Annotated in this window: 43 protein-coding genes and 3 pseudogenes (1 of these 46 running past the window's edge); 22 read left to right on the forward strand and 24 right to left on the reverse strand. The window is 41.7% G+C overall.

Annotation, left to right across the window (positions count from 1 at the left end; translation table 11 throughout):
• Window positions 1-361 precede the first annotated feature (361 nt).
• The 5 genes from AC5JL8_RS16600 to AC5JL8_RS16620 form a co-directional block, all read right to left on the reverse strand.
• Window positions 362-982 carry a pentapeptide repeat-containing protein gene (locus AC5JL8_RS16600; protein WP_495880888.1) on the reverse strand — a complete coding sequence of 207 codons (621 nt, stop codon included), beginning with the start codon at window positions 980-982 and terminating at the stop codon, window positions 362-364.
• 411 nt (window positions 983-1,393) lie between these two features.
• The gene (gene trpE / locus AC5JL8_RS16605) at window positions 1,394-2,905 is read right to left on the reverse strand and encodes an anthranilate synthase component I (RefSeq protein ID WP_495880799.1); all 1,512 of its coding nucleotides are present in this window, start codon (window positions 2,903-2,905) and stop codon (window positions 1,394-1,396) included.
• Window positions 2,906-3,058: 153 nt separating this feature from the next.
• Complete coding sequence (locus AC5JL8_RS16610; protein WP_495880800.1) at window positions 3,059-3,478, reverse strand: photosystem I reaction center subunit II PsaD; 420 nt, start codon at window positions 3,476-3,478, stop codon at window positions 3,059-3,061.
• 115 nt (window positions 3,479-3,593) lie between these two features.
• Window positions 3,594-5,603: a DICT sensory domain-containing protein gene (locus tag AC5JL8_RS16615; protein WP_495880801.1), complete on the reverse strand. Its 2,010-nt coding sequence runs from the start codon at window positions 5,601-5,603 to the stop codon at window positions 3,594-3,596.
• A 73-nt stretch (window positions 5,604-5,676) separates the two neighbouring features.
• Entirely contained in the window at window positions 5,677-5,928 is a 252-nt protein-coding gene (locus tag AC5JL8_RS16620) for a hypothetical protein (RefSeq protein ID WP_495880802.1), read from the reverse strand.
• A 632-nt stretch (window positions 5,929-6,560) separates the two neighbouring features.
• Between AC5JL8_RS16620 and AC5JL8_RS16625 the strand changes: the two genes are divergently transcribed.
• Window positions 6,561-8,852, forward strand: coding sequence for an amylo-alpha-1,6-glucosidase (locus AC5JL8_RS16625; protein ID WP_495880889.1), 2,292 nt, complete (start codon window positions 6,561-6,563; stop codon window positions 8,850-8,852).
• Between the two features lie 118 nt (window positions 8,853-8,970).
• Here AC5JL8_RS16625 and AC5JL8_RS16630 read toward each other — a convergent pair whose 3' ends face one another.
• Entirely contained in the window at window positions 8,971-9,297 is a 327-nt protein-coding gene (locus AC5JL8_RS16630; RefSeq protein WP_495880803.1) for a DUF2973 domain-containing protein, read from the reverse strand.
• A gap of 289 nt (window positions 9,298-9,586) precedes the next feature.
• The gene (locus AC5JL8_RS16635; RefSeq protein ID WP_495880804.1) at window positions 9,587-9,904 is read right to left on the reverse strand and encodes a DUF2605 domain-containing protein; all 318 of its coding nucleotides are present in this window, start codon (window positions 9,902-9,904) and stop codon (window positions 9,587-9,589) included.
• A 1,052-nt stretch (window positions 9,905-10,956) separates the two neighbouring features.
• On the opposite strand from AC5JL8_RS16635, the gene thrS reads away from it, so the two are divergent.
• The 4 genes from thrS (at window position 10,957) to AC5JL8_RS16655 (ending at window position 16,026) form a co-directional block, all read left to right on the forward strand.
• Entirely contained in the window at window positions 10,957-12,801 is a 1,845-nt protein-coding gene (thrS, locus tag AC5JL8_RS16640; protein WP_495880805.1) for a threonine--tRNA ligase, read from the forward strand.
• Window positions 12,802-13,259: 458 nt separating this feature from the next.
• A complete protein-coding gene (locus AC5JL8_RS16645; protein ID WP_495880806.1) occupies window positions 13,260-13,421 on the forward strand; it encodes a ribbon-helix-helix domain-containing protein in 162 nt (53 codons plus the stop codon).
• A 128-nt stretch (window positions 13,422-13,549) separates the two neighbouring features.
• Window positions 13,550-14,431 (forward strand): universal stress protein, encoded by an 882-nt coding sequence (locus AC5JL8_RS16650; protein ID WP_495880807.1) that lies wholly within the window; start codon window positions 13,550-13,552, stop codon window positions 14,429-14,431.
• Between the two features lie 515 nt (window positions 14,432-14,946).
• Window positions 14,947-16,026, forward strand: a complete 1,080-nt coding sequence (locus tag AC5JL8_RS16655; RefSeq protein WP_495880808.1) for an ATP-dependent 6-phosphofructokinase — start codon at window positions 14,947-14,949, stop codon at window positions 16,024-16,026.
• Between the two features lie 374 nt (window positions 16,027-16,400).
• Here AC5JL8_RS16655 and psb34 read toward each other — a convergent pair whose 3' ends face one another.
• Entirely contained in the window at window positions 16,401-16,571 is a 171-nt protein-coding gene (psb34, locus tag AC5JL8_RS16660; protein ID WP_495880809.1) for a photosystem II assembly protein Psb34, read from the reverse strand.
• A 499-nt stretch (window positions 16,572-17,070) separates the two neighbouring features.
• Between psb34 and AC5JL8_RS16665 the strand changes: the two genes are divergently transcribed.
• Both AC5JL8_RS16665 and AC5JL8_RS16670 read left to right on the forward strand, forming a co-directional pair.
• Complete coding sequence (locus AC5JL8_RS16665) at window positions 17,071-18,369, forward strand: acetyl ornithine aminotransferase family protein (RefSeq protein ID WP_495880810.1); 1,299 nt, start codon at window positions 17,071-17,073, stop codon at window positions 18,367-18,369.
• Window positions 18,370-18,428: 59 nt separating this feature from the next.
• The gene (locus tag AC5JL8_RS16670; RefSeq protein ID WP_495880811.1) at window positions 18,429-19,346 is read left to right on the forward strand and encodes a DUF1338 domain-containing protein; all 918 of its coding nucleotides are present in this window, start codon (window positions 18,429-18,431) and stop codon (window positions 19,344-19,346) included.
• 129 nt (window positions 19,347-19,475) lie between these two features.
• Here AC5JL8_RS16670 and AC5JL8_RS16675 read toward each other — a convergent pair whose 3' ends face one another.
• From AC5JL8_RS16675 to AC5JL8_RS16695, 5 genes and pseudogenes are all read right to left on the reverse strand, one after another.
• Window positions 19,476-20,264 carry an SDR family oxidoreductase gene (locus AC5JL8_RS16675; RefSeq protein ID WP_495880812.1) on the reverse strand — a complete coding sequence of 263 codons (789 nt, stop codon included), beginning with the start codon at window positions 20,262-20,264 and terminating at the stop codon, window positions 19,476-19,478.
• 51 nt (window positions 20,265-20,315) lie between these two features.
• The gene (locus AC5JL8_RS16680) at window positions 20,316-21,602 is read right to left on the reverse strand and encodes a proton extrusion protein PcxA (protein WP_495880813.1); all 1,287 of its coding nucleotides are present in this window, start codon (window positions 21,600-21,602) and stop codon (window positions 20,316-20,318) included.
• Between the two features lie 114 nt (window positions 21,603-21,716).
• A complete protein-coding gene (locus AC5JL8_RS16685) occupies window positions 21,717-22,385 on the reverse strand; it encodes a carbonic anhydrase (protein WP_495880814.1) in 669 nt (222 codons plus the stop codon).
• A 232-nt stretch (window positions 22,386-22,617) separates the two neighbouring features.
• A complete protein-coding gene (locus AC5JL8_RS16690) occupies window positions 22,618-22,911 on the reverse strand; it encodes a P-II family nitrogen regulator (RefSeq protein WP_495880815.1) in 294 nt (97 codons plus the stop codon).
• A gap of 4 nt (window positions 22,912-22,915) precedes the next feature.
• A pseudogene (locus AC5JL8_RS16695) lies at window positions 22,916-23,074 on the reverse strand (sodium-dependent bicarbonate transport family permease); the annotation flags it as partial.
• Between the two features lie 225 nt (window positions 23,075-23,299).
• Here AC5JL8_RS16695 and AC5JL8_RS16700 point away from each other — a divergent pair.
• Complete coding sequence (locus AC5JL8_RS16700) at window positions 23,300-24,487, forward strand: glycosyltransferase family 2 protein (protein ID WP_495880816.1); 1,188 nt, start codon at window positions 23,300-23,302, stop codon at window positions 24,485-24,487.
• 132 nt (window positions 24,488-24,619) lie between these two features.
• Here the strand turns inward: AC5JL8_RS16700 and AC5JL8_RS16705 are convergent, their stop codons facing one another.
• Entirely contained in the window at window positions 24,620-25,786 is a 1,167-nt protein-coding gene (locus AC5JL8_RS16705; protein WP_495880817.1) for a pyridoxal phosphate-dependent aminotransferase, read from the reverse strand.
• Between the two features lie 617 nt (window positions 25,787-26,403).
• Between AC5JL8_RS16705 and AC5JL8_RS16710 the strand changes: the two genes are divergently transcribed.
• Together AC5JL8_RS16710 and AC5JL8_RS16715 are read left to right on the forward strand one after the other, a co-directional pair.
• A complete protein-coding gene (locus tag AC5JL8_RS16710; RefSeq protein ID WP_495880818.1) occupies window positions 26,404-26,931 on the forward strand; it encodes an SH3 domain-containing protein in 528 nt (175 codons plus the stop codon).
• Between the two features lie 179 nt (window positions 26,932-27,110).
• Window positions 27,111-28,751: a tetratricopeptide repeat protein gene (locus AC5JL8_RS16715; RefSeq protein ID WP_495880819.1), complete on the forward strand. Its 1,641-nt coding sequence runs from the start codon at window positions 27,111-27,113 to the stop codon at window positions 28,749-28,751.
• A 149-nt stretch (window positions 28,752-28,900) separates the two neighbouring features.
• Here AC5JL8_RS16715 and AC5JL8_RS16720 read toward each other — a convergent pair whose 3' ends face one another.
• The 7 genes from AC5JL8_RS16720 to AC5JL8_RS16750 form a co-directional block, all read right to left on the reverse strand.
• Window positions 28,901-35,656 (reverse strand): PAS domain S-box protein, encoded by a 6,756-nt coding sequence (locus tag AC5JL8_RS16720; protein ID WP_495880820.1) that lies wholly within the window; start codon window positions 35,654-35,656, stop codon window positions 28,901-28,903.
• Window positions 35,656-35,940 carry a helix-turn-helix domain-containing protein gene (locus AC5JL8_RS16725; protein WP_495880821.1) on the reverse strand — a complete coding sequence of 95 codons (285 nt, stop codon included), beginning with the start codon at window positions 35,938-35,940 and terminating at the stop codon, window positions 35,656-35,658. Before AC5JL8_RS16725 ends, AC5JL8_RS16720 begins: the two co-directional genes overlap by 1 nt.
• A gap of 177 nt (window positions 35,941-36,117) precedes the next feature.
• Window positions 36,118-36,924 carry a pentapeptide repeat-containing protein gene (locus AC5JL8_RS16730; RefSeq protein ID WP_495880822.1) on the reverse strand — a complete coding sequence of 269 codons (807 nt, stop codon included), beginning with the start codon at window positions 36,922-36,924 and terminating at the stop codon, window positions 36,118-36,120.
• A 10-nt stretch (window positions 36,925-36,934) separates the two neighbouring features.
• Window positions 36,935-37,576 (reverse strand): beta-carboxysome protein CcmP, encoded by a 642-nt coding sequence (gene ccmP / locus AC5JL8_RS16735; RefSeq protein ID WP_495880823.1) that lies wholly within the window; start codon window positions 37,574-37,576, stop codon window positions 36,935-36,937.
• Window positions 37,577-38,232: 656 nt separating this feature from the next.
• The gene (locus tag AC5JL8_RS16740; RefSeq protein ID WP_495880824.1) at window positions 38,233-38,484 is read right to left on the reverse strand and encodes a type II toxin-antitoxin system MqsA family antitoxin; all 252 of its coding nucleotides are present in this window, start codon (window positions 38,482-38,484) and stop codon (window positions 38,233-38,235) included.
• Between the two features lie 166 nt (window positions 38,485-38,650).
• Window positions 38,651-38,782 carry a hypothetical protein gene (locus tag AC5JL8_RS16745; protein ID WP_495880825.1) on the reverse strand — a complete coding sequence of 44 codons (132 nt, stop codon included), beginning with the start codon at window positions 38,780-38,782 and terminating at the stop codon, window positions 38,651-38,653.
• Window positions 38,783-38,937: 155 nt separating this feature from the next.
• A complete protein-coding gene (locus tag AC5JL8_RS16750; protein WP_495880826.1) occupies window positions 38,938-40,434 on the reverse strand; it encodes an aldehyde dehydrogenase family protein in 1,497 nt (498 codons plus the stop codon).
• Between the two features lie 299 nt (window positions 40,435-40,733).
• Here AC5JL8_RS16750 and AC5JL8_RS16755 point away from each other — a divergent pair, with 299 nt between their 5' ends.
• Window positions 40,734-41,177: a DUF2267 domain-containing protein gene (locus tag AC5JL8_RS16755; protein ID WP_495880827.1), complete on the forward strand. Its 444-nt coding sequence runs from the start codon at window positions 40,734-40,736 to the stop codon at window positions 41,175-41,177.
• A gap of 419 nt (window positions 41,178-41,596) precedes the next feature.
• On the opposite strand, the gene AC5JL8_RS16760 is transcribed toward AC5JL8_RS16755, so the two are convergent.
• Together AC5JL8_RS16760 and kdpC are read right to left on the reverse strand one after the other, a co-directional pair.
• Window positions 41,597-42,718, reverse strand: a complete 1,122-nt coding sequence (locus AC5JL8_RS16760) for a sensor protein KdpD (protein WP_495880828.1) — start codon at window positions 42,716-42,718, stop codon at window positions 41,597-41,599.
• A gap of 9 nt (window positions 42,719-42,727) precedes the next feature.
• Window positions 42,728-43,317: pseudogene (gene kdpC / locus AC5JL8_RS16765) on the reverse strand (K(+)-transporting ATPase subunit C).
• A gap of 194 nt (window positions 43,318-43,511) precedes the next feature.
• On the opposite strand from kdpC, the pseudogene AC5JL8_RS16770 reads away from it, so the two are divergent.
• The 8 genes and pseudogenes from AC5JL8_RS16770 to trpD all read left to right on the forward strand — a co-directional run.
• Window positions 43,512-43,733: pseudogene (locus tag AC5JL8_RS16770) on the forward strand (helix-turn-helix domain-containing protein); the annotation flags it as partial.
• A 101-nt stretch (window positions 43,734-43,834) separates the two neighbouring features.
• Complete coding sequence (locus tag AC5JL8_RS16775; RefSeq protein WP_495880829.1) at window positions 43,835-46,381, forward strand: proteasome protein; 2,547 nt, start codon at window positions 43,835-43,837, stop codon at window positions 46,379-46,381.
• A 172-nt stretch (window positions 46,382-46,553) separates the two neighbouring features.
• The gene (locus tag AC5JL8_RS16780; RefSeq protein WP_495880830.1) at window positions 46,554-49,529 is read left to right on the forward strand and encodes a molecular chaperone; all 2,976 of its coding nucleotides are present in this window, start codon (window positions 46,554-46,556) and stop codon (window positions 49,527-49,529) included.
• A 214-nt stretch (window positions 49,530-49,743) separates the two neighbouring features.
• Window positions 49,744-50,829 carry a hypothetical protein gene (locus tag AC5JL8_RS16785; protein WP_495880831.1) on the forward strand — a complete coding sequence of 362 codons (1,086 nt, stop codon included), beginning with the start codon at window positions 49,744-49,746 and terminating at the stop codon, window positions 50,827-50,829.
• Window positions 50,830-50,938: 109 nt separating this feature from the next.
• Window positions 50,939-51,571: a hypothetical protein gene (locus AC5JL8_RS16790; RefSeq protein WP_495880832.1), complete on the forward strand. Its 633-nt coding sequence runs from the start codon at window positions 50,939-50,941 to the stop codon at window positions 51,569-51,571.
• The gene (locus AC5JL8_RS16795) at window positions 51,492-51,848 is read left to right on the forward strand and encodes a type II toxin-antitoxin system RelE family toxin (RefSeq protein ID WP_495880833.1); all 357 of its coding nucleotides are present in this window, start codon (window positions 51,492-51,494) and stop codon (window positions 51,846-51,848) included. The genes AC5JL8_RS16790 and AC5JL8_RS16795 overlap by 80 nt, the downstream gene beginning before the upstream one ends.
• Before the next feature lie 140 nt (window positions 51,849-51,988).
• Window positions 51,989-52,873: a DNA adenine methylase gene (locus tag AC5JL8_RS16800; RefSeq protein WP_495880834.1), complete on the forward strand. Its 885-nt coding sequence runs from the start codon at window positions 51,989-51,991 to the stop codon at window positions 52,871-52,873.
• 88 nt (window positions 52,874-52,961) lie between these two features.
• Entirely contained in the window at window positions 52,962-54,059 is a 1,098-nt protein-coding gene (gene trpD, locus AC5JL8_RS16805; RefSeq protein ID WP_495880835.1) for an anthranilate phosphoribosyltransferase, read from the forward strand.
• Here the strand turns inward: trpD and AC5JL8_RS16810 are convergent.
• On the reverse strand, window positions 53,989-55,053 hold the full coding sequence (locus tag AC5JL8_RS16810; RefSeq protein ID WP_495880890.1) for a retropepsin-like aspartic protease family protein: 1,065 nt from the start codon (window positions 55,051-55,053) through the stop codon (window positions 53,989-53,991). The genes trpD and AC5JL8_RS16810 overlap by 71 nt on opposite strands.
• Window positions 55,054-55,327: 274 nt before the next feature.
• On the opposite strand from AC5JL8_RS16810, the gene carA reads away from it, so the two are divergent.
• The 3 genes from carA to AC5JL8_RS16825 form a co-directional block, all read left to right on the forward strand.
• Entirely contained in the window at window positions 55,328-56,488 is a 1,161-nt protein-coding gene (carA, locus tag AC5JL8_RS16815) for a glutamine-hydrolyzing carbamoyl-phosphate synthase small subunit (protein WP_495880836.1), read from the forward strand.
• A gap of 143 nt (window positions 56,489-56,631) precedes the next feature.
• Window positions 56,632-57,033, forward strand: coding sequence for an STAS domain-containing protein (locus AC5JL8_RS16820; RefSeq protein ID WP_495880837.1), 402 nt, complete (start codon window positions 56,632-56,634; stop codon window positions 57,031-57,033).
• Between the two features lie 275 nt (window positions 57,034-57,308).
• Window positions 57,309-57,671: the 5' portion of a Mini-ribonuclease 3 gene (locus AC5JL8_RS16825; RefSeq protein ID WP_495880838.1), read on the forward strand. The gene runs 117 nt beyond the window's last position; only the first 363 of its 480 coding nucleotides appear in the window; it begins with the start codon at window positions 57,309-57,311; the stop codon falls past the right edge of the window.

The following is a 57,671-nucleotide window of genomic DNA, read 5'->3' on the forward strand; positions in this document are numbered from 1 at the left end:
TGCAGAACCGCTCCCATACGTTGGCGCTAGCGCGCTGCTGTAAGGTTGCTGTCATGGTTTTATGATTGCGATTAATTATTTATGAATCAGACAAGTTTTGTTTGCCTGTGATAGTACTTTACATTAGTTTACAAAAAGTCATCAAGGACTAACCGATTTGTAAAATTAATATCAAGTATTAGCTATACTTATTTAAAAGTAATAATTTATGACTTTGTTTTACATCCAAGGAATTTGGCTCAACCATATTCGAGTGCAGGATACTTTGGCGATCGCACCCAGTAAATAGCAAGCAAAAGGGTAAAGGATTTACCCCTTACCCTTTTCTCGAACGCTAAAAGCTCAAACTAAATGAATGTTGTTAACCTGCCTCAACAAGGTCTCTTTGAGGCAGAGCTTCTTTGTTAAGCAAGCAGTAGCGCAAATCTACTTTAGTTAGGTCTACTTCCGTAAAGTCTACATAACTTAGATTAGTTTTAAACAAGAGGGCTTTAGCGAGATTAGTATAGCTTAAGTCTGCCTTGCTCAAGTCTGCCCCAGTCAGGTTTGCACCGTTGAGATTTGCCCCAGCCAAAAAAGCGCCACTGAGGTTGGCGTAACGCAAGTCTGCCCCAGTCAAATCTGCACCACTGAGGTCAGCATCGCGTAGGTTTGCTAAACGCAGGTCGGCTTTCGCTAAGGAAGCTTTGTGCAAATCCACTTTAGTTAGAGTTGCCCGAATCAGATTAGCACGCTTCAGGTTAGCCCAAATTAAGGTTGCTCCACTTAAGTCAGTTCTCCAGAGCGACGCCGCACTTAGATTTGCTTCAATCAAGTTTGCTCCACGTAGGTTAGCTTGCGATAAGCTTGATTGAGCTAGGTTAGCTCGATCCAAGTTGATTCCAGCTAAACATACCTCGCTCAAGTTGGTTGAATGCAGGCTTACCTGCGTGAAATTTCTCTCTCCTGCACAGTAGCGTTTGAGAAGTTCATCAGCATCCATATAGCCTGTCTCCCAAATCTTCATTAATCATGCGGAAATTAACTGCCGTAGATAGCGCTTCTGAAGAGACTTTTAAAAACACTCAACCTTCGCTCTGTTAAATACATAGTGAGTTTGTTGCTGTTAAGTTAGATACTCGGCAAAGTACGTGTACACCCAACTGCACGTTTATTCAGAATGCAGTGGTGTAACAAATTATGTAACTTAATATAAATTAATATAACAATTTTGTTACAAAAAGGCAATTATTTCTCAGTTAAGTGCGAATTGTTGCTATTTATATCGAAAATAAGATTTGTTTAATACCAATTCCTCGTTTACAGCAACGTATACAAAATCGATGGTAGGAGCGATGACGGATAAAAAGCCCCTCCACATCGAAGTATGCTTGTAGTAACTACAATAGTTTTTTCAACGTAAACAGCGAATAGCTTCTAAAAGTCCTCTAGCTTTATTGAGTGTCTCTTCGTATTCTTTTTCTGGTTCAGAATCAGCCACCAAACCTGCACCAGCTTGCACAGTTACTGTATTATCACGTACTACCATTGTACGTATTGCTATCGCGCTATTTAATTGACCTTCAAAATCGTAATAACCGTAAACACCAGAATAAACACCGCGACGGCTAGGTTCTAACTCGTGGATAATTTCCATCGCGCGGATTTTAGGTGCGCCGCTTACTGTACCCGCAGGGAAGCAAGCTTTGAGTAAATCCCATGCAGTTTTGCTGTGTGCTAATTTACCTACGACATTGCTAACAATGTGCATGACATGGGAATAGCGCTCAACTACCATTAATTCATCAACTCTAACGCTACCGTTTTGACAAACGCGACCCAAATCATTACGCCCTAAATCAACAAGCATGACGTGTTCAGCGACTTCTTTAGGGTCGTGGAGTAGATCTTCAGCTAAGGCTGCATCTTCTTTGGTAGTTTTACCCCGTGGACGTGTCCCTGCAATTGGACGGACTGTTGCTATCACGTCATCGTCGCGATCGCGTTCTGCTTTTACCATAACTTCAGGGCTAGAACCAATAATTTGCCAATCTTCAAAGTTAAAGTAAGCCATATATGGCGACGGATTTATTTGGCGCAGGGAGCGATAAAGCGCAAAGGGATCGCCTGTGTATTGTGTTGATAGGCGCTGAGAAATAACAACTTGAAAGATATCTCCAGCTTTGATGTAGTCTTTTGCTTTTTGAACGCTGGCGCAGAATTCTGAGCGCGTAAAGTTACTGGTGTATTCCTCTGCTGCTGCTTTGTTACTGCTTGGGGGCTTCCATTCAAATATAGTTTTCTCTGGTGACAAAGGCAGAGATAGCTTGCTGACCATCTGAGTGACGCGATCGCACGCTTGTTGATAAGCTGCCTGTATATCTACTTTGGGGTCGCGCAAATCCGCATAGGCGACCGCCCAAATTTTCCGTTTCACCTGATCAAAAATCAACAGGTGATCTACCTGCATCCACAACCCATCAGGAATATTTCTCTCATCCTGTGCATGAATTGGGACACGAGGTTCTATCCAGTGAATCAATTCATAGCCCCAAAAACCAAACAAACCGCCAATTCCTGGTGGTAGTTGTGGTAACTTTATTGGTTTATAAGGTTCTAGACAGTTGGCTAAAGCTGTAAAGGGGTCACCTTCAAACGTGACTTGGGAACCATCGCGGTGTGTCTGGGTCGTAGTATTACCCCATGCTTGCAACACCCACAGCGGGTCGCAACCTAATAAACTATAACGTCCTAGTTTTTCCCCACCTTCTACAGATTCTAATAAGAAGCTATAGGGTTGACCAGCACAGACCTTATACCAAGCAGATACTGGCGTATCTAAATCAGCTACCCATTCTTGATAAACCGGAACAAAGTTGCCTTGTAAAGCTAGCTGGGCAAATTGGGAAAAATTGGGAAAAATCATAAACAGCTAAGGGATTGGAATTGGGGATTGGGGATTGGGGATTGGGGATTGGAGATTGGGGATTGGGGATTGGATATTAAGTAAATTGCCCAGTCCCTAGTCCCCTTGTCCCTAGTCCCTAGCCCCCAATACCCAGTCCCTAGTACCTAATCACTAGGCGTCGTAAGTATATTTACCGCTGAACTTTAGTTTTGCTTGGCTGGGGTTTTTACCGATGTTACGTGGTACAAAACGCACTTTCTCCCGACCTTGGTTTACCTTTTCTGGGAATACACCATCAGCTGGGTGAATAAAAGCAGTTTCACCACTGGGGAAAATGCGGTAAATTTTGTAGTTTGTAATTTTGAATTTCCGGAGCTGACCGCCCAAAGCAATGCATTGTTCTTTGCGAGACATATAAAGCAGGTTGTCGCCTTGTTTCATAACGGCTGCGCCACCTGTAGGCAATTCAAACACTTGCTCTTTGGGGCTAGTCCAGGTGATAGCGTGCTTTTCTTCCTCGTTTGCTTTTGCTAGCAAGCCGCCAGTGTTGCCAGCATAGATTGGAGTTTGTCCAGAAAGTGTTTCTGCCATAAATTACTCTCTCAACGTTTTTAGGGCATCCTAACACCGTCAACTGGATCATATTGCGATCGCGTCATAGTCTGTAACAGTTTGTAGCCAGTTTTTAGGAATTAATTGGCATCAACTATCGGCGCTTGGCGGTTGGCCGCTTTTCCTCTTGGCTGCTTTGAACAATGGGAATGGTAAAGTGAAACTGACTACCCTGGTCTTTGCCAGTTGACTCTGCCCAAATTTCACCACCCCAGCCGTTGACAATTTGGCGACAAATTGCTAAACCCAATCCAGTACCGCCGGTGGTACGCCGCAGCGCTCCCTCCTCTTGATAAAATCTATCGAAAACTATTTCTAAGCGATTGGGTTCAATGCCCCGTCCGGTATCAGCTACAGTAACTTCAACCATCTGCTGGCTATTACGAGTACCAATAATGCTGATTTTTCCTTGTGAAGGTGTAAATTTACAAGCGTTGTCTATGAGTTTTGCTAGAACTTCCACCAGCCAATCACCGTCAGCCCTAACTAAAGGCAGATTTTTGTCAATTTGAGTCTTGATTTGGGGTGGCTTTTCTATACTGGAGCGTGTCCGAAGCCTGCTCAGTGCTAAATCTACACACTCTTGTAAAGTAAGGGACTCTGGATGCCATTCCACCCGACCACTTTCCAGGTTGGAAAGTGTGAGAAAATCTTGCACCAGTTTCCGCATCCGTTCTGAATCAGAAAGAGCAGTACTGAGCATAACCTGCTGTAGATCCTGGGGCATATCCGGTTCGCTGGCAAGACTTTCCAGACAAACTTGAATAGTGGATAAAGGAGTACGGAGCTCGTGTCCTGTGATTGCTATGAGGTTGCTGCGGGTGCGGTCAAGGGCTTCTAACTGCTGGTTGAGTTCTTCTAAATTGGCGTAAGCTTCCGCTTGAATCAAAGCAGCACCGACTTGGGTGGCGATCGCTTCTACCAAATCCAATTCCCCTGGTTGGCATTCATGGGGTGGCATACTGCAATAGTGTAACTCTACTATGCCTAGCAATCGTCCCTGATAAAACACTGGTTCCATCACCCAAGAACGAATGGCAAACTTTTTAGCGAGCGAAGAAAGCGCCTCCGAACTGGTAACACGAAAATCAGTCAGAGTATTAGTTACATAGACACCCTCACCCTGTTTGACGATTTCCCGAAATAACGGATTGTTCTCTAAATCCCAGGTTTGCCCCCAAACAGATAAAATACCAGGGGTCAAAAATTCGTGTTCAATAATAGCTTTGGCTTCTGTGGCTTGAACACGGTAAATTAAACAGCGACCAGCCCCCATGTGCTGTCCTAATTCTTGTGCTGCTATCTGAAGCACTTGATGCGGATCGAGCGATCGCCGAATCGCAGTGCTGATTGAGTTGATTAAGCGTTCTTTACGTGCTTGAGCTGCGATCGAACGATAAGCTTTGTGCAATTTGTACTGACTAGCTTGCAGGTAAGTCACTAAGCGTTGCACAAAAGGGTCAGTATCTATGTCACAAGCATATTCACTGATTTGCTCGGCTCCAGAGTAACTTCTTGGTTTTCCTATGCCAAACCTCTGGCGTGCTTCCTCAATTTTATTTACTAAACTCGGTCTATAAATCACAATCCTATCTAACAGCAATTGTGCTGCCTTCAGACTGACTCCCCGTTCAGATGTCCAAACCCCTTCAAACCTTCGTGCTGTATCCATATCCAGGCTAGGACTAATTTCTGGGATTTGCTGATTTTTAGCAATAGAGCCTAGACTTTCCCGACAAACTAAGCAAGTCGCATAGTTTTCGGCAATTACTACCAAATGCCACTCTTGACTTAAAGCGTCGTCTGGCTCAAAAGCTATTTTTTCATAGTATTGCGAACTGTTGGTAAAATCTGTTTCTGGTGCAGACAACACGTATACTTGACTACTTCGCTCGGACAGTCGCTGGTATCGATGAGCTTCTTGGCGGTAGAATCGCTCTCGTTGAAAGCTAGCAATTACCAGAGGCTGGACTAGTGTTGCCGCCAAAACCTGGTCTTCCATCGCATGGGAGAGCGCCGTTAGTGAAGCCTTAAAATATAGTTGTGGCCGTAGGTAGGGGAGGGACTGTAGCAGATCACTCAGCACAGAAGTCGAAATGCTCATGAATATCGTTAAAAGAAGCCCAATCTGGACAAGATCGAAGTCACAGCTGCATTTTACAAATTACAACGGACTATCAAGTTAAGTAGACAGTTGCAATATGTAAAGAATTCTGAAAAGGATGTTCTACAGAAGCAAATGCAGCACTTTGCTCCCATTGAGCAGGAGCTTTTACAGCTTTGTTGACAAAATTAAAAGCTTTGACTAGCAAATAAACTAACAAACGGCTATGCCTGCGTTGTTCGCGCCTTAGCGTGCCGTAAGCATAAACATAGTTTAGCCTTTCGCCAGAACTACTTTGTTCTTCACTCAATTCTTCTTTATCCATTTGCTGGCATTGTGATGTTTCAAGTAATAGGCTACTACGCCCAATATACATTCTCGACTAGATTCGCCACTTCCTACCCTGCCTTAAGCCACCCTGCGGGTGTCTACAAGTCTGGCGACCGAACGGAGTGGCTACCCTACCCGTGTACTTCATTCACCTGAAAAACGCTGTGAGTTTTTTGTTACCTCTAATGTTACCTGCTACACTCTAGTAGCCAGTTGTACTCGCTACTAATACGAATTTCCTTTTTTAGCACTACAAATTATTTCTAGCGACTTTAAAGTTAGATAATATAACTACTGGCTCTTTTAGTTAGTATACCTATACCTTTATAAATATTTAATTGTGTAGATTTTATAGCTTCCCTGTTGCCAAGAGTATGTAAGTATTATTATTTTGCTTTGCATGGCTCAACTGAGCTGGCTAAAGCGTCTTTTTCTGATTGACGCTGATGCGATTGCGCGGAGCGCAGTGCTGTAGGCAATCGCGTAGGACGCCCTACTGCCCAAACCCACTCCCTGCGGTTGCCTCAAAGCTTCGCTTTGAGCAAGCTTGTTCTTTCTGAACAAGCTTGGCAGTATACGGGCGATCGCGTGAATGTAAATATAGAACTGTACACGGAACTTTGGTTAATGACACCGGATACATTAATGACACCGGAAAAAATTTTCCTAGACGGAAAAACTTTTATTCCTGCTGAACAATTACCTATCCCGGAGTGGCCTTGTGTTGTCAGTGAAAGACCACAACTAACACTGACGGTTAAAGATGATGATTTATTTCTAGTAACAGATACGATAGGGAACATTTCTGGCTGTTCCCTCAACGATAGCAATCCCAGTATGGGACTGTTTTGCTGCGATACGCGATTTCTCAGTCGCCTAGAGTTACAGATCGAGGGGCGATCGCCTGTGCTTCTCAGTAGTACAGCCGAAAAAGGATTTGCGCTTTCAGTTCTATGTACTAATCCCAGGATTGATGAGCGACTCAAAGCCGATACTGTAGGGATTCGCCGGGAACTCGTACTCAATGGGGCACTTTTTGAAGATATAGAAATATCTAATTATAGCACAACTACAATCATTTTTGAGCTTAGTATCAGCTTTGATGCAGATTTTGTGGATTTATTTGAAGTCCGGGGCTATGGCAGAGATAAACGCGGTAGACTTCTACGCTTAGTGGAACCAACACCAGAGGAAGGAGCATCTTCAGCAACTGATAATGTTTCATTTATGCAAACTCATTCCTTTGCCCATAGGGAAGAATCCTTAACACTCGCCTACGAAGGTTTGGATGGCTTGTTAATGGAATCTCGTATCCAATTCCAGCATCATCAACCAGACTATTTTAAGGGTTACACTGCGGTCTGGCAGCTAGAGTTGGCTCCTCACGAAACCCAAAAATTAGGTTATCGGTTGAATATGTTGAGAAACAACCAATCTAGTTCTACCGTGAGTGCAGCTGTCACTTTAGCACAAGCGAAAGCTGCTGAGTTGATGGAAGAACAACACTGGGTGCAACAGATTACCAGGATCAGCTCAGATAAAAGCATTTTCAATCGAGTGATTGAGCGGGCTGAACAAGATATGTATTTGTTACGCCAGTCTTTTGGCAAGTATAAAACACTTTCTGCTGGAGTACCGTGGTTTTCGGCGCTGTTTGGGCGGGATTCATTAATTACAGCTTCCCAAACTCTGATGTTAAACTCCCGAATCGCTAAAGAAACCTTACTGTTATTAGCGACATACCAAGGCAAAACTGAGGATGATTGGCGCGAAGAAGAACCAGGCAAAATTTTGCACGAGTTGCGGCTAGGGGAAATGGCCCGTTGCCAGGAAATTCCCCATACACCCTACTACGGTACAGTTGATGCTACTCCTCTTTGGCTGATGCTGTATGCCGAATATTATGCTTGGACTCACGATCAAGAAACTTTAGAGCAACTTTGGCCTAATGCTCTGGCAGCTATGGAGTGGATTGATCGCAACAGTAAACAAAATGGCTACCTAAGCTACTATCGTAAGTCTAAACGCGGTCTTGCTAACCAAGGCTGGAAAGACTCAGGAGACTGTATTGTAGATCGCAAAGGAGAGCTAGCCAATGGGCCGATCGCCCTTTGTGAGGTGCAAGCTTATGTCTATGCTGCGAAAATACGCCTCGCAGAAATTGCGCGGATGAAAAAGCGGCTTGATTTAGCAGATCGTTGGCAAGAAGAAGCCAGAAATCTCAAGGTGCGTTTCAATAGAGACTTTTGGATGGAAGACCAAGATTTTTGCGCCCTGGCTTTGGATGGTGACGGCAAGCAAGTAGACAGTATTACCTCAAATCCCGGCCATTGTCTGCATTTGGGCATCTTTACACCTGAAAAAGCCTACAGTGTAGCAGAACGGTTGCGCGCCCCGGATATGTTTAATGGTTGGGGTATTCGGACTTTGAGTAGTTTATCCCCAGCCTACAATCCAATGGGTTATCACATTGGTTCAGTTTGGCCGCACGACAACGCCATCATTGCTATGGGGTTGCGATCGCTTGGTTTAATAGATCAAGCACTGGAAATCTTCCAAGGGTTGTTTGATATGACTAGTCAGCAGCCATATCAACGTCCTCCAGAACTCTTCTGTGGCTACGAACGTAACGGTGATCATTCGCCTGTACAGTATCCAGTTGCCTGTACTCCACAAGCTTGGGCTACTGGTAGTGTCTTCCAACTTCTGCAAATGATGATCAACCTAGTACCTGATGCTCAAAACAACTGTTTGCGAATTATCGATCCGGCTTTACCAGAATCGATTAATCGCTTGTCCTTGCACAATTTGCAAGTTGGCCCTACTATCTTAGATTTAGAATTCGAGCGTTCTGGTAGCACAACCGCTTGCCGTGTTGCTAAAAAACGCGGCAATCTCAGGGTAGTGATTGAAGCTTAATTTAATGCTGAGTGCTGAGGCAGGAAGAAAAACAAAAAAGAAAGAAGATCCAATAATTTCTCCTTTCTTCATCATCTAATATTGATTTGTTATCTTCGCTTAGAACTCAGCACTCGTTTTATTTTTCTTCTTGATTCTCAATTTTCTGACCTGGAGAAGCTTCATATAAAGCATCTAATTGGTGACGCGCATCATCAACGTTAATTGAACGCATTACCAATAATGGCTCTTTGATTACGTTTCCGGCGTTATCTAATAACTCTGGATGTGGTACAAACTGCTTTCTTGATGAAGAGCCATATTTGCCCTGATTGTTCATTGCTGAGTATTTTGCTGGATAAGTTCGCTCTCGATCAAAACTGAACATGATCAAGTTACGAATTAAATTAGCAACGGCTATAAAAGCAAGGATAGTAAAAGCGAGAATGTAAAGCAGATGTAGCATCGGTTTTTCCTCCAGGAGAAGCAAGTTTTAAAACTTTATAATCTAACGTTTTGGTTTGCTGACACCGTGACTCACGGCTAGAGCAGATAATTAACGTACTATTTGTACATCTATGTTTCTAATGGGCAATTTATTAACTGTTGTTCAGTTGTTCACATGACGGTAGCATGGGATACATTATTTTCTTGGTAAATTCAAATTTTATTAAAGATTTAGTACTATCTCTCGAACATACATAGTGAATCGCCATTACTAATCTGCATACTGAACTTAATTAGCAACAAGGCTATCAAAGTTCTCGTTCTTGACGGAAGCGCATTGCCACATTCCAGCATTTTGTTACCAATTCATGCCAAGGCATTAATGTCGCCATATCAATCCCAACTTGCCCATCAGTTGCACTAAACAGCATCTTCGCCGTATTTAGTTCATCTTGCGCTTGTTTGACTTGCAACAGCAAGTCAGTTTGCTCTTGCTCACTCATAAATGTGATCTGCTCAGTTTCTAGAAAATTGCGCGATCGCGCAAACCAATATTGAAAATCATCCAACAGTGGTTCTAAAACCGTTTTCAGCAGATCAGTCCCTGGTAAATTTGAGTCTCGCATAAATGAGAAGCATACTTCTAACTTTCTTTATAATATTAACGTTTTTTACAATTCTTAACATATTTTCTTATTATGTCTTAGGTTAGAAGCAATAAATAGTGTGTAGCTAAATATACATTTTTATATATTATAGTCTTGCTAGATGATTTGTACAGATCCCATCGATAGAGTATCCGTAGTGGGATCATTATAAATGCAGCCAAACACAAGCGGCGATGATTTGAGTGATAGTTCATTCTATAGATAGATTATTGTTAAAAATATATTGAAAATTATTTAGTTTTTAAATTAAATTGTACTAATAATAAACTTAATGCACAAACTCTCATTAACTCAATCATCTCTAACCAAAGTAAATCTGACTGTCTCTAAAAAACATTATAATTTTATTAACTATCTCTATAGACAGAATTTATTTCAGGTAGTTCTCAACTTTAAAATCAAATAGATTACAAACCTTTACAATTGAAAATATCTAGTGATGTTTTCCAATCAGTTGCTCACTTCTAGACTAGTTACCATGGAGCCACAAAAGCACACCAGCAAAAAACATTTGCAATTAACAGGTACTCGAAACAATCTAAGTACAAAGATAAATTTTAGGTAAAAATTTATCTTCAGTCACGCTGTATATAGCAGTAAAAAGCTTTTTACTAGTGGCATAATTAACTCCCTGAGACTAACTTCAATTTTAAAGTTGGTATATCTGACTATGATGAAGTGAGGTTAGTTCGCTTGTAATAACTTACAAATTTGAAAATACTCTGCATTGAATCATGAATGAGTTAAAGTACCGAACACTAATCTAGACCAAAGTATTACAAGAGGCATCTTCAGATAGCCACAAGCAAATTAATCAATGTTGATGTTAAGGCTCATTAAACATTGGTAGAACAGTAATTTAAAATGGGTAAAACACTAATCCTATAAAAGATGCGAAAGTCCATCTAGTAAAGGAAAAAGTGTATGAAGTTGGAAAATAAACCCATGTTATATTTGGGTAGATTTTTCAGAACTCTAACTGATAAATTACTTTTGCAATCACTTCGCCAATGGTTCAACAGCCGATGTCGCCTAATCAAGTTCCCAACCAACCAGAACAATCTGCAAAAATGTATTTACCTCGTAGCAGCGAATCGGAAAATTTAAAAAAAATCCGCCACACCGCTTCCCATGTGATGGCGATGGCTGTACAAAAGCTGTTTCCCAAGGCGCAAGTAACAATTGGCCCCTGGATTGATAATGGCTTCTATTATGATTTTGACAATCCAGAGCCATTTAGCGACAAGGATTTAAAAGCCATCCAGAAAGAGATGGTAAAAATTATTAATCGCAAACTGCCAGTAATTCGGGAAGAAGTCAGCCGGGAAGAAGCCCAAGGCCGAATTCAAAAAATTCATGAGCCTTATAAGTTAGAAATCCTAGCAGATATCAAAAAGGAACCAATTACTATTTACCATTTAGGAAATGAATGGTGGGATTTGTGCGCGGGGCCTCATTTAGAAAACACCAGTGAACTCAACCCAAAAGCAATTGAGTTAGAAAGTGTTGCTGGTGCTTATTGGCGTGGGGACGAAACCAAAGCCCAATTGCAACGCATCTACGCGACTGCTTGGGAAACCCCAGAACAACTCGCTGAGTACAAGCGGCGTAAAGAAGAAGCGCTGCGACGAGATCACAGGAAACTGGGTAAAGAACTTGGACTGTTTATATTTTCTGACCAAGTAGGGCCGGGTTTACCTTTGTGGACGCCCAAAGGTACTCTATTGCGGAGTATTTTGGAAGACTTTCTGAAACAAGAACAGCTAAAACGCGGTTATCAGCAGGTTGTTACTCCTCATATTGGCAGAGTAGATTTATTTAAAACCTCTGGACACTGGCAGAAATATAAAGAGGACTTATTCCCAATGATGGCAGAGGATGAGGAAGCAGCCGCTAAAGAACAAGGCTTTGTTCTCAAAGCTATGAATTGCCCTTTCCACATCCAAATATATAAAAGCGAGTTGCGTTCCTATCGGGAACTACCTATCCGGCTAGCGGAATTTGGTACTGTTTATCGCTACGAACAATCAGGGGAATTAGGCGGTTTAACGCGGGTGCGGGGTTTCACCCAGGATGATGCCCACATATTTGTCACCCCAGAACAGCTAGATAACGAATTCCTCAACGTGGTGGATTTAATATTATCAGTGATTAAAACTCTGCAACTTGGGAATTTCAAAGCGCGACTCAGTTTTCGCGATCCAGCTAGTGATAAGTACATTGGTTCTGATGAAGCTTGGAACCAAGCCGAAAATGCCATTCGTCGAGCAGTTGAAACCTTGGGGATGGATCACTTTGAAGGCATAGGGGAAGCAGCCTTCTATGGGCCAAAACTAGATTTCATTGTCAGTGATGCCCTAGAAAGAGAATGGCAGTTGGGAACTGTGCAAGTAGATTACAACTTGCCAGAACGCTTTGATTTGGAATATGTCGCTGAAGATGGTTCTCGCAAACGTCCGGTGATGATTCACCGTGCGCCTTTTGGTTCGCTGGAACGGCTGATTGGGATTTTAATTGAAGAGTATGCGGGTGATTTCCCTTTGTGGTTAGCGCCAGTGCAAGCCAGATTGTTGCCAGTTGGTGAAGCACAGCTAGATTTTACTCAAAATGTAGCGGCAAAAATGCGTGCTTTCGGCATCCGTGTCGAAGTTGATAACAGTGGCGATCGCCTGGGTAAGTTAATTCGCAATGCCGAAAAAGATAAAATACCCGTAATGGCAGTGGTGGGAGCTAAGGAAGTTGAAACCAACACCTTGAGTATTCGTACCCGCGCCTCTGGAGAGTTGGGCGCTATTTCTGTGGATGAGGTGCTAGATAAGTTGAAAACAGCGATCGCTAACTTCGATAACTTCTAGGTATCTTTCTGAGAACGAATAGAGCATTGATTAGTTTTATCCCAATGAATATCCAATATTTGATGGATAAGCTATCAATGCTATACACCATTATGATTCTTGCTGATGGCAAATAGTCTAGCTCTTCTGGGAAAACAAATCTTGATATGCTCCACAATACTCATCAATGAATGATAGGATGTTACTCTTCAACGAAAAGTAAGACTTAACTCCATGTAAATACTTATTTTGTGTTGAGATACTTTAATATTTTGCTTACATTGTATTCACAATTCTTACACCCCAAGCAGCTAAAGTTCATACTCTAGAATATACTTTACCTCTTCACTACAGGTAAGAAACTTGTAGCATTTTTCTTCATGACGTCTTGAATTTAATATCATTATTTATATCATTGTAGTAACAGCTTAAATGATTGATATTAAAAAAGTAGTTTAAAAACATAGGTTGTTTAATACATGAATAAAAAATGGGCTGTAAAACGACTTACAATCAATCTGACATCAGGCGAGGTAGAGAAGTTAGAAAAATACTGCTCAACCTCTGGGAGACCAGCAACTGATGTAATTCGGGAGTTAATTCGCTCTCTTTCAACTGAAGTAACACAGAAAGTAGATTGAGCAGTTCAACTAAATGCTGTTTAACAGAACCTACAGTAGGCTCTGACAGCCGCATTTGTGCTGGATTGAAAGATAAAGAGGCTAGGTGTCAAAGTAGAATACTTAGAACCCTCTTTTATTAATTATCTATGTTTGAACGAATTTTAATTTGTACAGATTTTTCTGACGGGTTGCATCGCCTTTCACATTTTGTTTCGAGTCTTAGGCTTGCAGGGATAAAGCAAATTGTTTTTCTGCACGTTGTTCCGTTGTGGGAAAAAGGCATTATTCCACGAGTCGACAGTGAGAAAATGGAACAAGCTCAAACTCGATTGGCAGAAGCTGTTGATGAAAGTCGTACTGATGTAGAAGTAAAAATAGAAGTTCAATCAGGAAAGCCAGTTGAGACAATCCTTAAGGTAGCTCAAACCTATCAGTCTGGATTGATTATACTGGGTTCTCAAAGTCGCAGCTTACTCACGGAAAAACTGGTGGGTAGTACGATGGCTGAATTATCCCGCCAGACAAGGATTCCTCTATTGGTAGTGCGTCCTCAGTTAATCTCTGCTTATACTTGTGAGGAATTAACACTGCGTTGTCAGCACCTTTTTCGCTCTTTGCTACTTCCCTATAACGATAGTAAAGCGGCAATTTATCTGGTGCAACAGGTAAAGCACTTGGCAGGGCAACAGTCTGGTAGATTTCTCCAACAGTGTAAGCTTTGCTGGGTTTTAGAAAACACTGGTCGCCGAGAAATACCAAGGAAAATCTTACCTCAGCAGGCTCACCAAACTCTATCTCAGATTAAAGCTGATTTGGAAGGGGTAAATTTACAAGTGGACATAGAAGTCCGGGAAGGAAACTCTGTCACTCAGGTTTTGGAAACAGCTGTAATGGCTGATATTAGCGCGATCGCCGTGTCTTCAGGAACAATAGGTAAGCTTCAAGAATGGTTAGTTTCGAGTTTTGCGGCTGAAATATTGCGTCAGAGTTGGTATCCTATACTCTTTTTTCCACCCCAAGGAGACTAAACCGGACTAATGGTACATTTAGCTGTTTTAAGGCAACTCTCAGTATTACCGTATTATTGAGGGTATTCGGTGCTTGGAACGCCTATGCTAGCAACGCGTTATGCAATCATATATGGCTTTTGGTGACGCGGTGCTAAAGGAATCTATGCGAGGCTCCGGGAGGTGGTTTGCTAACGCAAGAATTATCTATTACCCTAAGAATCCTGAAAACTCTGCTAATACTTACAAAAATGTGTGTTTGCAGATGAAATTTTGTTTCGCACTTAGTGAAATGTACCCAAAGTCCCATAGGCTCTAAGAATGCCGGACTTCAACCAGCTAGCTAGTCCGGAAAGGATAAGTACAGCTTGGCAAATTCAGTTAGCAAAATAACTAACTCGCATACCAAGAGAAAGCTTGTTGTAGTTGTAAATGAAATGATTCGAGTTCAGCCGCAGTTGAAGTCTGCTGTATGTTTGTGAATCAAATCAATAAGCAAGGTAGAACTATTTCACGTTTGAAACTTTAAAAGATATATGGGTAAAGGTAAGCGTATTGGTATTCTTACTAGTGGAGGAGATTGCTCTGGTTTGAATGCCGTAATTAGATCTGTTGTCCATTGTGCTGGTGGAAAAGGTTGGGAAGTATTAGGAATCCGTCAAGCAACTCTAGGATTAATGGCACGTCCGCCGCAATTCACAAAACTGGAAATCGACTTAGTTGACCCGCTGTTAACTTCTGGTGGAACAATGTTAGGAACCACCAATAAAGGCGATCCTTTTGCTTTTCCTATGCCTGATGGTAGTGTATGCGATCGCTCCCAAGAAATTATTGCAGGTTACCATCAACTGGGTTTAGACGCTTTGATTGGGATTGGTGGTGATGGTAGTTTAGCTATTCTCCGTCGCTTGGCACAACAAGGCGGCATTAATTTAGTGGGTATTCCCAAAACGATTGATAATGATATTGGCATTACCGAACACGCTATCGGTTTTGATACAGCAGTTAATATTGCGACAGAAGCACTTGATCGCTTGCATTTTACCGCTGCTTCTCACAGTCGAGTCATGATTTTAGAAGTGATGGGCCGTGATGCAGGACACATTGCTATAGCTGCGGGAATTGCTGGGGGAGCAGATGTGATTTTAATTCCAGAAATTCTCTACAATCTTGACCACATTTGCTACAAAATTAAACAGCGCCAAGAGGAAGGCAAAAACTATTGTTTAATTATTGTTTCTGAGGCAGTTCGTACTCAAGAGGGTGAAACTCTCACAATGACAAATCGTTTGGGCCAATCTCGATATGGCGGTATTGGTGAATATTTAGCCGATCAAATTAGCGATCGCATTGGTGCAGAAACGCGAGTCACAGTCTTAGGACACATCCAACGCGGTGGAACCGCTTCACCACTAGATCGACTAGTGGCAGCTGCCTTTGGTGTAGCAGCGGTAAATCTCATAGATGAAGGTAAATATGACTACATGGTGACCTGGCAAAATCGCCAAGTTTTTGCTGTGCCAATTGCTGAGGCGATCGCTCAATATAGAGCTGTAAATCCAGAGGATACGTTAGTCAAAACTGCTCGTGGTTTAGGTATTTATTTGGGAGATTGACATTTGTAACGGCCATATTCTTTTCTGAAATTGATATAACAACAAAAAAATGGGAGCGACTTATGTAGTAAAAGCCGCTCCCGGAAAGTGTGGTGTTAGCCGTAGCCTAAGAGGATATATGGTGGGTACCACTTACTGCCCACCTTTGGCAGGAGGTTGCAAAAATATTTAAATCTGATAATAGTTTAATTCATATTACCTGATAAAGCAAGCAAGTAAATAGCTATTTGCATAATAAGAAGTGATAGCTATGGGAGTGCTTATTAGATAGGACATCGCACATATCAGCAACAAAAAACCTCGGCAAAACTGTCCGAGGTGAAGCAGAGAAGAACAAATAGCGATGAAAGATACCGTTACCGAAGTTAAAAATCTTAGCTAACGCTAAAAGCAACTAAAACTAAAGTACTGACAATTAAAGTAGCAAAAGCGCTCTGTAAAAGGTATTTACGTTGCTGCCAAATAGCAGGGTATTCAGCGTAATACATCTGAGGTTCAGTTGCGTAGTTGTTAAGAACGCCGTCTTCGTTAATCGTGGTATACATAGCTGCTTTCCTTTATTTGTTACTTTATGTAAATAAATTTAACAATATTGTTACAAAAAGTCAATATAACTTGACAAGAAAAAGTAAATAGTCTATATAAGAACTGCTTATAAGAAAGCGTCAAGCAATTAAACGTTGAAAGTGAAAGCGATTAGGTTTATATCGCTCAGAACATAGCGATCGCTCTTGGTTAGTGAACCCAACCAAGCAGAAAAACTGTCCGAAAAGGCCTTGGACAAATTGAGAACAATCTATTACAACTTATAGAAAAATTGACACAAAGTTAGCAGCCTGATGATTAATTCAGGCTTAGGTACTTATTTTCTTAGAAAACAAGAGCCGTAAGGGTCAATTTGTATTCCCTAATATAAGGTTTACGGATGAGGTGAAAGTATAAACTGAAGTTAGTACTAACCTGATGAAAGAGAATCAAATGCTACTGCAATAGTTTAAATCTCAGCGTTTAATCAAAAATCATCTTAAAAAATCTAAAAAAACAATGTTAAGTGTTCCTGTTAATTTAGGTTTACCTCGTGTGCCCCGGTTGGTAACTTCCTTACCTGGCCCTCGTGCCCAAGCAATTATAGAACGCGATCGCGCTGTAACTTCTCCTTCCTACACTAGAGATTATCCTTTGGTAGTAGGTCGGGGTGAAGCTTGTATGGTGGAAGATGTTGACGGCAATGTGTTTTTGGATATGACCGCAGGGATTGCCGTTACCAACACTGGACACGCCCACCCGGAAATTGTCGAAGCAATTCAAGCACAGTCAGCACGTCTGCTGCATATGTCGGGGACTGATTTTTATTATGAACCGATGGTGGAACTAGCAGAAAAATTAGCTGTTCGCGCCCCCTTTCCCCAAGGTGCAAAAGTATTTTTCACTAACTCTGGGGCGGAATCTAACGAAGGGGCAATTAAACTAGCTCGATATTACACCAAGCGATCGCAAATTGTAGCCTTTTTGGGTGCATTTCACGGTCGCACCTATGGGGCAATGTCTTTAACTGGTTCCAAAGTAGTACAGCGAGCGAACTTTGGCCCTCTTGTACCAGGGATAACTCATATCCCTTACGGTACTCACGCTGCTCTAGATTACTTAGAAAAACAATTATTTTTGACAATGTTACCACCCCATGAGGTAGCGGCAATTGTTGTGGAAGCAATTCAAGGCGAGGGCGGCTATGTTGTACCAGAAGATGGTTTTTTGCAACGGATTCGGGATATATGCGATCGCCATGGCATCCTGATGATAGTGGATGAAGTGCAATCGGGGATGGGGCGCACAGGTCGTTTGTTTGCGATCGAGCATTGGGGCGTGATGCCGGATATTATTACCACAGCCAAAGGTCTCGCTAGTGGTCTACCTTTAGGAGCAATTCTCTCCCGACCTGAGTTAATGACTTGGCCTCCTGGTTCCCACGCCACCACATTCGGCGGAAATCCTGTTGCTTGTGTTGCTGGAATTGCTACTCTGCGACTGCTGGAAGGTGGTTTGATTGCCAACGCCTCCCTGATGGGAGAGTTATTACAAACTGGTCTGACTCAATTGCATGAAAGATTTCCTCAAATGTCCCTACCACGAGGAAAGGGTTTGATGGTAGCGGTGGATTTACTCGATGATGAGGGTAATCTTAATCCTAAGTTGCGCGATCGCATCATTCAAGAAGCTTTCTTGCGGGGTTTGTTGTTACTTGGTTGCGGTAAGGCAGCAATTCGTTTTTGCCCACCCTTGGTTATTGATAGCAACCAAATTCAAATTGCTCTAGATATTCTCTCGCATATCTTAAGTTCGTAGGGCTTTAATTTGAGTAGATAGAAAGATTATCCAGATAACTAATAATTAATAACTGATTTATGAAACCTGAAATTGCCCTTCATCTCTACTCATTACTTTGGAAACAATACAGCACTAGAGTAAGTTATGCCCGCACTTACCAGCAAATGATTACTGCTGCGGGTGGTAATGTTGCTAACGACCACATCGCCTTGCGGTCTTTGCGTTTGTCGATAGATAGCCCACAAAGTCAGATTAACTTGGGAATTAAATACCTGGAGAAAATTGCTGAAGCTTTAGGTTACGTAGCCGCTGGAGAGTATACTTTTCCCGAAACACATCTGTACGCCCGTCATTATAGCCATCCTCAACAAGCAGAATTCGATTTACCTAAGTTGTTTATCAGTGAGCTAATTGTAGATGAATTGCCTACCAATATTGCCCAACTGATCTATAAAACAGTCTCTTCAATTCAATACGAATTGACCTCTATTTTTACTCCTTTTATTCAAGGAGATGGCAACGTTGAAACTGTTGCCCAACAACTCCAGAAAGTTTTTACCCGTCCCTGGTTACCTCCCCAACGTTCGGTTGTAGAAGAGGTAAATAAAGCTACTCAATACGGAGCTTGGGTATTACTGCATGGTTATGCAGTAAATCATTTTACAGGCTACGTCAACCGTCAGAACACAGCAGCATATCCAGATATAGATACTACAGTTTGTGGTTTGGCAAATCTCGGCGTACCCATGAAAGCAGAGATAGAAGGCAATGTTGCCTGCGGTTTACGTCAAACAGCAACTCAAGCAGTTACGGAAATGGTCACAGTCTTAGATGATCATAGTGGTGCAGAAATTCAAATCCCTTGGACTTATGCTTACTATGAAATTGCCCAGCGCTATCTAGTAGAAGTAGAACCAGGGAAGTCTGAAATTTTTGATGCTTTTTTAGGCAAGAACGCCCAACAATTATTTGAAATGACCAGGTTGTCTAAATAAATATAGGACTCAGGTTTGATTTTTGAAAAAATGGCCTACACTTGAGCTTCGAGTTAGGGTGGGCATTGCCCGCCCTACCTGTATTTCAGAAAGTGAAATTGTGGTTCAACATACAAAACATTGATATTTTTATGTTGGATTAATTCTTCTCGCTATCCAATAAAACAATGACGGCAAGTACCTTTTTAAATACACCATTACAATATCAACACCACCAATATAAACCTCTCGCTTCTTTTGATAAATAGAGGTTACTATTTTTTGAGCGCAAATATCAGCACTCATCCCTTTATCTTGCCCTTCATCCATTTTTCCATATACACTACCATCATTATTTAACGCGTTAAGTGAAATATTTGTTTTAATTCTTCCTGGGCAAATAATAGTAATCGAAATATCACGATAAGCTTTTAATTCTAACTGTAATGTTTCAAAAAAACCATGTAATGCGTGCTTTGATGCTGCATAAGCTGAACGCAAGGGAAAACCAAATTTCCCAACCAAGCTGGAAATCACTACAATTTGCCCACTACCATTTTTTATCATGTGTGGCAGAATCTTTTTAGTAATGTTGATTGTACCAAAATAATTGACTTCCATAATTTTTCTGTCAACTAAGGCTTGAGTATCAACAGCTAAAGAACGTTGACTAATACCTGCATTATTTACCAACACATCAATTTTGCCATAATGCTCTATGGTATGATTTACCGCATTGTCTAACGATATAGAGTCTGTAATATCAATAGGAATTATCAAACATTCACCGTGTATATTTTGTTGGACTCTTTCTAATTCTTTTATCCTCCGCGATGAAATGATTAGCTTTGCACCTTCATTGGCAAATTGGTAAGCTAGGGCTTCACCTATACCAGATGATGCTCCGGTTAGCCAAACAACTTTATCTTGAAACCGCATTGATATAAAAACGATTCATTTTGAAACTTCTAATATACTATCCATGTTAAATTACTCATTCACTTCTTTAAATGTTGCTAATGCCGAAGGAGACAAACGACTTAAATAACGAAATATCCAGTATTTAAATATAGTGTCTAAAATTACAGGAAATGTGGCAATAAATAGAAATATAGCGTTTTTACTTGCTGGCAATCCTAAATGCTCTGCTAAACCTTCCAAAAGCACTTCCCAGCCATATGGTGAGTGGAATCCTACAAATGTATCTGTAAACAAAATAATTATAAAAGCCTTCGCGCTATCACTTAGACCATAGGCAACATTATCTATAAAAGACTTTACAATTACAATTTCTTTTTTGCTCATAGCAATTACTACGCCAAAAGCAACTAGTGATAGCAAATCAGCAGATACATTGCTGATAGCAATACTACTTTTATGGTAAAATACCTGGCTTATCTCAATTGCTTTATCTCGAAACTTCCCTTGGATTTCCTCAGAAGAAAGCGCTGGTGATTGCTGCAATAATATTTCAAATTTTAGTTTATTCTCATAGTTTTTAAATTCATGTAAAGCTTTATCTTCCATTTCTGAATTTAGGAAAAATTGAGTTACGTTTTCGTTTCTAGTTCTTTCTACTATAGGATTGATTAATATCTGCTTAGAAAAATGCTGGGTTATAAGTGGCACAAGAATTAAAAGTAGCAAAAATCTTATTGCAGCCCTTGTCCTATTTCTCGAAATTTGGTAACTTGCGACAAATTCTTCTTCTGCTTGCGGAGACAATTCTGCTTGTATTTTATTAATTGTTCTGCCAAAAGAACGAGGTAAAAAACCAGTTTTTTGATTTACGTGGGTAATTTTATTAATGCTTGTAGTAGATGTATCTGCTTTGTTATCAACTCCATTACCTGTAATTGGTAGCGGCTCAGAGATTTGTACTATAGGGCTGCTACCAATTTGTTTATTTGTTAAAGTATATGGAGATATTACATCGTCAATAAAGTGTAGCTTTTCTAAAATAACGTTATTGGAAGTATTCAGCATTGAACGACTGAGCCGAAATTCTGCTAGCCTTACATTGATAATAGTTAATTGTTTTTGCAGATATCCTTGCCAATAAGACATCACATTTTCTGTATAATTTGCTGAACTAGCAGAAATTTTTTCATTTCCAAAATGCTGAATTTCAATGTTTCTAATTGTCTGAGCTGCTTTGTAAGCTTCTAAAAGCGCTCTTTCTGGCGTATCTACAAACCATTGCTTCACTTTTTTGATGTAGACTATAATTTTTTGGCGTAATACACCTGTGTTTTTTGTGAAAAATGAAGCTTTCATTGCAGAAATTTAATATCTATATACTTCAATGGTGTGGCTAATTAACTTTAAAGAGTGATAATAGCTAAATAACAAAAAGTAATTTCATTAATTATTGACTATAAATTTTTATTCTCAGTGTACACCTATTAAAGGATTAGGTACAGGGAATGGGCGATTATCTAAAATTTTAAATTGACCGGTGTCAGCATCATAAGCAAATACTTCTCCACTCTCAATTTCATAAATCCAAGCGTGAAGATTGAGTTGGCCGCTATGGAGTCTAGAACGAATTATGGGGTGGGTTTCCAAATTTTCTATCTGTGTAAGAATGTTTTGTTCAATGGCTATTTTTAAAAGTTTCTCGCTGGGATAATCTTTGTAGTTATCCAGTACAAGGCGGCGGGTAGGTTCTGCATATTGCTTTAACCAATCGTAAACTAAAGGCATCTGTTGAGCTAAATTACCTATTTGTAATAGCCCCTTCATAGCCCCACAGTGGGAATGACCGCAAACAACAATATCCTTAATATTCAAAGCCTGAACAGCATATTCTATACCTGCGCCTTCACCTCCATTATGTGAGCCATAGGGTGGTATAATGTTGCCAATATTACGAATAACAAATAAGTCCCCTGGCTGGCTTTGAGTGATTAAAAACGGATCAATACGTGAGTCAGAACAAGTAATAATTAATACTTCTGGATTTTGTCCATGAGATAGATGCTCGAATAACTCGCGGTGTGTAACAAAATAGTTGTCATGAAACTCATTCAGCCCTGCAATTATTCGTTTGATTGGCACGATTAAAATCCCCTAAAAATAATATATTGTTACTTATAGTTTTCAGAATACTTAGCTAATTTTCTGTTTACAGTTCATTGAAAACTTGGCGATACATTAAGAGACGCATATACTTCTAAGCGTCTCTAAGTAGAATAATTTATATTGAGTTGCGTTGCGGTTTGTTTCCCTCCAGCACGCTTCGGTCGCAATGACAAATGCTACCCTACCTTTGATGGCAACTTAATATTAATTAATGTCGAATGCACTTGGCATCAGAAACAATACATACTCCTCCAAATTTCTTCAGCACAGGTTTGATTGCTTTTACTAATTCTTGCTCTTGTTGCTCTGTGCAAATACTTATAACATATCCATTGGTAAGCGTATGAGTTTCTAAATCGTTGAATACTCTACCTCTATCTCTGTTACCTGTCACATCTTCAATCACTGTATATCCAAAAACAGATCCTTTCTCTAAAATTTCTAGAACTCTTTGTAATTCTAAAGAATTCGTTACTATTTCGATTTTCTTGGCAGCTTCCATGACGTTAAACTCCCATAAGTTTGATGATATTGAAATACAAAGGAATGCCAACAATAATGTTAAATGGGAAAGTTAGCACTAATGCCATGGATACATACAAACTTGGGTTAGCTTCGGTAACTGTGATTCTCATAGCTGCTGGAACTGCAAACTTTTGGCGAGAATGTGTAGATTATGTGACAATAGTTACTTAGTTATAAAATATACTTATAATTTGATGCTGAGGATTTTAGAAAAATTTAGTTCGTCAAGATTCGCCAACATTATTTTTTATTCTTGTCAAGAAGCTAAAAGAGTTTGATTGAAGGATAATTAGATGCTGATATTGACATCTAATTAAATTTAGTTACTACAGTAAGAAAACTTGAAACCAAAATTAATCGGCAATATGAATCTCAGCCTGTGTATGATTGTGAAAAATGAGGCAGCAACATTGCCTAAATGTCTTAACAGTGTGGAGAATGTAGTAGACGAAATTGTAGTTTTAGATACAGGTTCTAGCGATCGCACTGTGGAAATAGCCAAAGCATATGGCGCAAAAGTCCATCGTTTTCAATGGTGTAATGACTTTAGTGCTGCTCGCAATGAAGCACTAAAATATGTCACAGGCAACTGGATTCTGGTATTAGATGCTGATGAAATTCTGACACCAGAAATTGTGCCACAGATGCGGTCGGTAATTCAAAGCGAAGAATACTTGTTAATTAACCTTGTCCGATATGAGGTAGGTGCAGAACAATCTCCATATTCGCTGGTTTCCAGGCTTTTTCGCAATCGCCCAGATATTCGCTTTTCTCGGCCTTATCATGCTTTGGTTGATGACAGCGTATCGGCAATTTTAACAAAAGAACCTCATTGGCAAATAGGCTATTTACAAGGAACGGCAATTCACCATAAAGGTTATCAAAAAAGCGCGATCGCTCAAGGTAACAAATATGCCAAAGCGCAAGCAGCCATGGAACAGTTTCTCGCTGCTAATCCTGATGACCCCTATGTTTGCAGTAAATTGGGGGCATTGTATGTAGAAACAGGAAAAATTGCCCAAGGTATGGCTTTATTGCATAAAGGCGTTAGTGTCTGCAAAGAAAACTACGAGATTTTGTACGAACTCCATTACCATTTAGCCATTGCCTACAATCGTTTAGAAAAGCCTCAAAAGGCTAGCGCCCATTACCAAGCTGCGATTAAGTTACCTATTTACCCTATCCTGAAGCTGGGAGCATATAACAATTTTGGCAACTTGCTCAAAGCAGCTGGAGACTTAAAAAATGCCAAAAAAGCTTATGAAATCACTTTAAAAATTGACCCGAATTTTGCTGCCGGACATTACAATCTAGGGATGACATTGAAAGCTTTGGGTTTGTTTACAGATGCGATCGCCTCTTACCAAAAAGCCATCAAGTTAAAACCCAACTATGCAGAAGCTTATCAAAATTTAGGGGTAGTGCAACTCAAAGTTGGTAATGTCCAAGCTAGTTTAACAGCTTTTAAAAATGCGATCGCCCTTCACCAAGAGCAAAACCCGGAAGAAGCAAAGAAACTGCGTCAGGGTTTGCAAGAGATGGGGTTGATGTGAGCGGGGGTGTGGTGATGAGGGGACAAGGGTACAAGGGGACAAGGGGAAAGAACTATGAATAACTCTTGCTCCTTGTCTCCCCGTCCCCCATGCTCCTTGTCCTCTTCTCCCAATGCCCAATGCCCGATGATACTAAATCCTAGATCGCACAAATTTCTCCAATCTATCCATTCCCTTTTCAATGGTTGCCATATCTGTGGCATAAGAAAGGCGAATATTGTCATCAGCACCAAAAGCAATTCCAGGAATTACTGCTACTTGATGTTCTTCTATGAGAGCATCACAGAATTTTAGCGATTTAAGACCTGTTTTGCTGATGTCAGGGAAAAGATAAAAAGCACCATCTGGTTTGGGACAACTTAATCCCGGAATGGCGTTGAGTCTGTCTAGCATCACCTGTCGCCGTTTGGCAAAGGCTTGACGCATTTCTTCTACACAGTCTTGGGAACTTTCTAAAGCGGCGATCGCGCCATATTGAGCAAAGGTACAGACATTAGATGTACTATGCCCTTGGATGGTGCTTGTGGCTTTAATGATTTCCACTGGCCCTGCCAAATAGCCAAGTCGCCACCCTGTCATTGAGTAAGCTTTAGCAAACCCGTTGCTAATCAAGGTGCGGTCGAAAATTTCTTTGCCTAAAGAACCAATGCTGATATGTTCTGCACCGTCGTAGAGAATTTTTTCATAAATCTCGTCAGACACAACAAAGATATCTGCATCAACTACTACCTTAGCTAATGCTTTAATTTCCTCTGGCGTGTACACCATCCCCGTGGGGTTGGATGGGGAATTGAGGATAAATAACTTCGTTTTTGGTGTAATCGCTTGACGCAGTTGTTCCGGGGTAACTTTATAACCCGTTGAAGCATCTGTGGGTACAATCACTGGTACTCCACCTACTAGGGTTACCATTTCGGGATAACTTAACCAGTAGGGAGCAGGGATAATGACTTCATCTCCCGGATCGATTAGGGCCACCATCAAGTTGTACAGAGAATGTTTACCGCCGTTGGTGACGATGACATTTTCTGCTTTATAATCTAGTCCATTGTCAGCTTTGAGCTTGCGGGCGATCGCTTCCCTTAACTTTGGTTCTCCTGCGGCTGGGCCATATTTGGTTTTGCCTTCATCCAAAGCTTTTGCTGCTGCTGCTTTGATATGCGCTGGGGTGTCAAAATCCGGTTCTCCAGCGCTAAAACTACAAACATCTATTCCCTCTGTCTTCATTGCCTTAGCTTTAGCTGCGATCGCTAAGGTTAAAGAGGGCGTCACCTTACTTACTCGTGCTGCCAGCTTCATTCTTAATTTGTTCGGCGAATTTCTAATCTATTTAAGAATATCCCACAATCCTAAGCGAGATATGTTTTTTCCAAATTCCTTAGTTAATCTAATCAGTAAATATTTGCACTTATAAATTCTTTAACTAATCGGGTTGACAAAATTTTTACTAACTATATAGATGCGCTCATCTAGCCCAGGTAAAGTCTCTTAGTCAAATTTGGTATGCACAGCGGTACAGAGGGCTAGATATTTATATTAAGTAAACAGTGAGTAATCATAATGGAAACCTACTGCCATATATTCATCCCACGCCTTGAAGGGATGAGATTCCTGTCGGCTTTATTGATGTAATTAATAAAAATTAACTAAATTTTTACTTGCTGTTATTAATATACATTTACTGTTATAAGATTTTACATTTTTAAAATAATTACTATATTGCTTCTAGCAAATAAGCCAAAATCATTAATATAATTTATGTTTAAACTATATTTTAAATAGATAAACTTTGAATCTGCTTTAGGGAATCTTGTGACAAGGCTGACTCTAACTCCATGAGTTCAGATGTGAGCTATAAATATGACACCAGTTTTAAGATTGGTGCCAAAAACCCAAAGAAGATTAGGTCAAAAAAAGTGAAAAATCAAGCATTAAAGCTAGCTGTAGGATTTGCATTTATATGTACTAGTGTAGCTATCAATACTGGTATAGCTAATCAAATAGTATTAGCAAAATCAAAGAGTCCACAAAAGTGTAATATTTATGCCTACGTCAATGTCTCAGATTCCCAACTTTTAAATGTGCGGAGTGGTGCAAGTACTAACAATAAAATTCTTGGACAAGTGCCTGTCAATGAGACGGTTCAGATTGTTGCTTTTGTACCAAATTGGGTAAAAATAACTAATGCGAGTGATGGCTTTAAAGGAACTGGGTGGGTATCTTTACCAAAGTTAGGCATATCGACAACAGGTTATGGTACTAGTGGTGTGAAGCTTTACGCTAAGACCAACAAAAAAAGCCAAATAGTGACAAAAGCTCCCCCACGTGAAAATGTCAAAATATTAAGCTGTCAGGGACAATGGGCACTAGTAGAATACAAGGGTGTTAAAGGTTGGTTGGCAAGGGAAGATCAGTGTGGTGCTGCCCTTACTAGCTGTTCGTGATGTCCTCTCACCGCTGTTAGATATTAAAGAATATGCACCCGAATTTATTTGGCTACGATGTGAAGTAGCATCCCACCCATAAGCCCCTACCTCACTTGAAGGAAGGGGCTTATACAAAGGGTTACCCTAATTTGATATGTTAATAAAATAATTTAATTGCAAGACTCGCAGAAATCTCAATGGACTGGATTATCTTACTGCGATCGCTACAGTCTGATTTTATTAAAAGGTTAACTACTGGTTGTCTGCTTCATTGTGAAACTGAAGGTCAATATAGCGAACTAACTATAATCTCTGGAGAGAGATTAAAGTCACTTAGAGAATTTTGCTGGCAGATGGCGGAAAAATATAAGCGCACTTCGCCAGTTCGTGACGTTTTTATCAATAACCTGAAAGGCAAATTAGGTGAAGAAGTTGTTAAAGAACGTTTAGCTGATTTTATTACAGAAGTCGATTATGAAAAGCGGTTCGGTGGCGATGGCAAAATTGATTTTACCTTGACTGCTGAACCATCGATAGGTGTAGAGGTAAAATCCCGTCATGGTAACATTGATAAAGTTAGATGGTCTGTTAGTTCCAAAGAAGTTGCCAAAAATGCAGTTGTAGTTTGCATTTTAATTCAGGAAGAAGTTAATGAAGCCCAACCTGAATATCACCTTTTTTTGGCTGGATTTCTGCCAACCCAAATGATTAAGCTAAAAACTGGTAGAATCTCCTTTGGAATCAACCAATTACTTTATGGTGGTGGCTTATGGTCTTATTTAGAACAGTTACAAGCTTCTAAAAATGACAGTTGTGTTAAGCCAGAATCTTCAATTTACAAATATAATCCTCAGCTAGAAGCAACCATCAATCAAACTAATAATCAACTAATCACAAACTCAGAACATCCTCAGCCGGAAAATAATTTATCTGAGCGGGGTACTGATTTCAACTCACTTTATATAAAACTAGGTGATAAATATTTTGAGCAAGGCGATTCTGATACTGCAATTACCAACTATAACCAAGCTTTGCAACTTAATTCTCTTGATGCCGATGCTTATTACAAATGTGGTCTGGCTCGTTATCAGCTAAAAGATTATCAGGGCGCAATTGCAGATTATACTCAGGTAATTCAGATTAATCTTAATTATGCTAAAGCTTATAATCAACGAGGGTTAGCTTATTATCAACTAGGGGATTATGCGGCAGCAATTGAAGATTATACTCAGGCAATTAGAATTAATCCCTATGTTGCTGTTGTTTATAGTAATCGTGCCGATGCTCGTTCTCATATAGGAGATCATCAAGGAGCAATTGAAGATTATACCCAAGCAATTAAAATCAATCCCAATTATGCGATCGCTGACAAAAACCGTAGTATTTTTCGTTATCTCTTAGGCGATCAGCAGAGATTCACTCAAGCTATTAAGATTGATCCTCTTGATGCCGTAGCTTATTACAACCGAGGTAATACGCGTTCTGAATTAGGTGATTATGAGGGTGCAATTGCAGATTATACTCAGGCAATCCAGATTAATTCTAACTATGCTGATGCATATTATAACTGTGGCAATGCGCGTTTTGACTTAGGAGATTATGAGGGCGCAATTACAGATTATACCCAGGTAATTAAAATTAATTCTAATTATGTCGATGCATATTACAATCGTGGTAATGCTTTTTTTGGAATAGGAGATAAACAGAGGGCGCTTGAAGATTTCCAGAAAGCGGCAGACCTTTATTGGAAAGAAGGCAAGATAGCAGAACACAAAGATGTCAGAGAGAGAATTCTAGATTTAGAAATTGAAGAATCTTTAGATGTTCTGAAGTTTTAACTATAATTAGAAGTTCCATAGTAATTAATACCAGTTCAAATAATGTTTACGACACATAAATTATTCGTAAGGGCACAACATTGTTGTGCCCTACTCATCTGTATCTGAGGGTTTTTATAACCTAAACTCCAGTTAACTGAACTGTATTGCTATTTAACCAAAGTGACGATCGCCTCTAACAACTCCTCTGGTTCAACCGGCTTTGCAATATGCCTGAGAAATCCTGCTGCTAATGCCTGTTGTTGATTAATCTCTCCAGCATAAGCAGTCAGAGCGATAGCCGGAATTTGTCCTATATTTTCTGGTGGTAAACTCCTCACTTGACGCATGAGTTCATAACCGTCCATCTCTGGCATCCCAATATCGCTGATCAAAAAATCTGGTTTGAATACATCCAATACTTCCAATGCTTCAACTGCGGATGCTGCTAATCTCACCTCTGCTCCAGTTTGTTGGAAAATAGTGAAAATTAATTCTCGCATATCGGCTTCATCATCCACCACTAAAATTCGCAAATTAGCGAGGGGGGAAGCTTCAGCCACAGCACTTGCAGAAACATCCGCATCTGTGTTTCCTCCGTTCTGGTGCTTGGGCTGTGGCAGAGAAACTGTAAACGTTGCCCCTAATCCTTCTCCAAGACTTTCTGCCTTAACGGTTCCGCCATGCAATTCAGTAAAATACCGGACGATCGCTAGCCCTAACCCCAAACCACCAAACTTTCGGGTAGTTGTGCTATCCTCCTGTCGGAAATACTCAAACACGTGCGGGAGAAACTCTGGCTTGATACCTTTCCCGGTATCTTTAACTTGAATTTGAGCATCAGTCCCAACTTGTTCTAGCCGGATTTCGATTTTTCCGCCATTGGGTGTGAATTTGACTGCATTAGAGAGTAAATTCCATACAATTTGCTGAAGGCGACCCGAATCACCTGACACTAGCCCAATATCACCAGCTACAACCTTATGAATTTCAATGCCCTTTGCCTCGGCTGATAGGCGCACAGTTTCTGAAGCTGCATCAACAACTTCCACCAAATTTACTGGGCAGACATTCAGCATCATTTTGCCGCGTAAGATGCGAGAAATATCAAGTAAATCGTCAATCAGTTGAATTTGCAACTTGGCATTGCGCTCGATTGTTTCCAAAGCTCGCTTTGTGCCTGATTGATCAAATTGACGAGTTTGCAACAGCTTTGCCCATCCCAAAATTGGGTTGAGGGGCGATCGCAACTCATGAGACAGTACAGCTAAAAACTCATCTTTGATTCGGTTTGCAGCTTCGGCTTGTTCTCGCGCGGTACGCTCCCGTTCTAGTAATTGCTCCCGTTCCTGTTCGGCTTGTTTGCGAGCGGTGATATCCTGTACCACGCCAAGCATTCCTAGAACCTGCCCAGACGGATCGTATTGAGCGCGTCCCTTGGCAGCAACCCATCGTAGTGTTCCATCAAGATGTATCACTCGGTATTCAATATCATAGTCTTCCTGCTTGGCAACCGCCTGTTCCACACGCAACTGCGCTTGCTCTCGGTCTTGCTCATGCAGTAGACTTTGCATCTGTGTCCAGGTGATATAGGGGCCTGGGGGAATTCCAAAAATTTCAGCGCCTCGTTCTGAGAACGTCACTATGTCTGTTGCTGCATTCCAACTCCAATCACCAAGTTTTGCAGCCGTCAACGCCACACTTAACCGTTCAGCACTGTTCCGCAAAGCTTCTTCTGCTTGTTTGCGATCGGTGATGTCGAGTGCAGTTCCCAAGAAGTCAATCGGTCGCCGATACTCCCCTTCGCCCTCAAATTGCACTTGTCCGTTAGCGGATACCCATCTTTCACTACCATCATCCCAAATAACTCGGTAATCCATCTCATAGGTTCCTGATGATTCAGGAGCAAGAGCAGCACCAATGGCGATCGCCACAGGTTCGCGATCATCAGGATGAATCCGCTCTATCACTCTTGGCAGAGGAATTGTTTGTGTATCATCTGGTTCACCCCAAATCTCCCGCATCCGCTCGTCTAGCTCAACTGAGTTTGTGTGGAGGTTATAACGCCAAGTCCCAAGTCGTCCTATTTTAATGGCAAGCCGCGCTTGCTCCTCATTCTGGCGTAAGATTTGTTCTGTGTGTTTGCGATCGGTAATATCAGTATGCGTACCCAGCATTCGCAAGGGTTGTCCGTTACTGTCCCATGAAACAATCTTGCCAATTGAAAGAATCCACTTCCAATCCCCCGATTTGGTTTGCTGTCTAAACTCGACTCGATACGTATCAAGTTTTCCGCTAATGTAATCTTCGTATGCCTGATAGACTACGGCTACATCGTCAGGATGAAGCCGCTCTCGCCATTTGGCATTGGTTTCTTCAAACTCATCAGGTTCATAACCAAGCATCAGTGCATATTCTAGGCTGACGATCGCATCTCCAGTTTGCACATTCAGGTCGTAAAGTCCCTGACTCGCTGCCATCAAAGCTAGGCGTAAGCGTTCTTCACTTTCTCGCAGGGCTGCTTCTGCTTGTTTGCGTTCAGTGATGTCATGCATTGTGACAATCGCCAAAATCATCTTCCCGTGTTTGTCATACACAGGAGTTCCACTAAAGCTACCAATCCAACGAGTATTTGTATCCAGACGATGAATATTAATTTCATAGTTTGAATAAGTTTCACCCCGTAGCACTTTAGCTAGTGGCCACTCCTCCAGAGGAATGGGGTTGCCTTGGAAATCGTACCCTTCAAAGGTATCTGGAAAATCATTTAAGTTCCGCCGAACCTGCTCAACCGATTTATACTCATGCAAAACTAGTGCTGCCGGATTAAACAACAGCACATTTCCCTGAGCATCGCTGACAAGTAAGCCTTCTGACATACTATTGATGACGGCTTCAAACTGTCCCAGGCTGGTTTCCAGCTGTTGCAGCAGTTGCTCACGCTCCATTTCTAACTGTTTGCGATTGGTGATATCTTCATTCATGCCAATCATCCGCAGGGGACGGTTTTTGGAATCGTAGAAAACCCTGCCTTTTGCTGTCAGCCAACGTATATCCCCATTAGGATGAATAATGCGAAACTCTGTGTTTAGATCGGCACCATTGACGACTGCATCTTGTACATCTTGTTCTGCCTGATGGCGATCTTCTGGATGAACCGCTTGCCGCCAATTCTCATACTGTCGTGTAAAACTTCCGGGTGGCAAGCCATACAAGGCTTCTTCTTCCGCCGTCCAAAAGAGTTCATTGGTCTGAATATTCCATTCAAAAGTTCCCACCTGTGCCGCCGCTGACGCTAGAGCTAACCGTTCTTCACTGCTACGAAGCGCATCTTCAGTTCGTTTGCGTTCATCAATATCAGTGCTGGTTCCCATGAATCGCAGCAGTTTTCCTTGCTCATCTCGAATGACAACCATACGTGCCAGAAACCAGCGGTAGCTGCCATCTGCCATGTGGTGGCGGTACTCTCGCTCTGTGACCGTGGCACCTGCCTGAACCTTTTCCCAATCCTCCAAGATGCAAGACAGATCGTCAGGATGAACAATTAAACTCCAACCCGCCTGATTGACTTGCTCAATTGTGACTCCTAAAGCCTGTCGCCATTGCTGGTTAACGTAGTCTAATTTACCTTCTGAAGTAAGTGTCCACACTAAATTCGGCAGAGCTTCGGCAAGCGTTTGGTAAAGTAGCTGACTTTCACGTAAGGCTTCTTCTGCCTGTTTACGATCGCTGATATCACGAGAAATACACAACAACCGTTCGGCTTGTCCATCTGCACCTTTAATAGGAGTCACCTTGACATCCCACCATTTCGGCTCACCAGTTAGGGTTGGACAATAGCCTTGAAATGTTCCCACTCCAACGGTTCTGGCTTTGTTGAGTGTTTCCTGAGCGGCTGGCTGGTCAGCTTCTTGCCAGAACTTGACCCATGAAGAGTTGATGAATGGAGTGATGTCTTCAATACAAAGCAGGGTTTTTCCCCCCGGATTCATGTACAGGAGCGATCCCTCTAAATCTAATACCTTGATACAATCCCCACTACTTTCAAGAATTTCCCGATTAAAAGCTTCACTTTGCCGCGATGCTGCTTCTGCTGTTTTGCGTTCGGTAATATCCAGCGCAATCCCTGTCATGCGCTGGGGCTGTCCGTTATCATCATAAAATGTCTGCCCGATCGCAGTCAGCCATCGCTCTCCCTGAGTTGGGTGGAGAATGCGAAATTCAACATTGAGGTCGGTGCGGTGTGCTAAAGCTTTTCGGGCTGCTTGATCGACGCGATCGCGGTCTTGCTCAAAAATTGACTTTAGCCAATTTTGATATGAGGGTTGAGTGGTTGCTCTCTCAAGCCCATACAAGCAGTAGTATTCCTCTGACCAAGTGACTTGGTTGGCGACAATATCCCAGTCCCACACACCAGCATTGGCAGCTTGTTGAGCAATCCTCAGCCGCTCTTCACTTTGGCGTAAGGTTTCCTCGGCTTGCTTGCGCTGGGTGATGTCGCTCACTAATGCCACAAAGCCTTCGACGTTTCCCTGGTGATCAAAACGAGGAACATATGTGGCAGTTACAAAGCGTGTGCCTCCATCTTTGTAAGGAATTTTGCTCTCAAAGGTAACTTCTTGCCCTGCCAATACCTGTTCAACGTAAGGACGAATCGTTGCATACGCTGCTTCGTCCAGTACTTCCCACAGATGCTTGCCATACACCTCAGTTGCTGGGTTTCCAAACCACTCTTCATATCTTTGATTATTGAAGCGGTAACGCTGTTGAGCATCGACAAAGGAAATCAGCACCGGAACAGCATTTGTGATCAGGCGCAGTTCGGCTTCTCGTTGCCGTAACTCCTCCTCAGCCCGCAGGCGTTCGCGCAGCGCAGCTTGCTGTTCGCTGACATCAAGCGCCACTCCAGCCAGAAGTTGTTGCCCAGCCGCATTGTGAATGGGGAACTTAAAGGACATATAACTGTGTTCCCCGTCCTGATGCTGAATGGTTTCCAGCATTTGCATCGGCTGTCCACTGGTCAGTACAGCCACATCATTCGTGTGAAACTGCTGGGCAATTGCCGGTGGCAGTAACTCAAAATCCGTTTTGCCGATGAAATCCGATTGCGATCGCTTGTTTGCTCGCTCTGCCCAGGCATTTACATACAGATATCGCCCAGATTCATCCTTAATAAAGGCTGCAATTGGGCTATGGTTCATAAAGCTTTGAAACAGTTCCTGACTCTCTTGTAGCGCGGCTTCTGTGCGCTTTCGCTCCATAAACTGACCAATCTGGCTACCGATCGCCGCCATCATGTCTAGCAAGTCTTCGTCTGCTTCTTGGATGCGATTGCTAAAGCACTCAATCACACCTAAGATTTCGTTACCTAGTAGAATAGGAAACCCAAACCCCGATTGTAATCCAACCACAGACGCAAGTACAATTCTGGGGAAGTTGCTGTCTTTACTTAATTCACAGATCCAGTGTGGTTGACGGCTTGCCCAAACGCGACCTGGAAGCCCAACTCCTTGTGCTAGGGTCATTTGCTGGGTTGCCTCAACAAATTCCTGCATATCCACATTTGCAGCTTGCCAGTAGTTGAGGCAACGCAAGATCGGAGGATGTGAGTCAATACTCCACAGCGCCCCAACTTGCCAGCCTAAATTTTCACACAGAGCCTGCAAAATGGTGGGGGTCGCTTCAGCAACCGTCTTTGCTTCAGCCAAGATACGCGCAATGGCATACTGAACATCCCGGCGTTGCTCTGCCCGTTTGCGATTGCTGATGTCTCGAAAATACATCGCTAATCCGTCTGATGAAGGAAAGAGCGAAACATCAACCCAGCGATTAATCAGCAGCGAAAACGCCTCAAACTTCACCGTTGTCTGCTCCGCCATTGCTCGCTCAAATTGCTGGACAATGACAGAATTTTGCTGGACAGCTTCGGGGAACACATCTTGCCAACGTTGACCGAGGAGTTCCTGAGGCGATCGCCCTAGCATCTGAGCGGCTTCCTGATTGACGTAGGTATAACGCCAGTCGCGATCAAAGGCGACGAAAGCATCAGTGATACTTTCAAGAATGTTAGAAATGCGTTGGTTGGCTGCTCTCAGCGATTCTTCAAATTGCTTACGTTCTGTAATGTCAAGCGTGACACCAACCATCCGAATCGGCGTGCCTTTGGAGTCATACACGAGTTGACCTCGGACAATCAGCCAGTGCAGGCTGCCATCAGGATGGTAACAGCGTTCCTCCACCTCATAATCTATTCGCTCTGCGATCGCACGCTCAATCGCAGCCTGGACAAGAAGGCGATCGTCAGGGTGCAATGCTGCAAATAGAGTTTCATGCGTAAATTCTGCATCGGGCAAAAAACCAAAGTTCGCCTTGCATTGATCTGAACAGGTGAGAACTCCTGTCCTCAGATCATGTTCCCAAGAACCAAGCTTTGCGGTTTGCAAGGCGATCCGAAAATGCTGCTGTTGTTGTTGCAGTGCCAATTCTGCTTGTTTGCGATCGGTAATATTGCTAAAGGAAACCGCTATTCCGTCGTTTAACTTCACAACAACGTTACGAAACCAGCCTGCCAATTCTTTGCTGTCGTAAAATGTTTCAAACGTTGTCGAAATGCCTGTTTCGGCAACTGTCACGTAGTGATCAAAAATATTGTTGCTTTTACAATCAGGAAATAGATGCAGTAGGTACTGACCGAATAACTCCTCTGGTGTACGGTTCACATTTCTTGCAGCGACTGGATTGGTGTATTCGATGATGAAGTCAGCAATTTCCCCTACTGCATCTCGGACGCTACGCAAAATGATGAATCCATCGGGTGATGCTTCTAGCACCAACCGAAATCGTTCCTCACTCTCTGATATTGGAACTGTTTGTGGGCTTTCTGCTGGAGAGGGATGATTAGAAATCGCAGCTTTCACCTTAGTCATCAAACACTCGACTCCGCTTCTAAAAAATATTGATCTAACAGAGTTTGGCTCTGCTGTTGAAGCTCAACGACAGGTGAACGGCTTAACTCACTGAGCATCGTTTTGATTTGCTTGAGTGCCAGAGGCGAAGGCTGCATGTGACCGTTTTCCCATCGATTAATTGTGCTAAAAGCAACTCCTAGTTTTTCTGCAAACTGCTCTTGGCTTAATCCAGTTAAGTGCCGAAGTTTGCGAATGAGATGGCTAACTTCTGGTCGTCCAAGCGCAACTGTCTTTTTAACCATGAGAACTTAATAGATGAAGCTATTGCATATAGCGTATGCTATATACCTTATTTTGAGGAGATGAATTTATAAACCTATCTACCCTAAGGGATAATTCTTGGGTTGCAGATTGCTTGATGCTTGATGTAATGCGAGTTTCCAACGAATGGTATTTGTTATGGCTTGCCAAAAGAGGCCTTAATCATGCTTTGAAAAGTCAGGCATAGTTGCCTCTTGAAGATTTGCACCAGTGAGGTTAGCTTCTTGAAGATTAGCCCCTCTCAGATCAGCGCCTCTAAGATTAGCTCCTGCCAAGTTAGCACCTCTTAGATTAGTCCATCTCAAGTTAGCGCCTCTTAAATCAGCCTCGCTTAAGTTAGCCTTGAATAGGTAAGCACCGCTGAAGTGAGCCTTGCTCAGATTAGCTTTGTATAATTCAGTTTGATAAAGGTAAGCGCCCATCGCTTCTGCTTCATACAGGTTTGCTTCGCTGAGATCAGCTGCAATCAAGTTAGCTGCGATGAGGTTTGCAAAACACAGGTTAGCCCGGATCAGCTTTGCTGTACCTAAATCGGCATCTTTGAGGTTAGCGCCTGTTAAGTCAGTTCCTATGAGATTAGCATTAGCGATCGCAGCGCCTCTAAGATCCGCCCCACTTAAGTTTGATCCAATCAAATGGGCATGAGTGAGATCTGCTTGGGTAAGTGTAGCGTCGCTCAAGTTAGCAACACTGAAGTTAGCACCGCTCAAGTTAGCTTCAATTAGCTTGGCACTGTGGAGATTAGCACTACTAAGATCAGCGTTGCTGAGGTTGGCTCGCACGAGTAAAGCATGACTTAGATCCACTTTGGTCAAGTTTACCCCACAGAGGTTTGCGCCTCTGAGGTTATCTCCAGAGAGATTTGCCGTGCTGAGGTCTGGTTCAATCTGGGGATTTTGATTTCTCCACTCAATCCATGTGACTGCACCAGCTTTTAGTAAAGCTAGATGCTCTCGATTGGCCATTGTCCCTCCTTTACTCCTGACGCCCACTGTTGGGGTTTACCCGACCAGCTACACCTTCAATCGCTGCTAACGCACCAGCTGCACCTGCAAGAATATCTCGTTCTTGTCCACCTAAGTACAGCCGTCCGAAACTACCTACAGCTTGAACCTCAAGGATATTAATTGACGCGGCTTTTTCTGCTTCATTTGCAGCCAGTGCAGCGTAAGCAGCCGGCTCAACTTCTAATACATATAGCGTTTGTCCTGCTAGTAATAGTTGTCCCCGTCGCGTGCGATTGATCAGTTGTGTTTGGTAAGCATCAATGTTACGGATAATTTGGCTAGAAACAACACGCGGTTTGATACATTCTTCTCTGCGGACTCCTAATGCTGCCAAAATCGCTTGACCAGCCGATCGCGTTTCACCTTGGGAGCTAGAATGAACTTCTAATAGTCCATAAAGCCGTTCAACTACCTGTACTCCCGGACGTACAGAAGCCGCTTTGAGGGCGATATCTGTAATTTTATTGATTTCAATCCCAGGAGAAATTTCAATCCAAAGTGATGTATCCCCTGGTAATGGTAAGAAACCTTGAGCTACTGTTCCCATATATGCTGCATGTTGAGGTTGCAGGTTGTCGAGAAATACGAAACTGCGTAGTTCTATTCCCAAGGTTTTGCTCTCCAATCATGGGGTACAAGTTATCTATTGCAATATAAAAGTTTACCCTTAAACTCGCTTCCCAAAATTCTAATTTACCAATTTTCCAATTCCAAAACCTTGTAAATTAAGCTCTTGAGGCATTTTGGGTGATATGCGATCGCTTTTTTCAAGTCGCTGTGAATTAAACCCTACAGAAACTTGTGTATAGCATTATTTTTGGCTGCGATTGCCTTTGGTACTGGCGGAGCCAATCGCAAATATTTTATTGTAGCGATTGTCTAAAAAGAAAGTAAAAAGCCATTTGACTTATTCAAAATGCCTTTTGACTTACTCAAAATGTCATTTTACTTTCTCATTTTGGTGTTTTCCGCAAGTAAAATGAGGTTTGACTTACTCAAAATGCCATTTTACTTATTCATTTTGGTGTTTTCCGCAAGTAAAATGAGGTTTGACTTACTCAAAATGCCATTTTACTTATTCATTTTGGTGTTTTCCGCAAGTAAATGGCAGTTTGCTAACTCCTTTAACTTAAATGCTTTCTCATGTCGGTAGATCGCGCATTTATTTTGATGTTTTCTGCAAGTAAACGGCAATCTCTTTTGTCAAAATGCCTGATTGCTTTTTCATTTCGTAGAAGTAGGGTATGATATGCCGTACTTGATAGCTTATACAGCAACAGGTGGATTTCCCTCACCAAAATTAGCCACTTCTACAGAACGTGCAACAGGTAAACTTTTCCTATTACTTTTAATTCTTTCAATTTCATGCAAAGTTTCTGCTGTTAGATAACTTTCTCCACACTCAGGACAACTGATGACAGGAATATTTTCAATTATTAGTAAATCTTTTCCTTTTCCATAAGTTCTTGCAACGTGACGAATATTTACCCCTTCGTTGCCGCAAAACTCACATTTCATATAATATTTACCTGCCTTATACTTGATATACTGTAATAATAACTAAATTTCCTGTCACACCTAGCTTGGCAACAACTTCAACTTCCACGCCATCTTCATTTGTACCTCGAATACAGTATTTTGATTCCGCAGTTACTTTATCTTTTTGACGTTCTAGTATTTAGCCTTAAAGGATAGTTTGTCCGATATCGTAAATTGTTAAATTGTCATAGTTCATTTCTTCTTCTGCGTGGAGTGTCATTACATACTGAAGTGATGTAATCTTCTCTCGCATTCTTTCGAGAATTTCATCGAACATCCTATGTGTTAGTTATGGATTTTACCAATTAAAAAATTGTACCCACAATAGGGAGAATGGCTAGTATTAACCCTGATGAATGGAATTCGTAGCTATACAAATAAAGCCCACTTTCGTGGGCTAATAGAAAATCAAGTTTTTTGCCTATGTAAATGTTAACTGCGGTTATCTATTTGGGCGCGTTGCAAGCTTCCAGAGAAGTCAACATAAACACTTTTCCATTCAGTGAAAATATCTAAAGCAGTAGTTCCAGCTTCCCTGTGACCATTACCTGTATGTTTCACACCACCAAAAGGCAAGTGTACTTCTGCACCGATAGTAGGGCCATTAATATAAGTGATACCTGCCTCAATATCGCGCATGGCAGCAAAAGCCCGGTTGATATCGCGGGTGTAAACTGAGGAAGAAAGACCATAATTAGTGTCGTTGAGAATGGCGATCGCTTCTTCAAAAGAACTAACCTCAATTAATGCCACTACTGGCCCAAATATCTCCTCACGGGCAACCCGCATTTTCGGAGTGACTTCATCCAAAATAGTTGGTTGAAAGAAGTAACCATTTTTTAGCTGCCCTTCGTTGGGAATATCCCCACCTATCAACACCTTTGCACCTTCCTCACGGGCAATCTCTAAATACTTGCTTACCCGTTGCAGTTGCAATTCATTGACCAATGGCCCAATATCAGTATTCGGGTCAGTGCCCGGCCCCAAGCGTAACTTGCTGGTACGCTCATAGAGCATGGCAGTAAATTTTTCTTTGATATCACGATGTAGAATCAGGCGACTCGTAGCCGTACACCGTTGACCGGTTGTGCCAAAGGCTCCCCACACAGCACCATCTAGGGCGAGTCCCAAGTCTGCATCTTCCATCACCACTTGGGCGTTTTTACCACCCAATTCCAAACAAACCCGCTTGTGAGTGCGTCCACAGGTAGCGCCAACAAAAGCACCAGTTTCTGAAGAGCCAGTAAAAGATACCAAATCAACATCAGGATGCTCGACTAAAGCTTTCCCTACTTCTTCACCCACACCATGCACCAAGTTAATTACCCCTGGTGGGAAACCTGCTTCGGCAAAAATTTCAATCAATTTAGTTGCACAGGCAGGGGTATCTTCAGCGGGTTTGAGAATGACTGTATTGCCACATACCAAGGCTGGCATAGCTTTCCAACAAGGAATCGCTACTGGAAAATTCCAAGGAGTAATTAAGGCGCAAACTCCTATGGGCATCCGTACCGTCATCGCAAATTTGTTGGGCATTTCCGAGGGTGTAGTTTGCCCAAATAATCGCCGCCCTTCACCAGCACTATAAAAGGCGCAGTCAATTGCTTCTTGTACATCTCCTCTGGCTTCAGTTAGAGGTTTACCCATTTCTCGGCTCATTAACTGGGCCAGTTCTTCTTTGTGCTGAAGTAAGATTTCCCCGACGCGAAAAACGTATTCTGCCCTAGCTGGAGCAGGGACTTTTCGCCAACTTTGGTAAGCTTGGCGGGCGGCGGTTACCGCTACATTTACATCATTTATTACGGAACGCGGAAAAGTAGCAACAACTTCACTTCTCAAAGCAGGGTTGCGACTTTCTAAGGTGGCTTCCCCTGTAGCACTCAACCATTGACCGTCGATGTAATTGCGGCAATTCAGCGGAGTAGTCATATTTAAGACCTCCGACTTTGTAGTCCACTAAAAATTTTGTACTAAGTGTGACGTGCTTTCAGGCTGCCGTCAAGTGCTGAATTAAGGGAAAAACTACTGTTGACTGGATAATGAGGCAAAGAAAGATTAATTACTTTTCCAAGGTCTGTTGTATTGAGTTTTACAGTTAATATTGAGTATTATTCACCTCTTAGACAGAGTAGTAGTTAAAACAGTATGCGCCATTGGTTAGAAGCAAGGTCATTTTTAGCTTTCTAGTATGAGATGAAATTGCTGCTGTTTTTTCCAGAGGTATGACTATGACAATGACAGGATTGGATGTCTTTGATGCAACTGTTCAAAAGAGTATCCTTTGGATCAATGATTTAGCACAAGAACTCGGTTGGGAAAATAAGCACCAAGTATTTCAAGGGTTGCGTGCGACATTGCACGCACTACGCGATCGCATGGCTGTAGAAGAAGCCGCTCATTTAGGCGCTCAGTTACCCATTTTACTAGGGGGATATTACTACGAAAGCTGGAGGCCTGGGGCAACTCCCACAAAGGAGCGGACTAAAGAAGACTTTCTCAACAATATCCGCGATCGCTTGCAAAATGTTAACCCGAATATTGACGCTGAAACTATTGTTCGTGCTGTCTTTAAAATTCTTGCTCAACGGGTTTCTCAAGGAGAGATTGAAGATGTAGTTCACATGATGCCTAAAGCATTAAAAGAACTTTGGCCTGAAGCAGTGCGTACTTAGTATTGCTTTGCATAAGTTCATAGCTTTTTAAACGCAGAGGCACGCAAAGTAAGCGCAGCGAAAAGTTGCGTGCGGGGGTTCCCCCCGTTGAGCAAACTTTTCAAGACAGAGTAACACAGAGTATTTTCAAAGCTAATTCGCTACGAATTACTTGCAAGCTATAAATAAACCCCCCAACACCCTAGATATTTCAAGCTGTTGGGGGGTTCAAATGTTGCAGCAAAAAGTGAATTAGTATTTAGTTAACAACCTTTAGGTTAATTTTTCAATAAAACTAGATTAATTTTTTATAAAAAATCTATCAAAGATTTATCAGACCCGACTATAGCAATCCTATCTAAAATATTAAAATTACCTCAATTATTGAACCGCCAACACCCTAACTCCTCATCATTCCGCACTAACAACTCACCACTCTTTCATTTCTCGGTGGCGATAATGTGTAAATCTATTTTTTGATGTCTGATTAGCTCCATCAATCGCTGGGTAAAGGAGCCTTTGAGCCATCTTCTCCAAGATGACTGCTGGCTTTCACCTATGACAATTTGGGTGATGTGATAAGTTACTGCGACCTGAGCAATTTCCTTGGCAACACTGTGGCTTTTGACGTGCAAAAATTGTCCCCCAAACTCTCGGCATAGTTTCTCGCAAGTATCAATGTGTAAACTTTCTTCTTTGGTAAGGAAACGTTCGGGATCTGCTACAAACACAGCGTAAAGTCGTGCATTCATGTAACTGGCAATACGCGCGCCCCGACGCAGCAATTGTACTGAGTTGGGATAGGTAGACACACAAACTAAAACTCGTTCGTGGATATTGCAAGTCTGTCCGGCCGAAGTTGAGGTGTTTGCTTCTTCCTCAACGGTATCTGCTACTTCTCGTAATGCCAGTTCTCGCAAAGCAATTAGATTACGACGTTGAAAAAAGTTTTCGAGGGATTGCTGGATTTTCTCAGGAGCGTAAATCTTGCCTTCTCGCAAGCGCTCTTCTAGTGTTTCTGGGGTGACATCAATGACAACAACAGCGTCAGCTTCATCAAGGAGGCGATCTGGAATGCGCTCTCGCACGATAACACCTGTAATTCTCGCTACTAAGTCATTTAAACTTTCTAAATGTTGAATATTGACAGTGGAGTAAACATCAATTCCAGCTGCCAAAATTACTTCTACGTCCTGATAACGCTTTTCTCTTAGTGAACCTGGCACATTAGTATGAGCGAGTTCATCAACTAACACCAGTTGGGGGGAGCGCAAGAGAATTGCATCTGTGTCCATTTCTTCTAGGGCGATGTTCTGGTGAACACAGGCTTTTCTGGTAATTACTTCTAGTCCGGCGGCTTTAAAAGCAGTGTCTTTGCGTCCATGAGTTTCTAAAAAGCCAATCACAACATCAATACCATCTTGCTTGAGAAGATGTGCTTCTTCCAGCATTTTGTAAGTTTTGCCGACACCGGGAGCCATACCAATAAAAATTTTATGCTTACCGCGTCGAGCAGGACGGATGTAAGAACTGTCAGGGGAGAGGTTAGAAGAAGGAAACATGAATGAGGTCTAAAGGTTGGGTTGCAAAGCGTCTAATGCCAGATTCAGCTTCAGGACATTAACTCCAGGTTCGCCAAAAATCCCCAGGAATCTGCCATCAGTGTTTTTGTCTATCAGCTTTTGAATTTGGTTTGGGCAATACGGCGAGTATTGGCGACACGCTGCACTTGTGCTTGGGCTGCTTCAGGGCTGATATGTGGATCTAGACCGGAGCCAGAGGTATAAACTAAATCGGCAGTAGGTTGAATATTAGCTTGTTTGAGCCGTGTGACTTCTTTTTGAATGCGTTTGAGGAGTTCAGGATTGCTAGGGGCGAGGTTGCTGGCTCCTGAAGTTCCTGTGGTGGCAACTTCGGATTTGGTACTATAGTCAATGGTACTGGGACGACTCCAAAAGTAGCGATCGCTCCTAAACGGTTGACCAATCAATGCCGAACCTATAACTGTTCCTTGAGAATTAGTCAGTAAACTGCCATTAGCCTGGAAGGAAAACGCTATCTGTCCAGACAGCAGCATGAACAGAGGATACAGCAATGCTGTTAGCACCCACAGAGCAACAGTAGAACGAATAGCTTTATTGATTTGGCGCAGCTGACTCATTTAAAATTTCTCCGGTAAGCATAACGGTTTTGATCCCCATACGCCGCATTTGATCAAACCGTTCTCGGATGCCCGGTTTAATAATGTCTTTAAGATAAATCACACCGGGAAGCTCCTTCTACTAGGGATATCATCCGGTCAATAAAGCCTTTGCCAGGGTCAGCCGTAACGCGAATTGTCAGTTCATCAGAACACCTGCAAATCCTCTAACCCACCGCGAACAGGAAATTCTGTCGCTGCTGGCAGCAGGAAAAACGAATCAAGAAATTGCTGTTGCACTCTACATTACACCTGGAACAGTCCGGGTGCATGTCCATGCGATTTTACATAAATTAGGAGTAGGCGATCGCTCTCAAGCTGTTGCTGTTGCTTTACAAAAGCGATTAATTAAAAGCGACACTCTTGTAGAAGAGTAAAATCCCTGCAACATCACGAAGTGGCATTATGGGCAAGGAAAACGCATTTTTTATGTTATAAAGCTCAAAGCAATTTATAATATTAAACCAAAAAATACTCTATGGATACTGAAAACCTAGAGCGTTTTAAAGAGTATGGTGAATTCATCCTTCAGAAAATAGACTCTGTACCTGAATATCCCTCCAAGCAAGAAGATTGGGTTCCAGCTAGTCTTGATGAGTGTCTGTTTCGTCTGCGAGAAACTGCTGATAAAACTGTAGAAATTGCCACTTCACCAGTCAAAATCGGGGTGATGGGTGAATTTAGTAGTGGTAAAACTTTGCTCTTAGGCAGTTTAATCGGATATGCAGATGCTTTACCAATTAGCGAAAATCCCACTACAGGAAACGTTACAGCGATTCACATCATACCACAAGAAGATTTTGCTACTACAGAATTAAGTAATTTTACAGTAGAGTATCTTTCTCACGACGGTGTAAGTGAGTGCCTGCGCTTCATGCTCGGAGAAGCCAACCGCCGCACTACAGCAGCTGGACTTCCACCTGTACTGCTCTCGAAGCTCAAAGATGGCAAAGATATTCTTAACTGGTGTGAGGAAACATGGAAAATTAGTAACAATTTGGAGTTACGTTACTTACTTCGGGAGTTGGTATTATTTGTTCGTGCTTATCACTCCTACGGTGAAGCGATGTGTGGTGAACGCTATCAAATTGATGCGGTTACTGCACGTGAGGGGTTGCAGCTAGCTGAACAGCCAATGGCAATCCAAACTATTAACTTTGAGGATTTACCACCAGCTCATATCAAATTACCAAATCCACCGCAGAAGTTAGCCACAAAGTTATTGCAGAATAGTTTTCCGTTGATTCGCCGCGTAGATATAGAAGTAAAAATCTCACGGGAAATTTGGGATGTTACAGGTGCTTCTGAATTTATTCTTCTAGATTTTCCGGGATTGGGTGCTGCTAATTCAGGAGCAAGAGATACATTTTTGTCACTGCGAGAATTAGCAGAAGTCCAAACAATTTTGGTACTGCTGAATGGTAAATCTCCAGGAAGCGATCGCGCCAATAAAATCTTTACAATGATGCAGCAACAGCGACCAGGACAAGACCTCAAAGATTTAATTCTTGTAGGTGTCGGTCGCTTCGATCAACTACCTTTAGAAAGTGAAGGTGGTGAACGAGAACTTGACCAACTCATTGACGATAACGCCAGCAATCATCCTTTGCAAGAAAGCAGTGTTTTGCAAAAACTGAAAGTTCTGCAAACAACGATTGACGGTGCTAACGCCTTTACAACTCAAAAAGACCGCATCGTTTTGCTGTCACCACTTTTAGGACTGGCCGATTTAGCAAAACGTTCGAGTACGGTGAAAGCAGGCTCACCAGAGTTTTTAGCTAACTTGGACTATCCCGATTACCTAGACCGTTCTAAGCGATTACAAGAGAAATGGGGACGGTTAAGCGATCGCTTACTCGCATCTGATTCACGCAATTATTTAGGCAGACAATTAGGATATTTTGCTCAAGATGGCGGTATTAGTAAGCTGCGGGAACTGATTCAAAACCATGTAGCTACTCACGGTTTGAAGCAACTGTATGAAGACACAAAAAGAGCTGCTGAGGCTGTGCGTCAACAACAAGATAACTTGAAAACTATCTTAGAAGAAATTCACGCGCAAGGTATGCCGACTTTAGACAGTCCAGCTTTGCTACAGTTGCGTGCTGCAATTGAAAATTTAGACAAAACTTACAGAAACTTCCAAAAAGATTTAGGCAAAGAACCGCTCAAAGACCGACGCGGAGTAGGTGTTAGTGATGTTGTCAAAGACGAATTAACATTTAAAATCCTCAATTGGAACCAATGGACTTTACTGTTTAACAAAGCCAACAATGGTACGATCGCTGTTGCTGAATCTAAAGGTGCAGCTGGCAAGTTATTTGATCGCGGAAATAGAGTTAATACTTCTATTCCTACAAAAAGCGATGATTTTTATCCACCATTTGCCCAGACTATCAAAGAAGTAGAAGATTTTGCCCGCGATCGCATTCGTGAAGCTATTCTAGATTTGCTCAACAAATTATCAAATCAGGTTGCTCAAGAACGTGATTATTTAAAAGCGATTCTGCAATCAGAAATGGAATCAGATATTGAGTCTACATTTGGTCTAGAAGAAGCCGACCTGTTTTATAAATTGCTCTTAGGTTGTGATCCTAATCAATGGCAAGAAGCACTCATCTCTGAAATTAGTAGTAAAGATAAAGCAAACGCACCAGAAATGATGTTTCCTTTGGCGCGTCAAGATGAAAAACATAGTATTGGGCAAATCTTTGATTGGGCACCAGAAAGAAGCCAAGGATTACCTAAATCTAACAATCATCAATTGTTCGTGCTGCGCTTGCGAGATGAAATTACTGCTAGTGCCAGTCTTCACCTTGTTCAGTATGTTAGTGAAGTTAACCAGCAAGTAAATTTAGAACTTGAAGGTATTTTGGATCAAATTATTCCGAGTTTACAAAATATTTCAAAAAAAGAATCATTGCTCAGATATATTGCGGCTGGAGAAACGCCATCACAGTTAGCAATTCCTACTTGGTTGCAGATTCTCTCAGATATCACCGCTATTTCTGTCGTTGCTGATTAATGGGATGATTTTTCTCACGCAGAGGCGCAGAGACGCAGAGAGAATAAGGAGTTTGAGATTTGGGAATCCCCTATTAACTGTGAGAAAGCAGATAGAGGCTTCGTGTAATTTGTGGTCATTACCAAATTTTGAGCCGCTACCAACTAAGCAAACAACAAAAATCAATACTAAAATGAACCCTTTTCAACTCAACAGCAATCAACAACCAAGCGAAAAACAAAAAAGATTTCCGGGATGGTTTGCCTTAGATTTTGGCACATCGAACTCTACAGTTACACTCTTCGATCCGATTGAAGTACCGATCGCAGAAATTTTACCTAAAGAACAAGAAATGCGATTGCGCGATCGCTTATCGAAATGGCTGAGTTCTCCCGCCGCAGTTGCTTTACCAGATGTCAGTATTAGTGAGTGGGAAAAGTTTATCAATGATATTAGTAAAAATCTGGAGATAGAACCGAGTCATTTGAGCGAAGTTTTTGAAAGCGATCATAAAGAGCGATTTTTAGAAGCTGTTCGCCAAATTGAACTTTGTTTAGGGACTAGCGATCGCTTCCGTCGTGCAGTTAGCAAAAAACTTTATCAAATCTATCATGAAGTATTCCGAGTTCCTACTTTAGAATCGCAAAATCTCATCCCAGTTGTACTAGATATTGATCGCCGGGAAACAGAAATTAAAAGTGAGTTAGAAGTTTCTACATTAGCGGCTTTAAAATTGAAGATGGGTAGAGAAGCTAGCGACAACAGAAAAAAAGCGATCGCTCAAGGTACAAGCAGTTCTTTAAAAGAAATTATTAGTCGATTTCATCACTCACCCAAACGCTATTTTGGTCAGGATCGTTCTTTCCCAGTAATTTTAGATGACGAAGAAGAAACAATTAACGTAAACCAGCTAGTTCAAGCCGCTTGGGGACATCTGATTGAGTTAACCGAAGACTACCGCCGACGCGCAAGACGGAGATTTTCTGAAGGAGAATTTTTAACAGCAGTTGTGACTTATCCAACTGTGGCCCCGCCAGTTGTGCGTAAAGAAGTTAAGGAACTGGTTGAACGATTGGGCATTGAAGATGTACAAACTGCTTACGATGAAGCCGTATCTGTAGCAATATTCTTTCTTTGGCGTGAATTCGGCGGCAATCTTAACATTGGCATTGAGTCTTTTAAAACTCGTTGTCGCCAAGCCGGAAATAAATGGTCACAAAATGTTCTCGTTTTAGATATTGGTGGCGGAACTACAGACTTAGCTTTAATTGAACTGACATTAGAAGATAAAACTCCCTTTTTTGCTGATAATGAAGACCGAGGTTTAGGTGGACGCTACTATAAACTGACTCCCAAACTATTAGGTTCTTCCGGTCATTTACAGTTAGGTGGTGAGTTAATTACTCTGCGAATATTTAGACTTTTAAAAGTAGCGATCGCTGATTTTCTTTTGAGTGCCGTTACAACAGGTGATTTAGAAAGCGAAAAGCTAGAAGATTTAATTAACTCCGAATTAAACGAGCGCTTTCTCGAACAAGGAAAATTTAAAAGCGGCAGTATTTTAAAATGTTTGGATAAAGAAAATCCCGAAGGTGATGCTGCTTATAAAGATGCCTTAGATACTGCGGAGAAAGTATTACCTACTCGTTGGCAACAAGCACCCCAACGCCTACAAACCTTTTATACTTTGTGGGATCATGCAGAAGCCGCCAAACTCAAACTTGGACAAAAGCCACCAGAAGACGGTTCTCCCTTAAACTTCACTCTTTCTGAGCAGCAAATTTCGGAATTGCTAACTCAAAGTGCTATTAAATACCAAATAACCGATCCTAGTAGTATCTCTCTTACCATAGATAGCCAGCAATTTAATCGAGCCGCATCATCAGCAATTAAAGAAGCGATCGGTATAGCTAAAGGCTTAATGGAAAGTCGTTTGCGTCCTCAAGATACCACTATAGATGCTTGGAATACACACAAAGTTGATTGGTTGATTTTATCTGGTAAAACTTGTAATCTCGACCTCGTACAGCGCTATATCTACCAAGAATTTAGTAAATCTCCTTATTTCGTCTGGAATCCAGAACGGATTACCTTCGTGCTGGAATTTACCAAGTTAGCCACATCTGCAGGAGCTTGCTATGCCGAGAAGTTACGCAGACTCAGATTCGATCCCGAAGAATCGAAAGGATTGCTACGTAAAGGAGCCAATCAACTAGAAATTGATGTCAAAAACCTTTTCTATTATTTGCCTTGTAACTTCAAACGCAAAACCCAAAGCAACGAACTGTTAACGATATTTAAAGCAGGACAAGAACTCTATCAGCTAACTGCTGAAGACACGGTAGCTAAGGTTCGTACTGAATGGCAAGGAATACAATTAACTAATATTGTTTACCGTCAAGATTACGAAGATGGAGACTTACGACTTTGGGGTAGCTTCGACGGCAAAAGCTTGATGGCGAAACTAGGGTTTTTAGAGTCAGATTTTCTCAAAAAAGTCAAAATCCAATTTGAAATTGATCAGACTCTCCAATTTAGCGTATTACTTTGTCATGGAAATCCTCATTATTTAATAGATGTTCCTGGTATAGATGTGAGTTCAATAATAGCCGCCACTTCAGAAACTTCGGCACTATTTGCTGATGGTAAATTGAAGTGGAACATTGCAGTTGAACGCCCCAATAAAGACTTAAATGATGGTGATATTGCCATCAACGTTCTAGAGTCTGCAACTGTTGATCAACCAGATGCTTACCATTTAGTATTTGAAGCAGATAAAGATGTAAGTAAATCGCTCCAAGAATTTCATTATTTGCGTGATGGTTCACCACAGCCAGGAACCGGATTAGTCAGTAATCCTTTACCTCCCTTCCCCCAAAATGGCCAACATACCTTTTATGTTGTGCAAACAGATGCCGAAACCAACACCAAAAAATGGATACGCATTGGCGCATTGAGTAAACCGGATGTTACAACAGATTACCCTTGTCAATATCGTGTCACTCTCGATAATCAAGGTATTCTGCGGATGCACGCTGGCGAAGTGCCTTACTGGGCATCAAACAATCAAGAATGCCTTAAACAAGAAGGATGCGTTTACCGCGCCGAATTAGAATTGCAACCCAACGAAGTTGATAAAGAACGCGATCCATTTTGCGGAATTCATTAAGGTAATAACTCACGCATAGACGCAGAGAGTTTGGAATTAATTATCGAATTTAAACAAGAGTTTTACTCTTTCAAAAACATCTTTCTCTGTGTTCTCCCGAAGTTTGCTCAACGCGGGGAACCCGCGCACGCAACTTCTCTCTGCGTCTCGGTGGTTCGTATTAATCTTACCTTTGCATGAGATAAAAAGACAGGTAAAACCGGAGACGAAATTCATGCAGCACCTACGCCAACTCTTAGAAACAGAAAATTCGCAGTTAGCTCAAGTACTGCGGTTTAGCCTGTATGGAATAGAGGCTTCTTTAAAGCAAGCTCAAACAGAATTTCCACTTGATCCAGGCGCTAAATTATGTAATGAAGTGCTGCAAGAACTCCATAGCCTTTTGCAACCTGCTTCCCATATATACCCACAATCAGACTCAAGAAATGAATTAAAGCTCAATCATCTTCGAGAAGCTTTTAACACAGACAAAGAACTCAGCTTATATTTAGGAAATACTCAACTCCAAAGCCAAACAGACTCAGAATTATGGAACGAAATTCAACGCAAACTACTGCGTGTTCCAGAAGATATGGCTACATATTGGCGACAACGTGCTTTAGATTTAGCTCAAGAAGTTGGCGCAGTAGAAGATAATTCAGAACTCTACCCACTACCTTTTATTCGTGATGAAATTATTTATCCAGGGCTTAAAGGTACAGTTCAAGCTAAAGGTTTGTGCTTATCTCAACAAGCTTTATCAAATTCCGAAATTAGCCAAACTGGTGATTTAAATTTATTAGCCGGCTTCTTGCTGCTTTGTATAAAATTTATCGAAATTGACCCAGATTTACATCATGCTTTAAAAAGCGTTTTCAGTTTTGATATTATTTCTTTACATTCCAAGCCAGAGCAGCAAATCCAATACATTGAAGCTTTAACAGGCCGCTTCCATCGCACACAAAAAGCTGAGGAAAATGCTGATTCTTTATTAACTCTACGTGCCTGGATTGATATGGATGAGGCTATTCATTCCTTAGTATTCGTTCCACCAAGCGATCGCTATTCTTGGTGGGGTAACCTGCAACAAGAATCACGGCGTAAACTAAAAAAATTTGTTGATCAGGCAAATAAACAAGGCCATGAAGTGCGTATTCGCCAATTATCAGGTTTATATGCCGATATTTGTGCTTTATCAAAAGATGACTTGCAACTAGATTGTGGCGGTAATCCTGGGGAAGTGTTGACCTGTCTTAGAGTCTACGCGCGAATTAACCAAGAAGATTCTCCAGGGCGCGTCATCTTTCGCTCATCACGATAGCGATACATTATATTCCTAAAATATAATGTATCGCTTTGTCTTACTTTGTATTGTAAAACGGGCTAAAGTAGTATTATGTTAAGCCGAAAATAATTATGAGGTGGCACGAATGACTAGCACAATCGCAGCTAGCCTCAGCGAAATTGAAAAAATAGAGCAAGTCAGAGAGCATTTAGAGAACTGCTTAAATCAGAAAGAGCAAAGTGATATATCTGCCGAGTTAGCGGAATTTTATATAGAATTATCTGAAATAGAGGGTATATCTATACAAGAGGTTATAGAGAAACTGCGTGCTGTAACCGAAAAAGCCTCTGAGATTAAAACACTCATTAAACAGCTAAAAGATTCTAAAAAAATTGTAGATAAAATAAGAAATCTTATACTTATTTATGATATATTTTCTGAAATAATTGAAAGTTACTGGGATTACCTACCACCAAAAGCAACTAAAACTTTATCAGAGCTACAACACGATTTAAAAAGACGTTTAAGGGAATTTAAGTGGGTTAGTGTCATAGACAGTATATTATTATTGATTACGCGCTCAACCACTGGAGAATCCTTATCAACAGTTTATAGCAAGTCAGTACTACGACTTGTAAATGCAATATCTGAGGCGGTAGAGCAAGACACAGAAAACTCTATAGATGTGGAGGTTGTGCGTGCCGCCAAAGAAGAAGCAGACAGAGAAGGAACAATACCTTGGGAATACATCAAAGCAAGAAGACGAGCAGGAAAATAACAATCCAATAGTCTATAAAGTAGAGTTTACTCCCAAAGCAGACAGGGAGGTTTCTAAACTTCCTGAATCTGTACAAGAAAGGATAACTTCCGAGATTGACGAAAAGCTAGTAATTAATCCCAGACCATCTGGTTGTAAAAAATTAAAAGGCATCAAAAATACTTATAGAATTAAAGTAGGAGATGATAGAGTTTTATATGAAGTTTACGATTCAAAATTAGTCATTTTAATTATTGATGTAGATCATAGAAGAGAAGTTTACAAACAAAATAAATAACAAACAGGGCTATTAACTTGCATATTTTTAATTTTGCAGAGAAAGTATCAATCCCTCTCCTCTGCTAACCTGCGGTTGAAATATGCAAATTAAGGGTGTAAATCTTATGTTATTTAAAACAATTAATTATTATAGCAAGCATGAGCAAAAGCCCACTCCGTTATCCAGGTGGTAAGTCAAAAGCTATAAATCAAATAATAGAATACATACCAGAAAAATTTTTAGAGTTTAGAGAACCTTTTGTAGGTGGTGGTTCTGTATTTATCTACTTAAAACAAAAATTTCCGCATCTAAAAATTTGGATTAATGATTTAAACCGGGAATTATTTTTATTTTGGAAGATTGCCCAGTCTGATATATCTAAACTAGTCGCTGAAGTTCGACAGATTAGAAATAAATTTTCAGATGGCAAGTTGCTCTTCATAGAATTAACCAGCGTAGATGTTAATAATTTATCTGATTTTGAAAGAGCAGTCCGCTTTTTTGTTCTGAATAGAATTACATTTTCGGGTACTGTAGAATCTGGTGGTTTCTCTCAAGAAGCTTTTCATAAACGCTTTACTAATTCATCCATAGACCGTCTTGAAAAATTAGAAAGTATTTTATCAAAAGATATCATCATCACTAATTTAGATTACAGCGAATTATTATATTCAGCAGGCGAAGAGGTATTTTTATTTTTAGATCCACCATATTTTAGTGCTACTAAGTCTAAGCTATATGGTAAAGCTGGTGACTTGCACACATCTTTTGAACACCAGAGATTTGCAGAACTATTAAAACAATGTCATCATCGCTGGTTAATCACTTATGACGATTCGCCCCAAATTAAAAAAGCTTTTGAATGGGCTAATATCTCAGAGTGGGAATTACAGTATGGAATGAATAACTATAAGCAGAATGGTGCTGCTAAAGGAAAAGAATTATTCATTACTAACTATGAAATTAAGCGAAATGTGGAAGAACAAATTACAGTTAAGAACTTTCCTGATCCCATGCAGTTGAGTCTTAGTTTTTCTATCTAAATTAGCTCTTAGTTTCCCATTTTCCGGTAGGATAACTCCCAGACCTTTAACTGAAGCTCAACCTAGCAAACGCAAACAGACCTGTTTTATGACAACTTCCCCCATGCCCACGCCAGAAACCTCACCTAGCTGGCATCTCCTGCTGCAACAATTAATCGATGGTGAATCCTTATCCCGCACTCAATCTGCTGAATTGATGCAAGGATGGCTAAGTGCAGCGGTTCCGCCAGAGTTATCGGGAGCAATTTTAACAGCGCTGAACTTTAAAGGCGTTTCTGCTGACGAGTTAACTGGGATGGCGGAAGTATTGCAATCTCAATCGAAAGTGGGGGCTGGGGACTGGGTACTGGGAACTGGGAAATTTAATTCTTCCCAATCCCCAACTTCCCTCATCGATACCTGTGGCACTGGTGGCGACGGTTCATCAACTTTTAATATTTCCACAGCAGTTGCTTTTGTGGCTGCTGCCTATGGTGTACCCGTCGCAAAACACGGCAATCGTTCAGCATCTAGTCTTACAGGAAGTGCTGATGTGTTGGAAGCGTTGGGCGTAAATTTGAGTGCCCCTAGCGAAAAGGTACAAGCAGCAGTAAAAGAAGTGGGGATCACTTTTTTATTTGCTCCTGGTTGGCATCCAGCACTCAAGGCGGTTGCCACATTGCGGCGGACTCTCAAAGTACGGACTGTTTTTAACTTACTCGGGCCGTTAGTTAATCCTTTAAATCCGGCTGGGCAAGTGGTAGGGTTATTTACTCCCAAACTTTTGGCAACTGTTGCCCACGCGTTACAAAATTTGGGTAAGCAAAAGGCAATTGTCCTACATGGGCGAGAAAAACTGGATGAAGCGGGGTTAGGAGATGTAACCGACTTAGCAGTGTTATCTGATGGTGAAGTGCAGTTAACTACTGTCAATCCCGAAGCTGTAGGTTTAACGCCTGCTACTATAGGCGCTCTTCGAGGCGGGGATGTTCAAGAAAATGCAGAAATTCTGAAAGCGGTATTACAAGGCAAAGGAACTCAAGCGCAACAGGATGCTGTAGCGTTAAATGCGTCATTAGCGCTGCAAGTGGCAGGTGCAATTCCACTACTGGATCATGCCCAAGGTGTAAAGGTAGCTAAGGAGATCCTAAAAAGTGGCGCTCCTTGGGTAAAGTTGGAGCAGTTAGTTCAGTTTCTGGAGAATTAATTTCCGAATGCGATTGTGGGCGAAATTCCACGACATTACGTTTGATGGTGACATCGTAATTGCCGAAAAAGTCGTGTCCCAGCAATCCTGTTTCTAAGTCTGAGCCTGCGATCGCTACTGGTACTTTATTTATCATTACCCCAGCCACTGCCATCGAATCAACATAGCCAATGGTAAATTCCACAGCTTTAGAACTAGCAGTGTTGGCTTTAGCTTTTCCCACCGGCACTACACCTAAAGCATTTGCCATGTTTTGGGTAATTACAGTGCCACTAGCTCCTGTATCCACAATCATGTCAAATTTCTCTTCACCATTGAAGGTAACCTCAACAATTGGTGTTCCACCAATTCGTCTTTTTATCGGAGCAATAAATACATTGTTGCTTTCAATGACTAATTCTGGTGTGGGTAAAATCGGCTTGGGAACTGGGACTTCTTTTGATAGAAGCGGGGCTACAGGCGCTACAGGTAAGGTAGGTTCCGGTTTAATTTGTTTTTGCGGAACCATAACTACTACCCTCTGGGGTTCTGGCTGCAATGGCGGTTGAGGTTTAGGAGCAGCTTTGTGCAAAGCAGATTGAATCTGACGCTGGTATTCTGATATTTTGATTTGAGCCACCGTGAAATTTGGGCTTTCTTGCTGCACATTTTTCATCAGCGCGATCGCGTCTTGGAGCTGATTCGCCACCAACTTCCAATCATCTGCTGATTGAGCAGACTGACTGATAGTCAAAGCACCTGCGGCTTTGTCTAGGGCCAACTCAAAAGAATTTGGTTCAACGGCAGACGAAGACTGTGGCTGTGGTTCTGGGCTGGATAGTGGGTAAGTTGTTGCTTCGATAAGAGGCGTTGCTGCCAAATTACCTACAGGCCTTGGCTGCTCATTGCCACGAATCTTAGTAGTCTGTTTGTCTTGACTACAAGCAACACTCAAAACCGCTAGCGCACTTGATAAAACAATCAGGGTTGCACGAGCTAAAAAAGACTGAAGCATAATTAATTTTAATTTTAACTGCCTAGAGGGTTGCAAATCTACTTTCGCCATAGCTTCTCCTGGAAAGTTTTTGCTTACTTAATTTTTTTATCTTTAATTAATTAGCTTGAGAACGCGGAACGACTAAACTCATGGCATAATTAACATTCGCAGCTTACAAGGGACAAGAGCGAGAGACTAAAAACTAGATACTCAGGGTTGGAAACTAAAAAAAAGTTTTCCTCACCCTTAGCCCTTAACCCCTAACCCCTAATTATGATTGCTTTCATTACCTATGCCCCTGTCTGACACAATACCTGCTCTGCTTGTCTTGGCAGATGGTACCACTTATCGCGGTTGGTCATTTGGTGCAATAGGCACCACAATTGGGGAAGTGGTATTCAACACTGGCATGACCGGATATCAAGAAGTGCTGACCGATCCTAGTTACTGTGGTCAGATTGTTGTTTTTACCTATCCTGAGCTAGGGAACACTGGCGTTAATCCCGAAGATGAGGAATCTGCTAAACCACAAGTGCGAGGTGCGATCGCTCGAAATATTTGTCAACGACCAAGTAATTGGCGATCTACACAATCCTTGCCTGACTACTTGAAACAGCATCAAATACCAGGTATCTACGGCATCGATACCCGCGCCCTCACCCGTAAAATTCGGATGTTCGGAGCTATGAATGGTGGGATTTCCACATCCATTCTTGATGAGGCTGAGTTGCTAGAGCAGGTACAGGCAGCTCCCAGTATGCAAGGATTAAATCTGGTTCGGGAAGTCACTACTCCAACGGTTTATGAATGGTCAGATCCTACGATCCCAACTTGGGAATTTAACCCTGATGTGGTTGATAGTATGGCAGAATCCTTCACCGTTGTTGCCCTTGACTTTGGGGTGAAACGTAATATCTTGCGTCGTTTAGCAAGTTATGGTTGTCGGGTAATTGTTGTTCCCGCCAATACACCTCCAGAAGAAATTCTCAAATATAATCCAGATGGCATATTTCTCTCCAATGGCCCTGGTGACCCGGCTGCGGTAACTGAAGGTATTGAAACTGCCAAGGCACTCCTAGGGACTCAAAAACCCATCTTTGGCATTTGTATGGGGCATCAAATTTTGGGTCATGCCTTGGGAGCAGAAACCTTTAAACTCAAATTTGGTCATCGGGGTTTGAATCAGCCGGCAGGTTTACAACAAAGGATAGAAATTACTAGTCAAAACCACAGTTTTGCTATTGACCCAGATTCTTTACCTACGGCAGTTGTGGAAATTAGCCACCTCAACTTAAATGATCGCACTGTAGCTGGTGTACGTCACAAATCTCTACCTGTGTTCTCAGTACAGTATCATCCAGAAGCCAGTCCTGGCCCTCACGATGCCGATTACTTGTTTGAGGATTTTGTCCAAGCAATGCGAGCATCTCGTCTTGCCACATCAGAGGGTTAGGGACTAGGGGCTGGGGACTAGGGACTGGGAAAAAGCAGGGAGTAGGGGAGAAAAATTTTCTCAATGCCCAATCCCCGATACCCAATCCCCAATACCCTCTACCCCAGCAGGTTGTAGACAACTTGCACCAAAACCATCTATACTTGAGCGTTCACTTTCACCATGAGGAGGGAGTTATTGCTGAGCCACTAAATCTAACCGTGAGCCTGAGGGGCACTCGTGAAGCCCGGGATAACTGTCAGCTATTCCGCCTCACAGGTTTGTTAGATGCTTTTTCTGAGCCGACATTTCGCAAGGTACTAGGTAGCAAGATTGATGAGGGCCCAAAGCACATTATTCTGGATCTCTCACAAATTGACTTTGTAGATAGCTCTGGCTTGGGCGCTCTGGTGCAGCTAGCCAAGCAAGCTCAAAATGCCAACGGCACTTTGCAAATTGTCACGAATGCCCGTGTTACTCAAACGGTCAAGCTTGTTCGCTTAGAGAAGTTTCTCTCCCTGCAACCCAATGTTGAAGCGGCTCTAGAAAACATCAAGTCGTCTTGATTGCTTGACCAAAAAATTAATCTAGCTATCCGATTTTTATCTGGATAGCTTAATTTTTGGCAACACTGCTGATACAACCTCTCTCTTTGTGAGAGAGGACTAAAATCTAGCTAGTCGCCAAATGCTAACTTCTCATTAAAAAGATAAAATTTAGTCAGTAAGTTTGATAGTATATATTCTGCTAAGTATTGCAACAGCACATTATTAAACAAAATAAATTGATAAATATCCCCAATGAAGCCTGCCAAATGTAACCAGTTAAGGAATGATTACTTGTGAACTCAAAGGAGGAAGAGTTATTAGATGGACAAAATGAAGCTATTAAACAGGATTCATTTTGGACTCAGGCACTTTTGGTAAACACAGTGCAATCACCCCAGCAAATTTCTTACTCACAAGTGCAACAAATTTCTCCTGCCGCATTAGCATATCTAGGGGATGCAATTTATGAGTTGTATGTTAGAATAGCTTATCTAATGCCATTGCAGCGACCAGATAGTTACCATCGTCTGGTAGTGGCACAGGTAAGAGCAGAACAACAAGCGCTACATTTGCGATCGCTGACTCCTCACCTGAGGGATAGTGAAATAGAAATTGTCCGAAGAGGCCGCAACGCCGCCACAGGACGCCCTAAGCGC

The sequence above is a fragment of the Mojavia sp. genome (genome assembly GCF_059505145.1).

Coding starts and splice junctions, on each gene's coding strand:
- AC5JL8_RS16715 (WP_495880819.1), top strand. CDS start 27,111: ATGGACTGGATTATCTTACTGCGATCGCTACAGTCTGATTTTATTAAA.
- AC5JL8_RS16645 (WP_495880806.1), top strand. CDS start 13,260: ATGAATAAAAAATGGGCTGTAAAACGACTTACAATCAATCTGACATCA.
- AC5JL8_RS16600 (WP_495880888.1), bottom strand. CDS start 982: ATGGATGCTGATGAACTTCTCAAACGCTACTGTGCAGGAGAGAGAAAT.
- AC5JL8_RS16725 (WP_495880821.1), bottom strand. CDS start 35,940: ATGGTTAAAAAGACAGTTGCGCTTGGACGACCAGAAGTTAGCCATCTC.
- AC5JL8_RS16690 (WP_495880815.1), bottom strand. CDS start 22,911: ATGGAAGCTGCCAAGAAAATCGAAATAGTAACGAATTCTTTAGAATTA.
- carA (WP_495880836.1), top strand. CDS start 55,328: ATGCCCCTGTCTGACACAATACCTGCTCTGCTTGTCTTGGCAGATGGT.
- trpD (WP_495880835.1), top strand. CDS start 52,962: ATGACAACTTCCCCCATGCCCACGCCAGAAACCTCACCTAGCTGGCAT.
- AC5JL8_RS16665 (WP_495880810.1), top strand. CDS start 17,071: ATGTTAAGTGTTCCTGTTAATTTAGGTTTACCTCGTGTGCCCCGGTTG.
- AC5JL8_RS16705 (WP_495880817.1), bottom strand. CDS start 25,786: ATGAAGCTGGCAGCACGAGTAAGTAAGGTGACGCCCTCTTTAACCTTA.
- AC5JL8_RS16650 (WP_495880807.1), top strand. CDS start 13,550: ATGTTTGAACGAATTTTAATTTGTACAGATTTTTCTGACGGGTTGCAT.
- AC5JL8_RS16775 (WP_495880829.1), top strand. CDS start 43,835: ATGGATACTGAAAACCTAGAGCGTTTTAAAGAGTATGGTGAATTCATC.
- AC5JL8_RS16780 (WP_495880830.1), top strand. CDS start 46,554: ATGAACCCTTTTCAACTCAACAGCAATCAACAACCAAGCGAAAAACAA.
- AC5JL8_RS16620 (WP_495880802.1), bottom strand. CDS start 5,928: ATGGATAAAGAAGAATTGAGTGAAGAACAAAGTAGTTCTGGCGAAAGG.
- AC5JL8_RS16785 (WP_495880831.1), top strand. CDS start 49,744: ATGCAGCACCTACGCCAACTCTTAGAAACAGAAAATTCGCAGTTAGCT.
- thrS (WP_495880805.1), top strand. CDS start 10,957: ATGGTTCAACAGCCGATGTCGCCTAATCAAGTTCCCAACCAACCAGAA.
- AC5JL8_RS16760 (WP_495880828.1), bottom strand. CDS start 42,718: ATGTTTCCTTCTTCTAACCTCTCCCCTGACAGTTCTTACATCCGTCCT.
- AC5JL8_RS16635 (WP_495880804.1), bottom strand. CDS start 9,904: ATGCGAGACTCAAATTTACCAGGGACTGATCTGCTGAAAACGGTTTTA.
- AC5JL8_RS16680 (WP_495880813.1), bottom strand. CDS start 21,602: ATGAAAGCTTCATTTTTCACAAAAAACACAGGTGTATTACGCCAAAAA.
- trpE (WP_495880799.1), bottom strand. CDS start 2,905: ATGATTTTTCCCAATTTTTCCCAATTTGCCCAGCTAGCTTTACAAGGC.
- AC5JL8_RS16610 (WP_495880800.1), bottom strand. CDS start 3,478: ATGGCAGAAACACTTTCTGGACAAACTCCAATCTATGCTGGCAACACT.
- AC5JL8_RS16740 (WP_495880824.1), bottom strand. CDS start 38,484: ATGAAATGTGAGTTTTGCGGCAACGAAGGGGTAAATATTCGTCACGTT.
- AC5JL8_RS16630 (WP_495880803.1), bottom strand. CDS start 9,297: ATGCTACATCTGCTTTACATTCTCGCTTTTACTATCCTTGCTTTTATA.
- AC5JL8_RS16675 (WP_495880812.1), bottom strand. CDS start 20,264: ATGCGGTTTCAAGATAAAGTTGTTTGGCTAACCGGAGCATCATCTGGT.
- AC5JL8_RS16755 (WP_495880827.1), top strand. CDS start 40,734: ATGACAATGACAGGATTGGATGTCTTTGATGCAACTGTTCAAAAGAGT.
- AC5JL8_RS16615 (WP_495880801.1), bottom strand. CDS start 5,603: ATGAGCATTTCGACTTCTGTGCTGAGTGATCTGCTACAGTCCCTCCCC.
- AC5JL8_RS16655 (WP_495880808.1), top strand. CDS start 14,947: ATGGGTAAAGGTAAGCGTATTGGTATTCTTACTAGTGGAGGAGATTGC.
- AC5JL8_RS16800 (WP_495880834.1), top strand. CDS start 51,989: ATGAGCAAAAGCCCACTCCGTTATCCAGGTGGTAAGTCAAAAGCTATA.
- AC5JL8_RS16790 (WP_495880832.1), top strand. CDS start 50,939: ATGACTAGCACAATCGCAGCTAGCCTCAGCGAAATTGAAAAAATAGAG.
- AC5JL8_RS16745 (WP_495880825.1), bottom strand. CDS start 38,782: ATGTTCGATGAAATTCTCGAAAGAATGCGAGAGAAGATTACATCACTT.
- AC5JL8_RS16750 (WP_495880826.1), bottom strand. CDS start 40,434: ATGACTACTCCGCTGAATTGCCGCAATTACATCGACGGTCAATGGTTG.
- AC5JL8_RS16810 (WP_495880890.1), bottom strand. CDS start 55,053: ATGCTTCAGTCTTTTTTAGCTCGTGCAACCCTGATTGTTTTATCAAGT.
- AC5JL8_RS16700 (WP_495880816.1), top strand. CDS start 23,300: ATGAATCTCAGCCTGTGTATGATTGTGAAAAATGAGGCAGCAACATTG.
- AC5JL8_RS16625 (WP_495880889.1), top strand. CDS start 6,561: ATGACACCGGATACATTAATGACACCGGAAAAAATTTTCCTAGACGGA.
- psb34 (WP_495880809.1), bottom strand. CDS start 16,571: ATGTATACCACGATTAACGAAGACGGCGTTCTTAACAACTACGCAACT.
- AC5JL8_RS16670 (WP_495880811.1), top strand. CDS start 18,429: ATGAAACCTGAAATTGCCCTTCATCTCTACTCATTACTTTGGAAACAA.
- AC5JL8_RS16730 (WP_495880822.1), bottom strand. CDS start 36,924: ATGGCCAATCGAGAGCATCTAGCTTTACTAAAAGCTGGTGCAGTCACA.
- AC5JL8_RS16720 (WP_495880820.1), bottom strand. CDS start 35,656: ATGACTAAGGTGAAAGCTGCGATTTCTAATCATCCCTCTCCAGCAGAA.